The following is a 56,455-nucleotide window of genomic DNA, read 5'->3' as shown; positions in this document are numbered from 1 at the left end:
CTGCATGCGGCAACATCGATAGAGACGTGCAGATTCAGGCCCCCGTGGAATGTGGAAGCCCGATTCTAGCTAGTTCAATCGCTGTTGAGACCTCCCAATATTTGGAGTCAGAGCAAGGGTGAAGGCCCCTCGCCGGTCACAGGGAAACGGACAACGTCACGCTGACTATCGGCAAGCTTTCGGTCGTCGATATCTTTGACACGAATTCCTACGCGCACGAGCCGCGCTCGGACTTCCTGATATGGGGAGCTACGCGGATGCCGTCAGTCTGGCCAGGCAAAGCCTGCCGCACCGTTCTGTCACTGGTCCATGTACGCGACGATCAAGGCAAGCCGAGCGCCGTGGAGGTTGGCAGCTTCCTGTCACCAACGCCAAGGAGAGCCTCGAAGCCCTTGATACCGCTGTCGCCGCCTTTGCGTCGGGTACCGGACCGTGGTCAACCATGGCGGTCGAAACCGAGACCGCGCCAGGTTGCGGCTCTTTGCCGTCGCCCACCGGCGGTGGCGAGCGGTAGATGGGCGGTGTGCGTCCACCACCGGTCCGTGCCTTTCGTACGCTTCGCCCCGGCCGGAGCGGACTCCTGCGCCGGCGGCGCTCAGAGCTTGTCCATCAACAGGACCAGCCCCATCCCCTTGATGGCAACGCCCTTGCCGTGGCGGACTTCGCCCTCGAGATGCGCCAGGGTGCCTTTCATCTTCTCGCTCGGTGTCAGGGCCGATACGGTCCAGTGCATGCGCAGCGTGTCCCCAGCGCGGATGGCGGACAGGAAGGAGAAGGAGAAGTCGACGCCGACCATCGGCGTGATCTCTGAAAAGTGCGTCGCCACCATCGAGGTGAACAGGCTCATGATGTGCGGGCCGGCTGCAATGATCGAGCCGAACCGCGTCGTCCTGGCATAGTCCTCATCGTGGTGCAGAGGATTGAAGTCTTCGCAGAGTCCGGCGAACTTGGCAATGTCTTCGCGCGTCACCAACAGATCGCGGTGAAATGTATGCCCTGGGGCAATGACAGTGTTTCCGAATTGCACGGCAACCTCATCGAGAATGTAGTCTGAAACCAGCATCGTTGTTCTCCCCTACCTGAGCAGGCCGTCTGGGCTGTGCCAGATGCCGTCCTCGCGCCCGCCCCGCTCGCGTTCCCTGTCGCTTTCGTCGGCCCTGCTGACGATCCCAATCCCTCTTGCCACCAGGCGCCCCCGTGCGTCGAGGATGCCGGCCTCCGCGTATACCATGCCCCGCGTCCTGCGCGTCGCATGGCAGTCGACCGAGAAGGCGCCGAATCGCAGCGGCGCCAGGAAGTGGACCGAGAGGTCTACCGTTCCGCACTTTCGGCCCTTGAAGTGGACGATGCCGACGATGGACATCGCGCAGTCCATCAGCGCGGCGATCGTCGCGCCGTTGATGGCGCCGGTGCCGAGCCCGCCTTGATGGAACAGCGCGGGCCTGGCCACGGAGAGCCGCGCCCGGTAGGCATCGCGCAGGCAGACCGTTGCACCGAGGTGCTGGATGATGGCGCCTTCATTGAAGGTCCGCTGCCACTTTTCCCTTTCTGCCGGTACCGCCGGGAAGCGGATGGCGGGGCCGGGCGGCGGGCGCTCCTCGCCGCCGTCGTGGTCCGGGGCTTCGCCTAGGCCGCTACCGCGCTGTGCCGTGGCGCCCCCGCGGCAGCTGCTTGCGTTGGCCGCTGCAGCCTCGCGCCGTCCTTCTTGCTCCAGTGGAACGGGGTCCAGATGAACTGGCTCCAGTAGCTCTCTGCCACTTCGATCCATGTTTGCAAATTCTCCTTCGATTGCAGGCTCTTTTCCAGCGAGACCACCTGCCAGCTATAGACCGCCTGGCTGTCGCGACAGCCGTCGCAGTGCCCCGAGGTACAGCAGACCTCCAGCGTTTCGAGGTCCGGCTTGTAGGTATTGAAGAAGGGGAGCACCGCGTTCCCGTTGCGGACCCGCTCGCTGTTCGCAGCGTGGTCGCTGCTCACGCTCGGACAGGTCTGGCCCGAGAATTCGCCGCACCACGCCTTTCCGGTCAGCACGCCGGCGATATGCTCGGGATGGCTCAGGATGGTGTCCTGATAGCGCTGCTTCACTTCCATCACTTCATCCAGCAGCCGGCGCTGGTTAGCGGCCCGCAAGGGGTGGCTGGTGTTGTATTCGCTGTAGAAGTTGATGGTCACGCGGTTTCCGTTCTCGTGGATGCGCCGCACGGTCTCCCGCACATAGGGAACGCTGCGTTCAGTGACAGCGAACACGAACGTGGGCCGCGGGTCGTAGCGATAATTGCGCAAGGCCTGGTCGAACAGGCCCGTGAAGCGCCTGCCGCCGGGCTTGATGGCGCGCAGCTCGTCATCCAGCGGTCCGCCGCCGAACACGGAAACCAGCATGCCCACGTCGCGAAAGCGCTCGTCGTTAGGCAGCGCCTTGTATCCGTTGGTCGAGATGGTGACGTACCGCATCCGCTTCACGAAGGCCTCGATGCGATCGAGGAAGAGCGTCGGCTCGCCTCCGATCAGCAAGGCGGCATTGACGCGCTTTTTCCGCTGCGCCTCGATGAAGTCTTCCCACGCGGCGAGGCTCTTGGCTTCCGTCGAGGCCTTGTCATGGCCGAAGGCGAAGAACCAGCAGCCGTCGCAGCGGATATTGCAGGCATTGGTGAGGTGGTACTCCGAGATCCTGACGCCGCTGCCGAAGGCCCTGACGGCCTTGAACCGGTTTTCCAGCGCGGGGTCACCTTCCAGCAACGTCTCCAGGCGTTGCGCCAGCCATTGCTTGCGCTCCAGCCGGGCCGTGCGCGCCGCCGCGCCGCTCTTGTCCGCGGGATCCGCCGGCATCACAGATATCTCCGGTTGACCAGGTCGTCCGGCACGGCCAAGCCGAGCGACTGCAGGCGGGGCCGGGTCTTGCGGATGAAGCGGTCGCGCAGTTCCGCATTGGTGGTCTGGCGCAGCCCCCACTCCACGTAGAGGGGAGTGCGCACCGAATCGGTCTTGCCGCAGAGATCGAGCACGATGGGCCAGAAGCGGTTCAAGGCCTCCTGCGCCGCGGCGCGGCCCGCCGGCGCTTCACAAGCCTGCTTGACGATGCGATAGCCGTGCGCGACGTGGATGTGCTCGTCCTTGATGATCTGGTCGATGAATATCTTGGCGAACGGCTGGTAGCTGGACTCGGCGAACTCCAGCAGGTGGTCGAGCACCACCGCCTCCCCAAGGAAGGAGAAGATGCCGCGTTCCATCCAGGTCTCGACCCCGCGCACCAGCTCGTTCGGGTAGAGCGGGCGCTCCATCATGTCCTGCCCGAGCATATGGCTGGTGTCGATGCCCAGTTCCTGCAGCACGGCGGCGCCGAGCATGTAGTGGTTCATCTCCTCGGCGGCCCGCTCGCAGCAGACGAACTTCTCGAGCGCCGTCGGCGCAAGCGGGTAGAAGATGCGCGTGTAGTCATCGGCGCCGGTCAACTCTCCTTCAGTGTGGACCAGCATCAGATGCGTGGCAAGCGCCTGGTACTCGTTGGGCATCTGGTGGAAGGCCTCGGCCGATTGCACCGAGTGCCGCGCTGCACGGACCTTGATCGTCTCTGCTGTGCCTGTCATTGCCACCTCCTGTCTCCTAAGCTGGTGTATGGAGCGAATAGAATGCAGAAGCAGTCTAGATGAGACGCCGGATCAGGCAGATGTCATATCTTGCTGAAAGACTCAAATCTTGCGAATGATTTTTCCGCCGCGCCGGAAGGCGGCCGGGGTGATGCCGGTGGACTTGCGGAATTGCCTTGTAAACGTGTATTGACAGACGAAGCCCACTGCCAGCGCGATCTCCACCAGCGGCAGTTCTGAGAACGCCAGCAGGTGCTCGGCCCGCGCGATTTTTTTCGCCAGGACGTGCTGATAGGGCGTGCGTTGAGCCGCGGCCTTGAAGGCCCGGCTGAAGTGGAACACGCTGAGTCCCGCCACTTCGGCCAGGTCTTGCAGCGTAATCTGGGCGTCGATGTTCGCCTCGATATACTCGTCGACCCTGCGCAGGCGATGCGCCGCCAGGGTCTCGACCGGCAGGCGCGGGCGCGATGCGGGCAGCTGCCGGGAGACGAGATAGAGCGCAAGCGACTGGGCGGTGATGTCGGCGAAGAGCTGGCCGCAAGGATTGCCCCGCGCCAGTTCCTGGGCAATCTGGTGTCCCGTCGCCAGCAACAGGCTGTCGGCGCACAGCGCCGGCGCCGGCACGCCCTGGAAGCCGGGCATGCCCAGTTCCGCGCAGACTGAGTCGACGACCGAGCGGCCGACGGTGATCATGTACAGGCTGCCGAGCTTGTGAGGATAGCGGGTCTCGTGTGGGCAGCCATGCGGGACGAAGGCGGTGAACCCGTGCCGCTGCGTTTCCGGGTACCACCTGCCGTCCAGGCGGCGCTCGGCGCGCGTGCCGGGATCGAGCTTGACCATGAAGTAGTGGTTCTCGACAACATGCTCGACCGTCGAAAAGGCAGCCTCGCCGCTGCGCAGCTCGAAGGACAGCCCATCCCATCTGCTGTGCTCGCTCGACTGGAGCGCAGGCGCCCCGAACAATTGACGGACATCGGCGGCGTTAGCGTAGTCGAACACCGGCAGGTTCATCGATCGGCCCTCGCGGCAGTATTTCGATTGGCACAAGAATGCGCGGACTAGGGACATCGGCATATGCGTCGTCGGCATCGATATGCTGCGCCCAGGGCCATGCTGCCTTGTCCGCAGCGGTCGGCGGCGGCATGGTCAGCGAATTGTTCCATACAATTCATTTGCGTTCAAATGTCTTGTCGGCCGCCGCCTCGCTTTGGCGCGGCCTCCTGAGCGCTGGACTTCAAGGTGGATCGAAGGTGCCCGGAAGGCGCGCTCGCGATCGGCACCGCTGATCGCATCGAGCCAGGCTGGCCCTGGGCGAGGGGCGGTCACATCATCGGGTAAACCTCGAACGGCATTCGCATACAGGTGGCACAGCTTGCCCGGAGCTTCAATTCCCGGGTGTGTTCGCCGGTGGCTTGCCAGGGCAGCTTGGCGACGGCCACCAGTAAGGCGCGCACGGGCCTGATGGCGTCGATCAGCCGCTGCCTGATCGCAGACGACCGGCTCGGTGTGCGCTGAGTGCGCTTGGCGGCCACCAACTGGGCCAGATGCGAGCGCAGTTCGGCATCTGCTACGCTGCCGCGCCCTAAGCCAAGCGGATCAGCGCAACTACAATGAAAATTGGCGAGTGTCCTGAGTCCGGTCCCAGAGTTGCAAGGCGATATGCAGGCTGGCGATAAGCTCGCCGCATGCGGGCATCTGCCCGGCCGACCAACGGTGGAGGCGCTATGCAAGGAAGCAATGACAAGGTACGTGTTGCAATTTTTGCCATGGTGATTTCACTGCTTACCGCATGCGGTGGGGGTGGAGGCGGCTCGGGTGGCGCGGCCGCCCCATCGGGCGGCATTCACCTGCAAGTCGTCTCGTTCGGCGACAGTCTGTCGGACGTTGGGACTTTTGCGCCGATCGCTAGCGCAGTCGGCGGGGGGCGTTTCACGACCAATCCGGGGCAGGTGTGGACTCAGGACGTTGCGCAATACTACGGTGATACGCTCACCGCTGCGTTTACGATCGATGTCACTCATGCGTTGAGTGCGCAAGGCGGCCTCGGCTATGCGGAGGGCGGCGCCACGGTGGCAACGCCGGCAAACCTGTACGATTTTCTTACCGACGTGATCGGCAACGTCGAAATGCCCGTCAACCAGCAGGTTTCGAGCCATTTGGCCGCTCACGGGAGCTTCAACTCCAATCAACTGGTGCTGATCTTTGCTGGCTCGAACGACGTGCTTCGCGCCGGGGCGCTGCCGGCCGCGGCACAGACCGTGCAGACAGCGGCAACCACCCTGGCTCAAGTTGTCGCACAGATCGTCCAGAACGGCGCCACGCATGTCGTGGTGGTCAATGTTCCAAATATCGGACTATCGCCCAAAGGCTTCGCCTCGCCCGACGGCGGGGCAAACCTGACTCAGCTATCGCAAATGTTCAACGATAGCTTGAACGCTGCCTTGCAGGCCGATGGCCTGCAAGGCAAGGTCATCCAGATCGATTCTTTTACATGGGAGAACCAGATCATCGCGAACTTTCAGGCCAATGGCTTCGTCGTGTCAAACACCGGCGTCGCCTGCAACCCTGTGAAGACGCCCAAGGACACGGCCTTGCTGTGCTCACCGGCTACCTACGTGACGGCCAATGCCGACCAGACATACATGTTCGCCGACGACCTTCATCCGACGACGCGTCTGCATGCACTGTTCGCCCAGTTCGTGGAGCAGCAGATCGCACGGAGCGGTCTTGGTCACTGAACCTGGGAACAGGATGACTCACCAACAGAATCGTCGGGTTCTCACACGTTCGGTCCGACCTCGTCTTGCTATCGCGTCGAGCATGGCGAACGGGTCACGCTGACCGGCGCGAACAGTTCAGGAAGACCAGATGCTGGATGATCCCAAAGGTGCGGCTCGCTATTGCCTGGTCGCGCCCCTGTCTGATCTGTTCGGTCGCCTTCCGCCGTGTGTACACGTCCATGGGCTGCAGCTTGCCGTTGCCAGCCACCAGCTTCTACGAGCCGAACCTGAAAAGTAAACTCGTAAGGCTCCGGTCTCATTGCGGCCGCATCAAGGTGTCTGCAACGTGCCATCCGCCAACCGCGTTTGCGTCCATGTCGTGACGTTGTGTTCGCAGGGATACCTGGCGGCCTCGACCTCGTCGAGATCGACACCCAGGCCCGGCTTGTCGTTTGCATACACGTAGCCCCGGCGGAGTTCCGGCAGTCCCGGGAACACATCGAGCAGCGCCTCCTTCGGTCCTTTGATCTCCTGAATGACGAAGTTCGGCGGCTCCGTCCCCGACCATTCCTGCACGCCGAAGTTGCGTGCGGCCAGGTCGATATGGATGTTCGCCGCATGCGCCAAGGGCGACATGTCGCCAGGGCCGTGCCAGGCGGTACGCACGCCGTACTGCTCGGCGAAGAGCTGCAGCTTCACAGCGTCTTCATATAGAACGCCGTCAGCTTGCCCAGCGCGGCATCCACGTACTTGGGAACCCAGTAGGTCTCGATGTGCGTGGCGCCGTCGATCTTGAACAGTTCCTTGTCCTGCGTGCCGGTGGCCTTGGCGAAGGCATCTTCGGTCATGTACAGGCTGTCGGCCTTGCTGCCCGCGATCATCAGCAACGGCTGGCTGATCAGGGCGATCTGGTCGGTGGCATCCCAGCGCATCAGGTCGAGCAAGCTGCTCACCGTGTAGGCGCCGCCGGAGCCGGGGTAGGCGCCGGAGTTGGGATGGCCATGGGTGCGTTCGTAGTAGGCGGTTCCCTCGCGGTACATCTCGAACGGCATCGCGGCGATTTGCGCATCTGTCGCTGCGGCGCCGCCTCCGATATAGAGGACTTTACCGCCTGCCGCTTCCTGCGCGCGGGCCGCCGACGCCTGCTGCAGGCGCTGCTGGATGGTGGCCAGTTGCGCATCCGCGAAGCCATTGCGGCGAACGCGTCCCGAGTTGAACATGCTCAGCGTCGCAACCGATTTGAAACGCTTATCGGTTTTCGCTGCCGCCAGCGAGTATCCGCCGCCCCCGCAGACGCCCAGCAGGCCCAGGCGCTCGGCATCGACACCCGCGTAGCGGGTGATGAAGTCCGCCGCGCCGTGGATGTCCTCGGTGCGGTAAGCGGGCTTGTCCGTGTTGCGCGGTTCGCCGCCGCTTCCGCCCTGGTACGCCGCGTCCATCGCGATCGTGATGTAGCCCTGTTCGGCCAGGCGCTGGGCGTACAGGCCCGCGACCTGTTCCTTCACTCCGCCGTTCGGATGCGCCACGACGATGGCGGGATAGGTCTTTTTCGGGTCGTAGTTCGCGGGGGTGTAGACGTTAGCGGCAATGTCCAGGCCGCCCAGCTTGTACTTGACCGGGTGGATATGGACCTTGCCCGGCTCGTTTTTGGTGATGGCGCCTTGGTAGGTCAAGGTGAACGGGTTCTTCCGGTAGTCGTCCGCCAGGGCCTCGCCACCAGCGGCGCCAACGATGGCGGCCATGAGGGTGGCTTTCAGTACGATGCGCTTCATGTAAATACTCCTTGGGGTGAATTGCGTCAGTCCAGCTCGGCCGAGATGAAGGCGTAGGCATGGTCGCCTCGGTAGGTCTGTCCGTCTGGAGCCATGGGCTTGCGCGCATCGAACGTGCCCGGCGCGGTGGTCATGGTGCCGCCGGCGGCGAAACTGACCTGCTCCTGAATCATGGGGGGGCTGTTTGCATGGCCAGGGCCACCGGGGCTGGTGGCGCAGGCGGAAAGTAGAGCAGTCATGACGAGAGCCGGCAGCGTTCCTGCGGGGGTCATGGCCGGCCTCCGGAGGCAGCAGCCAGCGCCTGCGCCAGCGCATCGCCGGCACGCCTGGCAGCACCTGCATCGCCGCGTTCGGCCAATACCTGGGTCAACTGGCTCAGTTGCGCGGCCGTGAGGCCCACGCGCAGGCTGGCGCGCATGTGCGAGCGCAATTGCGCCTCCACGCCCGGCACCGCAGCCAGCGCCCCGACCGTGGCCAGCTCGCGGCTTTGCCAGTCGAGATTGTCGCGCTCGAAGATGTCGCCGAACAGATGCGCCTGCAGGAACTGGTTGATGACCGGGGCGAAGTCCGTCACGGCGTTCTTGACCGGCGCACCGGAAATAGTCGTCTGGTTGGCCTTGCCCACCGCGAGCAACTCGTCGCCGGTGGGAATGGTGCGGCTGGGCTCGCGCCCCGGCGCGTCCTGGATGCCGCACTGCTTGCGCGCCGCCACCACTTTCAAAAGCTCGCCCAGCGCGTTGAGGCTTTTCGGGAAGCCAACGTAGGCATAGAGCTGCACCAGTGCTTCGCGCGCCTCGCTGACCGTGAGGCCCGCGTCCAGCCCCTGGTTCAGGGCGGCGCCCAGCCTGGGCATGTCGCTGGCGGCCATGAAGGAGGCGATCAGCGGAATGGCCTGCTGCTTGGCCGAAAGCGTTTCCGAAGGGGCCTGGGCGTGCGCCATGGGTGGCGGCTCCGCGATGCTCTGTGAGGCGCAGCCGGTCACGGCCACGCCAAGAGCCAGGGCGATCGCGGTGGCACCGCGCTTAGCGTGCGTTGTATTGCTCATCGCTCACCAGTTCCTTCCAGTCCGCGCTCTTGCCGCCCTGCACGTAGGCGATGGCCAGGTGGCGCATGCCGTTGGTTTGCGCCGCGCCGTGCCAGTGCTTGACGCCGGCCTCGATCCAGACCACGTCGCCCGTCTTGATCTCCCGCCTGGGTTGGCCGTCTTCCTGCACCCAGCCCTTGCCGTCGGTGACGATGAGCAACTGGCCGACCGGGTGGGTGTGCCATGCGGTGCGTGCGCCGGGCGCGAAATCGACCATGCCCACGCTGCCGTGCTTGCCGCTGCCGCCCGCCGACTTGATGTCCACCGCCACGTGGCCGTTGAAGTTCTGCGCCGCGCCCAAGGTGGTGGGGAGGGTGCCCGCGGGGGTAATCTGGATGCCCTGGGCCTGCACGGCAGTGGCGCTCATTAGCAGGGATGTGCCTGCGGCGACAAGGTTCTTTCTCATGGGATTCCTTCCTGTGATCTGTACAGACCCAATTGCCGCATGAACATGCGGATGGCCTGCGCCCAATCTGTGTCAGTGAAGGAAATCGTAGAGGGCTGGACTGTTTTGATTAAGTCCCGAATCCCGCATGCGGTTTTGAGTTGAATTCAGCAATGCGAGCAACCGGTGCCTGGATGCGGCCTACGAAGCCGAGCGGCGCTTCGTTTTCGCCGTCTTGCGCGGAGGCTCGCGATGCCGCAATGCCTCGACGATGACGGCCAGGGCCCCCGACGATTGCCGGCGGCTCGGATAGTACAGGTGGTAGCCGGTATAGGGCTGGCACCAATCGTCCAGCACACGGACCAGCCGCCCCTCGGCGATGTGCTCGGCTACCGCATCATCGGGCAGGAATGCCAGGCCTTGCCCTGCCAGCGCTGCGCGCACGATGGGCGAGATGCCGTTGTAGATCCACTGCCCGGTCACGCGCACCTTGAGTTCGCGCTTGCCCTTGCGGAAGTCCCAGGCCATGAGCCCGCCGTGGGTGGGTAGCCGCAGGTTGATGCAGTTGTGCTCGGCCAGGTCGTGGGGTTTCATTGGCTTCGTTTTGCCTGCGAAGTAGGCGGGTGAGCCCACTACTGCGATGCGCATGTCGGGGCTGATGCGCACCGCGATCATGTCCTTGGCGATCTCGTCGCCCAGGCGCACGCCCGCGTCGTAGCGTTCGGAGACGATGTCCGTGCGATTGTAGTCCACCGTCACCTCCACGGTGATATCGGGATAGTCCGGCAGAACCTGGGATAGCTTGGGCCATATCAGGTAAGTGGCAGGAAACTCCGCCGCCGTGATGCGGACCAGCCCCGATGGTTTCTTGCGCAACTCGCTTACTGCCGCCAGCTCGGCATCGATGTCTTCGAAGTGCGGTGCAACACTGGCCAGAAGCCGCTCGCCTGCTTCTGTCACGGATACGCTGCGCGTGGTCCGTGCCAGGAGGCGGACGTCCAAGCGTGCTTCGAGCGCGCGAATGGCATGGCTGAGCGCGGATGGAGACACGCCCATTTGCGCAGCCGCTCGCGTGAAGCTGCCTTGCTGTGCCACCTGGATGAACGCAAGCAGGTCGTTGTAGCTATCGCGCGGCATTACTGAATCCAATTCACAAGTTCTTGCTGAATTTAGCATCTAATCAGATGCCTGGATAGTGACTACACTCATAGCTGCCCATAGCGGACCGTGCTTATGAGCTGCTCGCGAGCGACTGGCATTGGAAGAAGTCGCCAACATGAACCAAGCGACTCTTCGCTCTGTTTCCAGCACTGATCGCCCGGACATTCGCTGGCGCCAAGTCTGGCAACTCCTCTGTTGGGTCGAGGTATGACATCCATGCAGCAACCCAAACCAGAACGCAGCGAAGCGCACACGATTGATCACGACTCGACTCGACGTGCAGCGAAGACGGCACTCGCCGCACTTCCTGTCAGCGGCGACATGCGACGCCAGTGCGCCAAGACGCTCCTCGCATATTTCCCCCGATCGGGGAATACGCGCGTCGTTGCCGGACTGATCCGCCGCGCACGGCGCACCGATCTGTTCGAGATCGTGCCGGCGGCGGCTTACCCCGAAGACTACCTGGAGACAGTGGAGCAGGCGCGCAAGGAGCGCAAAACCGGGTATGCACCCGCCCTGCAATCCAGGGTAGCCGACATAGCCGATTAGGTGACGAACTGGCTCAATGGCATCACCGCCAGATGAGGCGCGCCCCCCCTCCCCTTGCCTTGAATAGGAACACACCATGCAACAAGTCACACTGAACAACGGCGTCGTGATGCCGATCCTCGGCTACGGCGTTTTTCAGATCCCCGATCCCCAGGAGTGCGAGCGCTGCGTTGCCGAAGCCATCGGCAACGGCTACCGGCTGATCGACACCGCGGCTTCTTACCTCAACGAGGAAGCGGTTGGCAGGGGCATCAAGAATGCCAGCGTGCCGCGCACCGATCTCTTCGTGACCACGAAGTTGTGGGTGCAAGACACCGGGTACGAACGGACTCAGCAAGCTATCGACAAATCACTGCGCCGTTTGCAACTGGACTATCTCGACCTCTATCTCATCCACCAGCCTTTCGGCGACGTGCATGGGTCGTGGCGAGCGATGGGGGACGCCCTGAAGGCGGGCAAGGTGCGGGCCATCGGCGTCAGCAACTTCCACCCCGACAGGCTGATGGACATCATCGGCTTCAATGACGTCGTTCCGGCTGTGAACCAGGTGGAGGTCAACCCCTTCCACCAGCAGGAAGAAAGCGTGGCCTTCATGCGCGAGAACGGCGTGCAGGCAGAGGCCTGGGCTCCCTTTGCCGAGGGCCGCAACAACCTGTTCCAGAACGAAGTGCTGGCGGACATCGGCCACAAGCACGGCCGATCGGTCGGCCAGGTCGCACTGCGCTGGGTGGTGCAGCGGGGCATCGTGGCGCTCGCCAAGTCGGTGCGCAAGGAACGGATGGAGGAGAACCTGAAGGTTTTCGACTTTGCCTTAGACGACTCCGACATGGCACGCATCGCACAGCTTGAAACTGGCAAAAGCAGCTTCTTCTCACACCGTGACCCGGCCATGGTCAAGTGGATGAGTGAGCGTCAGCTCGACATTTGATCGGTGTACGTCAAAGGATAGAAAGAACGCTTCGCGAGCCACTCGCGGCCTGATCCTGCCTGGGGCGTCGAAAGACGTCCCTTTGCTTTGCTACGCCAGGCAGAGAATGTTCGTACCTCCGGCGCTGCACGCGTGCCCTCCAAGGGAAAGCGCAGCGGGCTACCCCGTCGCGCCATCGTGCGCTGCACCGGTGGCGGGATCATGCAATTGCCGGTGGCCACCAGGTACCAGCCCGGTTTGCTCTTCCATGCCGGCACGGTGATGGTGCCGCCCGCAGTTTCTCCAATGGGTCAGGTGGTGGAAAGAAAGGGCCGCATGCGTCGCATGGCGCGTCGGCTCAGCCACGCGAGAAGTACTGCTTCAGGCCGTACACGAGGCCGGCGAAGGGAATGCCGAGCGCGGCGTAGACGGCCTCGGCTTCCGGCGCGGCGTTGTCGGCCAGGATCTCGACGGCGACGTTCGAGTAGCCGACAGGAATCACGCCGGCCTGCAGCATGCGCGCCACGCCCATCTCGACCTGGGTCTTGCTGAAGCCGCCGGAGGCGTCGATCACCGCATAGCTGGTGTAGCCGCCGGCCAGGGCCGAGATCGCCGGGAAGGCCAGGCAGACGTCGGTCGAGATGCCGGTGACGATCAGGTGCCTGCGGCCGGTCGCCTCGACCGCATCGACGACGCGGCGCTCGTCCCAGGCGTTGACGGTGGTGCGCTCGATACGCTCCGTGCCCGGCAGCGCAGCGGCGAGTTCGGGGATCAGCGGCCCCCACATGCCCTCGGTGGTCGTGGTGACGATCACCGGCAGCTTCAGCGCCAGCGCCGCCTTGGCCAAGCCGACGACGTTGTGTTGCAGCGCCAGGGTATCGATGTCGCGCACGCCGGTGTAGAGGCCGACCTGGTGGTCGACCAGCAGCAGGACGGCGTTGTCGCGGGTCAGGCGCTCGTGGGATTGGGGGGTGTTCACGACATGCTCCGCGGTGTGTTGACGTATATGAAGCTTAGAACTGCGACAATCTTGGAACAACTGGGAAAAATGGGATCGATCGTCCACCATCCAGCTTCTCCTCCAGCCTGCCGCATTCTCGGCGTCGCGCTAGCGGCTTTCGGCGGCTTCCTCTTGGGTCGTGCGGGCGATGCCGCGCCGGCCGAGTGAATAGGAAAACCATTCACGTAACGGAGAATGGTTCTCAGTTGCCGGCACCACTTGGGTTGTGTGACGGCCGAGACGGCTTGGCACGCTGCTTACAACGCCTCATCCGGGCTCGGTGAGCACAAACGGACATGGGATCCACCATGACCCTGACGAACTGCGCGACAAATTGCTCCAGGCACAGGCCCGCATTCAAGAGGCCCTTCGCGCCATCGATGGCATCGCGTGGCCGACGAGCGCCCGAGTCGACGAGTCTAGCGAAATGATCGCTGTCGGTCGACCGCAGGATTGCCTGGAGAAAGACGCAGGCAGTCCGCAGAAATACGCCCTTCCAGGCTAAGCCCGGAGGGCGTCATGCGCTTCGCGGCGCCGCCTAGTTTGTCGACACCGCAGCCTTCTCGATGAGGGCCGCGACCGCAGCCGGCTTCGACTCGTACACCGCATGGCTGCCCGCGGATTCGACCACGATCGCACCGGCGCGCTTGGACATGGCACGCTGGGCGTCCGGCGGAATCATCTTGTCGTCCTTGGTGACGAGGTACCAGCTCGGCTTCGAACGCCACGCCGGCGTGCTGACTTCACCCGCCAGGGCGTCCACACCCCATGGTACCTGGGCGTTTGCCAGGAAGCCGGCACGTTCGGGCTTCACGTCGCCAGCGAAAGCCGCGGCGAACTTTGCCTTGTCCAGCATCAGGAAGCCGTTGACCGGCGGCAGGATGGGGGGAACCGGGGCGCCGGGCGCAGGATTGGCGATCAGCTTCTGGACGGATTCGCCCTTGTCCGGAGCGAACGCCGCGATATAGACCAGGCGCGAGACCTTGGGGTCGTTCCCGGCCTCCGAGATGACTACGCCGCCGTACGAATGGCCCACCAGAACCACCGGGCCGTCTTGCGCATCCAGCACCGCCTTGGTGGCGGCTACGTCGGCCGCGAGCGAGGTCGTGGGATTCTGGACGATGCTGACATTGAAGCCCTTGGCTTTCAGGAGCTTGTACACCGGCTCCCAGCCGCCGCCATCGACGAAGCCGCCGTGGACCAGCACCACGTTCTTGATGCGCTCGGCGGCGACAACGGCGTTCGGTGCCATGACGCCGATGGCCAGCGAAGCAAAGCCCAGCATGGCGCGCCAGGAAATGAAAGTAGTGGGTTGCATCTGATACCTCATCTATGAAGTGCAACGGAAGGGAGTACGCCCAGGGTATGGCAGCTGCCAGCGGTCAAGTGCACGGTGGAACTCAGTTCGCGCAAGCTGTGACCGCTTCGGCGGCCGCCTCGATCAGTTCGGCCACGCCACCGGGCTGAGACACGTAGATCGCATGGCTTCCCTCGAGCTCCACGGTGGTGGAACCCGCGCGCTTTGACATGGCGCGCTGCGCATCGGGTGGGATCATCCGGTCATCTTTGGCGACCAGATACCAGCTCGGCTTCGTCTTCCAGGCGGGGGCGGTGACCACGCCATTCAGCGCATGCAGGCCCCACGGGTTCTGGGCGTCGGCCATGAAGGCTGCTTTGGCAGGGTCGAGATCCGCTGCGAAAGCCTCGGCGAATTTCGCCTTGTCCAGCAGGAGCGTCCCGTTGGGCTGGGGCACGATCGGCGGAACCGGTGCGCCCGGCGCGGGGTTGGCGATGAGCGTCGCGACGGACTCGCCGCTGTCCGGCGCAAACGCCGTGACATAGACTAGGCCCACCACCTTAGGATGACTGCCCGCCTCGGTGATGACCGCGCCGCCATAGGAATGGCCGACCAGAATGACCGGCCTCCCCTGCGCGTCGATGGCGGCATGGGTTGCCGCCGCGTCGTCGGCAAGCGACTGGGTCGCGTTCTGAACCACATGGACGTCGTAGGCGTCCCTCTTCAGGATCTTGTACACGCCTTCCCAGCCGGAGCCATCCACGAAGCCGCCGTGCACGAGCACGATGGCCGCCTGGCTCTCGACTGACGGCGTAGGCGATGATAATGTTGTCATCTCAGCTGCCCTCCTTCCTGTACGGTGACCGGTTTTGTGCGGCTGCAGCATGGACCAAAGGGCTGCAGTGGGGAGCAGTATCGTGATAGCCAGCGCTGGAGTATTGAAGGGCTGCCGAATAAAGTCCGAATAATTCCCGAACCGTTGCCGCACGGAGCCATATGCAGGGACAGCGTTTCACCTTCGGTCCGTTCTTACTCAATCTCGACGACGGGACGCTCCAGCGGCAGGGGGAGCGCGTGGCGGTCGGGCGCCGGGGCATCCTGCTTCTGGCCGCTCTGCTCAAGCGGCAGGGCGAGATCGTCACCAAGGCGGATCTCATGGACGCGGCTTGGCCCCGGACCCCTGTCGAGGAGAGCAATCTTTCGGTCCAGATCGCTCTGCTGCGAAAAGCGGTTGGCCTCGCGCCCGATGGCGACGCATGGATCGCCACCGTTCCGCGCATCGGATATTGTTTCAAGAGCCCTGTTGCAACGCCTAAAGAGGCAGCCGGCCTGCATTCACCCAAGCCGTCGCTTGCGGTCCTGCCGTTCGCCAGTCTCAGCAACGATACCGGTCAGGACTTCTTTGCCGAAGGGCTGGCGGACGAGATCATAACGACGTTGTCGAAGGTCCCGGGCCTGATCGTGATTGCCCGAAGCTCCAGCTTTGCCTACAAGGGCATGTCCGTGGACGTGCGACGTATCGCAAGCAAGCTCGGCACCCGCTACATCATCGAAGGGAGTATTCGGACGTGCGGCGGCCGCATTCGCGTGGTCGCGCAATTGAGTGATGGGATCAGCGGTAGCCAGTTGTGGACCGAACGATATGACCGGGAACTCAATGACATATTCACGGTGCAGGACGAGGTCGCTCGCAAGATCGTTGCCAAGCTAAGCGTCGCGTTGAACCCCGTTGAGGTTGCGCTGTGGCCTCGCGATGTATCCGGTGGGACGACGCATATGGAAGCCTACCAGTGCTTTCTGCGAGGCCGAGCGATGCAGCGGGGCGCGACGCAGAACATTGCCGTCTTTGAGAGAACGTGCGAGCTGTTCCGACAGGCGATCGCTCTCGATCCCGACTATCCGTCGCCCTATGCCGCTCTGGGCATGGCCCTTGCCCAAGCCTACTACAACCGCTGGAGTGACGACCCCCAACGCTCGCTCGCCGAAGCCGAAGCGCTGGTCGAAAAAGCCATCGAGCGTGATCCGGGTGAACCGTTCTCGCATGGCGTGGCTGCGTTGGTCGCGATGTACCGGAAGGACTTCAGTCGCTGGGCGCTCGAAGTCGAAGAAGCGCTCTCGCTCAACCCGAACTTCGCCCCGGCGCTGTCTCTGCGGGCGACGCTGAACATCTATTCGGGGCACCCCCGGTCGGCGATTCGCGATCTGGAGCGGGCCATGCAGCTTGACCCGTATTTCACCCAGGGCTATCTGCACCACCTCGGCGTAGCCCATATTGTTTCCGGCGACTACGAGACGGCTGTCGCGATCCTGCGAGAACGCATTCTGCTGGTCCCTGAGACAGACATGAGCCGGGCCTATCTTGCTTCAGCGTTGGGAAATCTTGGTTATCTCGACGAAGCGCGAGGCGTCTGGAACGAGCTCATCGCCATCAACCCTAGCTACTCGTTCGCCGATCGAATTGCTTGCATGCCCTTCAGGATTCCGGCGGACCTGGCTCGCATCGCGAATGGGCTGGAAAGAGCCGGATTGCTCACCTCTTCCAACGCGCTTCCCCTGGTACACGCAGTGCCGCGAGTTACGCGACGATAGCCAGTTCGTCGACTGCGATACCGTCGAACAAACGCCAATTGTCACCGGATTCCGGCCGGGAATCGGCTGGCTAATGTCCGGCGGCGATCCTTCGTTCCCGGCCGCCGTCCATGCCCGCCTGATCGAAGGCGAGAACGGCACGCACGACCCCTGTCCTGCGCTCGACAGCGCGCCGAGCACGAGACCGGCAACAGCGCAAGCGTTGATGATGCGGCGCTGGAAAGCGATGGAGGTGGGGTGGTTCATGGCCATCTTCCTCAGGCAATCGCGGCGGAAAGAATGCGCGTCTTCGGAATGGCCGCCAGCATCTGGCGGACACCTTCCACGTACGGCGTCTTGTGGATCGGCCCGATCAGCCGCTGCAACGCCGAGTCGTCCATGACCAGCGGCTCGGTCATCAGGTAGTTCATCTCGACCATCTCGCGCATGAAGGGGTTGAACAGGCCGATCAGGCGCAGCATCGTCTTGCCCGCGACACGCAGCTTGAGCTTCGCGCCGGTCTGGCGCTCCATCTCCGCGACCAGCTCGCGCTGGCTCGTGGCGCCGGCACCCGCGAGATGCCAGATCTTGCCGAAGCCGGCCGGCGTCTCGACGAGCCGCGCCACCACCGGCCCCACGTCTGGCACGAAGACGAACTCGTGCGGGCGGTCGAGCGGGCCGACCATGTCGGCGGTGCCACCGTTCACTGCCGCCTGCGCGGCGCGGTGCAGCAGGCTGGCCTCGACGCCGGGGCCGTAGAAATCCGGCAGGCGCAGCACGGTCGCGCGAATGCGGCCGTCGGCGTGGGCCTGCATCAGCAAGTCTTCCTGGGCCTTGCGCATGTGACCCTTGAAGGTGTGCGGCTCGCGGGGATGGTCTTCGCGCACCGGGTTGGACTGCGCCCAGCCGTAGGGATACACGGTGCCGATCAGGATCAGGTGCTTGACCCCGGCGGCCACCGCACCATCCAGCGTCTTGCGCATCAGCTCCGGGTGCAGCTCGAACTGCCAGTAATTCACGCCGACCATGTAGATCAGCGTGTCCACGCCCTCAGCCGCGGCGCGTACCGAGGCCGGCGAGTCCGGATTCCAGGTGACGATCTCGGCCAGCGGGTCGTGGCCGAAGGCCTTGCGCAGGCTGGCTTCGCTGCGGCCCACGACGCGGTAGGGGCGGCCCTGGCTGCCGAACGCGGCGGCGATGCTTTGGCCGATAACGCCAGCGGCGCCGAACAATGCGACTTTGGACATGGTGGTTTCCTTTCGGTGGGAGGTTCAGAGGGACAACTTGCGAAGGGCGGCGGCAAGCCAGGCCGCCCGCCCGAGGCTGGGCGATGGCGGCGGCTCGATGCATCGCGGACTCCGTTTCGTTGAGCGGTTTTGCTGCGAATGGCTGCAGTTTGCGGATGGACAGGCAATAAGGAAATTGCCTAGAATCCGCTAGCAGCTATAGAAATTTGCATACCATGGCCGACAACGAACCGAATTGGGAGTGGTACCGGAGCTTTCTCCAAGTCCTGGAGACGGGCTCGCTGTCCGCCGCGGGCCGGGCGCTGGGCCTGACGCAACCGACCGTAGGCCGGCACATCGACAGCCTGGAGGCCGCACTGGGGCTGAAGCTTTTCACTCGCTCCTTCGACGGCTTCGCGCCCACCGACGCCGCGCAGGAGCTGCGGCCCTATGCCGCCGGTATCGCCGCCACGGCGGCCGCTCTGCGCCGGGCTGCCAGCAGCCACGGATCAGGTGTTCGCGGTACGGTGCGGCTGACGGCCAGCGAGGTCATCGGCGTCGAGGTTCTGCCGCCGATCCTGGCGGCGCTGCACAGCGAGCACCCCGAACTGGTCATCGAACTGATGCTGTCCAACCGGGCTGACGATCTGCTGCATCGCGAGGCGGACATCGCGGTGCGCATGTTCCAGCCGGTGCAAGAGGCGCTGGTGGTCAAGCGCGTGGGAGGGATTGAACTGGGTCTGCATGCACACGAGCGCTATCTGGCCGCTCGGGGTATGCCCAATTCGATGGACGCCTTGTCCCGCCACGCGGTCATCGGCTTCGACCACGAGAACGCCTACATTCGCCGGCTTCAGGAGAAAGTTCCGGCTTTGTCGCGGGATCGCTTCGCGTTTCGGGCTGACAGCGACCTGGCGCAACTGGGTGCGATCCGCGCAGGCTTCGGCATCGGTATCTGCCAGTCGGCGCTGGCCGCCAGGGACAAGCAGTTGGTTCGGGTCTTACGTAGCCAGTTCTCGCTGACGATGGATACCTGGATCGCCATGCATGAGGATTTGCGGGCCAGCGCGCGCTGCGCGGTAACTTTCGCGGCGCTGGCGGCCGGGTTGGCGGCTTACATCCGCGCTGGCGATCAAGGCTGATTCATTTCGACGAGTGCTTCCACGCTCGCCATCAATTCGGCCACGTTGCACTCCAGCGCGTTGGCGATCTTGCAGATGATCGCCATCGACGGCCATATGCACCTTGCTTCCTCGCGTGCGCTTGTACCCGTCGTAGCCCGCCCTTGGCCCGCTCCCGCACGTGGACTGAAGCGTGCGTCCGTCGAGAATCACCGCGCCTGGCTGCCCCTGCCGGTCCATCGCCCCGCGCCGACGCGCGGCAGAAATGACAGGAAGAATGCAGGCTCCGCTCAGTCCATGGCCCGCATCCAAGTTGCAAAAGCCTCAATGTCCGCTTGCCGCGCGTTCTGGGCCATGGCGACCAGGTAGAAGCCATAGCCTGGCAGCGACAGCGGATGGGCCTTGACGAGTGTCCCCGATCTCAGCTCATGGCCCACCACGACGTCGCTGCAGATCGCGATCCCCTGCGCGGCGACCACGGCGTCGATGGCATGCAGTTCTTCCCGGAAACTCAGCGCCCACGTCTTGTCGGCCGCCTTCAAGCTCGGATCGATCAGGCTCGCGGTCGCCAGCCATTGCTGCCATGTGGGGGCGTTCGGATCCCGGGTCATCCAGTCGAAATGGATCAGGGGGAAGCGCATCAAATCTGAGGCGCGCTCGATGGCGTGTCCATCCTTGAGCAGTAGCGCCGGGCTGCAGACCGGGAAAAACGTGTCCCGACAGATCTCCCGCACGACGAATCCTGCCGGCATGGTCCGGGCATAGCGGATCGCCACATCGGCGTCACCCGCCCGAAGGTCCAGGATCGCGTCCGTTCCGATGATCTCAAGCGCGATGTCGGGGTATCGCTCCCGCCACTGCGGCAGACGCGGAACCAGCCATCGGCTCGCAAACGCATTGGGGCTCGTGACGCGCAGCGGACTCGGCGCCCTGGACTCGGCCATCCCGGCCACCGCGCCCAGGAGGGCATCGAAACCATCGCGCAGCGCCGGATACAGCCTCGCACCCGCACCCGTAAGCACCGGAGGCCGCGGTTGGCGCTGGAACAGGCGGTGCCCGCACGTCTCTTCCAACAGTCGGATCTGATGGCTGATGGCCGTGGGCGTCACATGGAGTTCAGCGGCCGCCGCCTTGAAACTGCCAAGCCTGGCGGCAGCCTCGAAGGCCTGCAGCGATCGCAGAGGAGGCAGCTTTCTCATGGATGTAGATGAATTCTCCTCACCTGGAGCTGAGTTCTTTGATTTTGCCATGCGAAAGGGCGCGTGACAGTATGCTCCCAGTCGGATGGGATTGCCCCCCCGATCGAACCGAAAAATGGGGGTAAGTATGGACACTGGACAACGGGTCAGCCGTCTCTGGGCCGATCGGCCGGCCGCAGTTCTCGATACCTTGCGGCGAAAACTCGATGGAGATGTGGTCCTCCCGGACGATCCCGGCTACGAGGATGCGCGCAAGGTCTGGAACGGCGCGGTGGACAAGCGGCCAGCCATGGTCGTGTACTGCGCCAGCACGGCCGATGTCATCGAAGCGGTGACCTTCGCCCGCTCGGGCAACCACCTTGTAGCGGTCCGCAGCGGCGGACACAATGTGGCGGGCCTGTCGGTTTGCGACGATGGGATCGTCATCGATCTGTCGCGCATGAAGCACATTGCCGTCGACCCGGCGCGGCGCGTGGCCCGTGCCGAAGCCGGCCTGAGCCTCGCCGAGTTCGATGCCGCCACACAGGCCCATGGACTGGCCACCACAATGGGCGTCAATAGCGACACGGGCATTGCCGGACTGACCTTGGGCGGCGGGTTCGGCAAGCTGGGGCGCAAACACGGCCTGGCCTGTGACAACCTTCTGGCCGCAGAAATCGTGCTCGCGGATGGCAGGCTCGTGAAAGCCAGCGCCGTCGAGAACGAGGACCTGTTCTGGGGACTACACGGAGGTGGCGGCAACTTCGGCATTGTCACCACCTTTGAATACCAGCTTCACCCGGTCGGGCCGGTACTGCTGGCCGGGTCGGTGCTCCACCCCTACGGCCGCGCGCGCGATGCGATGCGGTTCTACGATGATTTCTGCGCCCAGGCCCCGGACGAACTCAGTGTGGACGCCGCCCTGGTAACGGCCCCGTCGGGTGAGCGCTTCTTCAACATCTCGGCCTGCTACTGCGGAGCGAACGAGGCCGGCGAGCGCGTCATCCGTCCACTCCTGGAGCACGGCGCCCCGCTCGAGAGCAAGCTGGACCTGGTTCCATACCTTCAGATCCAGTCCGGCGGCGACAGTCTCTTTCCGCGCGGACGCCGCTACTACTGGAAGGCGCAGTATCTGCACACGCTCACCGACGCCGCGATCGACACCCTTCTCGAGACCTATGCGCGTGCGCCCTCGGCTTCCTCGCTGCTGGTGTTCCAGCACGTCGGCGGCGCCATTGCCCGCGTTCCCGCATCGGCAACGCCCTATGCGAATCGCGATGCGCGCTACGACTGCTTCCCCATCTCGATCTGGGATGCTCCGGCAGAGGAAGATGCGGCCATCCGCTGGGCGCGCGACGTGTGGAGCGCCGTCAAGCCCTTTTCGACCGGAGGCGTCTATGCGAACAACCTCGGTGACGAGGGCGAGGACCGCGTGCGTGCCGCCTATGGTGAAAACCACGCGCGCCTCGCCGCGCTCAAAGCTGCGTACGACCCGGCCAATTTCTTTCGCCTGAACCAGAACATCAGGCCCTCGGCCTGGAGGGAGCCTATATAGTTCTTGGAAGCTCCATTTTCACATCACGGGCTGCGAGGCAGCGGTTCCCCGATCAAAGGCAAGCGCTGGATGCGTGGATTTCGGGGCACGCTTACACTGCATCGCCGACCGTGGCAGTGGTCATAGTGGGCATTGCGTGAGACGCCTAACGTTCGACATGAGCAGCTGGCGGGTCGGGGGCTTGCTCGGCAGCCGGCATTCGTCAGTTTGTTTTACGTCTCTGGCCGGTCAGCCTGTCCTGCCAGCGGACAGGACAGGCATCGCCGTCTTACGTCGACAGACGGGCGGCGGACATCGCCTATCGATGGCGGCGCGGGGCTGGCGGCCCCGCTCCCAACGCCGCCGGCTTACTGGCTCAGCCGCGTTACCTTCAATTGCGGATCCGCCGCAATTGCCCGCTCGCTGAACGGCAGCCGCACCCACCGCTTGGCGGAGTACTCCGCCATCTGGTCAAAGGCGTGCGGCGACTGCTGATCTACCGACTGGCCGTACACCAGCAGCGCCTCAGCGACCGGCCCTTGCTCGTCAAAGCCCACGGTCTGCACGTAGCTGGTCCCAAAGTAGACCTGCAGACCCTTGTCCGACACCGGGGTACTTTGCAGCTTGTTGAGCACGCCTTCGTACTCCTCACCGCCGTGCAGGGCGATGCGGCCAGTCGGCGCCGCGGCGGCCTGCACTTGGCCCAGCGGCGCATCCAGCGCGAAGCCGGCAGTGCGCATGGCTCGCACGGCGTCCTTCAGTGCCTTGAAGACCTCGGTGCGCACAGACTCATCGCGCATGCGCAGTCCGCGTGGGGTGTTGACCGGATCGGTGGGGTTGAACTCGACGGCATAGACCTTGGGGATCTTGCTGGCGCGCATCCAGAACTCGCGGAACAGCGGTGCGGCGCGGCTGTCGAGGTTGCTGTGGCGGTCCCACTTGCGCAGCGCCGTGCAGCCGTCGCTCAGGTCGGCGTCTTTGGTGTCGAGGCAGGCATTGAGCAGGTCATCCAGCACGAGTTCGCCTGAGAGGTTGCGGTCGCGGAACAGCACGGCCTGCAGGCTGGGCACGTCAAAGCGGTTGCCGGGCAGGCCGTCCTCCCCCGAGAGGCGGCGGCCGATTTCCATCAGGCCAACGCGTGTGCGCAGGCGTTGCACAACTTCGGTGGGACCCAGCACCGGTGAGAAGCCGGTCAGCTTCTGGCTGGGGTTGGACAGCCACGAACTGTCATTGCTGTTGGCGACATAATCATCGCGTACCAGCACGGGCATGGCGTTGGGGGCCACCAGCCCCGGTACTGGCGATGCCGCGTCCACCGTCCAGTTGCAGCTAGCCCGCGTGCCGTCCAGCAGGACCATGCCGGTGCCTTGCATCAGCTTGGCGGCCAGCGCGGCGCTGTCGCCGGCCGGCGCGCATTGCTTGAGCATGGCGGCCGACACGTTGGGCGCGACCGATACGTCGGCAAGCATGGCGCGGCCTTCGCGGTCGGTGGCAATGGTGTTGACCCACGGAATGCCCAGGCGGCCAATGGCGGTGTGGATGCCAGCCACGTCGCGCGCGCGGCCGATATCAAGCCAGGTGTCGACCGAACGCGTGTTGTTGCGGTTGGCGTCGCGCAGCGCGTAGGCCTTTTGCGCGGACCACGGCAGGCCGGCCGATGGCATGGACAGCACCGGGCCGTATTCGGTCATGTAGAAGGTGTGCGAGCGCTGCTCGGTACGGCCGTCGGGCAGTTTTGCCGCATAGCTGACGGTGCGCGGGGTCATCTTGCGCGGCGCGCCGTCCACCAGGTAGGTGGTGGGGTCGCCTTCGGCCAGTTTCAGTTCATACAGCGTGAAGCGGCGGGCGGTGGACACGGTGTGTGTCCAAGCCACGTCCTTGTTGAAGCCGATGCTGATAATGGGAAACGATGCAATGGACGCGCCCATGACGTCCAGCTTGCCCGGTACGGTCAGGTGCGCTTCAAAAAAGCGATTGGTGGTGGTCCACGGAAAATGCGGATTTCCCAGCAGCAGGCCGCGCCCGTTCGTTGTGGCTTCCTTGCCAAAGGCCCAGCCGTTGCTGCCGATGGGCGGATCCAGCAGTTGCAGGTCGTTGTTGACGGCTTCGAAGTCGATGCTGGCTACGTCCACCGCCCCCGCCTGTTGCGCGGTCTTGGCACTGCCCGCGGCCCTGGGCGGCACAGCGGCGACAATGCCCGCTGCCAGCGCGCCGGCGCTGGCTTGGATGCTCTTCTCCTCGGCCAGGCGGAACATGTCGATGGCGGTAATGGGCCGCACCCAGTCAGCGTTGCGGCAGCCAGCCGGGCGTTGGGCCGGCGGGGTATCGCGCAGGTAGCGGTTGTAGCCGGCGATATAGCCGCGCAGCAGTTCGCGCGCCTCTGGCGAGGCCTGCGCGTAGCCGGCGCGCAGGGCGTCGTCGTCGATGATGGCGCGGAAGAATGGGTCGGATTCGCTGTTCTTGATGCGCTTGAATGACACCTCGGTACTTTCGTCGGGGCCGAACACGCGCGAGCGATCGCCGCTGACCGTAACGACCTGGTCGGCCATCAGGCAAACGTTGTCCTGCGCGTATGCGTAGCCCATGCCAAAGGCCAGGCTGGCGTAGTCGTTTGCCTTGATATGGGGAATGCCGTAGGCGGTGCGACGGATCTCGGCATTGAGTCCGCTTTCGCTCCAGTTGGCGCTGTCGCTGCCTGCGGTGGCGCAGCCGCCCAGGCTGGCTGCCGCCAGCACGGCGCCGCCAAGTGCGGTCGCGCCGCGCACGATGCGTTGCTTCATTGTGTTGTCTCCTCGTCCTTGTGTCTGTGGGCCCATGGAATGTTGCGCGCCGACAGGCGACGCGCCATGGTGCCGCTGACATGGTCGGGCATCGGGCCCGTGACAGGTAGAGCGGATTCCGCCACAATTGGCGGCGTTCCCGCCATCGGGCAGGCACCTTCCCAACAACAACCCGCCACGCCATGTCTGACGTCTATCTGCTGTGCTACCCCTCGGCCGTTGTCTCCCCCCTTTCCACCGCGGTCGACATGCTGGACATGGCCAACATGCTGGCCTCTATGCAAAGCCGGCGGCGCGGCACGGCGGCGCCTTTTCGCTGGCGGCTGGCGGTAGCCGAGCCGCAACGCTGGCAGGCGCTGGCCAGCGTGCTGCGCTGCCCGTGCGTGCCACTGGAAGAACTGGCCGGCGCAGGCAAGGACGCCATGGTGGTGATCGCGCCACCGTCGTTTGACCACATCGCCGGGCTCGAACATGCGCTGTCGCAACTGGGCCGCGAACGCGCGGCCATTGCGGCAGTTGCTACGCGCGGCGCGCTGGTGGTCGCGCCGTTCACGGCAGTGGCACTTCTGGTCGCCATCGATTTGCCGGCGCAGCGCAAGCTGGCGGTGCCGTGGCTGATTGCCAACTGGTTGCAGCTGAGCGAACCCGCGCGACGGCTGCAGGCCGACCAGCCAGTGGTCAAGAGCGGCAACCTGCTCAGTTCCCGCGCGCTGGATCGCATGCATGCGCTGTTGCTGCAGGCAGTGGCGCAAGTCGCCGGCACCCCCCTGGCCCGCACGCTGGGCAACGTCCTGCTGGACCAGCCCGAGCGCGGCGAGGCAGTCAACATCTGGTTGAAGACCGGCGATGCCCCGCGCCTCAGCGTGGTGCTGCGCGCGCGCCGCTATCTGCAGCAGCATCTGGCCGAGCCCTATGACCTGCCGCGGCTGGCAGCGGTGGCGTCCACCAGCGAACGCACGCTGCTGCGGCATTTCATGAAGACAGTGGGCATGTCGCCGCTGCAGTTCCTGCACCGATTGCGGGTTGAGCGTGCCTGCCATCTGCTGGAAGTCTCTACGCTCAGCCTGACCGCCATTGCCGAACAATGCGGCTACCAGGATATGTCCGCCTTCCGCAACTTAGTGCGCCGCCATACGGGCCAGACGCCGGGCGCGCATCGGCGGGCGCATTCGGTGCGGGCGGAATTGCGGGCGGGCTGAGGGGGACTGCGGTCGTGAGATGGCCGGACGTCATCCAATTTTCATTTTTATCGTCACCTATCTGGCGCACTTTAATTTCCCGTTCGTCACCCCCATTTCAACGACATTAGAAACATGAAAGACCTACCCGAAACCGACCATCCACAAGTGTGGCGCGTGCATGTCCCCGACGCCCTCCCCTGGCTCGACGCCCTGCATGGCCTGCTTTCCGCCGAGGAGCAGGCGCGTGTCGCGCGCCTCCGCAGCGCGGCTGGCCGCCATCAGTCCATCCTCGCGCGCGGCATACTACGCAAGCTCCTTGGCGAACGCCTCGAAATCGATGGGCGTGACGTGGTCTTCCGCTTTGGCCCGCACGGTAAGCCTGAGCTGGCGCGGCCCGAGCACGCGAATACGCTGCGTTTCAACGTTTCGCATTCCGGTGCATGGGTGCTGATCGCCATCGCGCGTGGCCAGGATGTCGGTCTGGACGTGGAGTATATGAATGAGCGGACAACGATTGCGCTGCTGGCCGAGCGCATCATGACCGCAGCGGAGCGAAGGCGATTCCTGGCGCTCGATGATGCAGGCCGAAAACGCATGTTCTTTGGCCTGTGGGCCTGCAAGGAGGCCTATGTCAAGGCCATCGGCGCGGGCCTATCGCTACCGCCGGATCAGATCGAGTTCGATGCCGGCACAGAAGGGCCACCTACCCTGCTGCGTGCTTATGGCGAAACAGCCCCCGGCCGATGGGCACTTGCCATTCTCGACATGCCGCCCGATTACGCCGCGGCGTTGATGGTCGACGGTCCGACATGTATCCCGGCCTACCGGGACACATGCCTCTGAACCGAAATCCGGTGGTTCCATCGCAACAACCTTCGCAATCTCGGCATTCATAGCAACCATATCGTGCCGATTTCCAACCAGCTATCTCACTTTCGGCCATGTGATGGAATCAATCTTGGCGCAGCACGGCTGCGCTCGTGTCTATGCATACGCTTACAAGAGTGTTTTCATCGCTTTCTCCATCGCTGCAGGCGTGTTCAATGCCACCGAAAGCATGGTCGGAGATATCCGCTTGTTCAGGTTCGTCAGTACCTCGCCCGGACCGATCTCGAATACCCGAGTCACGCCTCGGCGTTGGAAGCCAGTCATCGTCCCTACCCAATCTACGGGTCGGATCAATTGAAGCGATAGCGACCGCACCATCGTCTTGGTGTCGGCAGGCGCGTGATCGACATTGTGAATCACAGGAAACGCGGGCTTCGAGAAGGAGACATGGCTGAGATAGGCATGGACCGTCGTCATAGCCTTGCCCATCATTGAACTGTGGAAGGGGCCACTGACAGGCAGATTCATCACCATCTTCGCCCCTTCCCTTTTGGCGCTGGGCTTCAGACGCTCAATGGCCCGAAGATGCCCGGCAACGACGACCTGGCCAAGCGCGTTGAAATTGGCCGGCTCTAGCACGTCGTCAAGCGCGGCTTCTTCGCACAGTCGCCTAACCACGGCATCCTCCAGGCCGATGACGGCAGCCATTCCGCCGCCATGCGGAACGGCTTCGGCCATCGCTCTGGCCCGCACCCGCACCAGGTGCATCGCCTCCGTCAGCGTCATCGCTCCGGCAGCGGTGAGCGCGGCGATTTCACCTACGCTGTGACCGGCAGACAGCATCGGAATCTGACCACCCAAATCCGACCAGGCGCGGAACAATGCGACCGACGCGGCGACAACGATCGGCTGCGTGTTGACCGTATCGGCAAGTTGTGCGGAAGAGCCAGAAGCCACCATCTTCCACATATCGAAGCCTAGCGCGTCGGACGCCTCCTCTATTGCGTGCCTGACGACAGGCCACTCCGACCAAGCGTCGAGCATGCCCACTGCCTGGGACCCCTGTCCGGGGAAAACATGTGCAATCCGAAATTCCATGACTCTCTCCACGCCACGAATGGGCCGCAACCGGTTGATCAGAGCGCGCGCCTCAAGGCTTGCCAGGCCGCCAGGCAATGAATCAGGCCAATGGCCAGTGATGTTAGCGACGACCAGAGATCAAACGGCGAGATCTTCATGCCGACAAGCAATGCAGGTATCACCATAGCGCCCCTCAAGGTATAGACGGCTGCGATACCGATCAATGCCCATTTGAAGAAAGGCAATCTCGGAATCCAACTGGCGGCCGCGAAGTAGTACGCGGCGAAGGCGAAGAAGACAATGGTAATGCCGGATGTGAGCAAGGTCGGAACCCAAGAACCCTGCTCCGCCATCGTAGCGAGCTGCTCGCCAGCACCGAAGAATCGATACGCCCAGGGGCCCTGAACAATGACATAGACGTGAAGCAACGCAACCGCGACGCTGCACCATGCAGCGAACGGTGCCCAAATACTCATCAACATACCCACTCCTTTCGATAAGGTTTCCAACGATGACCGTCAAGCGTGGCACCGATCTCAAAAACTCCAGCTCAATGTCATCTGCACATTCGCATCCCGCCGCAAGGCCGCAAAGGGACTGTCGGCGGGTGCAACGAACTTGCGCGCCACCAGTCCCAGCTTGACATGGTCGCTCAGGCGGCGGCTGAACTCGACCTTATACGACCGAGTGTTGTGGCGCAGATCGTGCAGAACTCCAAACAGGATCTCGCCATCGCCGCTTTCGCTGACCCGGTACCGGACCCCGCCAAACAGGCTGCGGGCGAATCGTGAGGGTGGCGCCGATCCATCGCGAAAATCCTGCGACCATTCGAGCAGCAGTCCCAGATCGCCCGACGGGCGCGCAATGGTGTATTCGCCTCCCGCCACATAGGCGTTGAAAGTCCTGCCTTGCCCAGAACGCCGCAATGCCTCCAGCTTCCACAGCATGCTGCCCTGCGGCAGCTGCAGGGTCATCCCGAGCTGCCGGGTCGCATGGTAGTCGCCTTCCGTGCTCCGGCTGAAGTCCGGCTCACGCCCAACGCCTTTGAAAAAATACAGGCCAACATCGGCACTGGCGATCTGCCCCGACCAGCGAACTGCCCAATCGTCGCTGCGAAGAAGTCGGCCAAGCCCATGGGTCTGCTGGCTCTCGGGGATCACCTCCAGCCGTTGCCGCCCCTTCTCGCCAATCCCCGGCCGAGGACGGAAGTAAGGTAGCCAGAACACCTCCACCCGGCCATAGCTGTCCAGGAAGCGGGTGTATGACACCATCGGCTGCCCGAGCTTGGCTTCCAGCTCGACATCCGCACGCGGATCAACTTGATTGATGATGTCGACCAGATGGTTGGACTCCGCCACGCCCCAGAACACATTGTCGAAACCCACCCGGAACATCTGGCTACGCTCGCGGAACTCCAGACTCGCCACCCGCAGGTCCACGTAGCGCGCCGCCTTGTCGCGTGCATCAATGCGCGCATAGGGAGACATTTCCAGCTCCCAGGCTTCGTCGCTGCCGAAACGCGCCTTCCAGACCGGATTCAACAGCACTGCCGCTGTATCGCGCGCCTGGTTCGGATCCTCCGGCGATTCGGCAAACACGCGCGTCTCGACGGCAACGGATCCCTGCAACGCGGGCAGGTCGGCGCTTGCCGCGCCGGACCACAGCGCCAGCATCCAGGCGAGGCAAGCACCACCACGGGTGCCGGAGGGCGCCCCGTGCTCCTTGCATCCGTGCCGCCGCGAGGCAAAATGACATCGCCTTTCCCTCAATCCCATCCCGTTGCGCGCGCGACCGCTTGCGAGCGGAAAAAATGCCGGACCATACTCCGCGTCAACGGACATACTCTAGACGCTGCGGGTCGAAATCCTGTTCGGAGACGCCCGCCCGGAACTGGTAGCTGGAAAAGGTGATGACGGTGGACTTGCCATTCTGGTGGTTTTCCATCGTCATGCTGCCCGCCTTCCAGAACTTGTTGACGTATGGCTTGTAGCCGTCGAACTTGAGCGTCTTCAGCAACTCGCTGCGGCGGTCGTAGAACTCGATCTTCAACGGCACATAGTTCTCGCTGTCGACCCAGACCATCTGGCGCGTGTATCCGGACCCCTCATACTTCGGTACGCGCTCCAGCTTGAAAGTCGGCCGATCGCCGAGCTTGTCGTCGCCGTGATACCTGTAGTCATACTTTTGCACTTCCTGCGAGGTCATGTCCTCGAATGCGAATTCGCTGCCCATGAAAGAACCGGCCTTGCTCTCAGACGCGATCCGCTTGGTGCGCTTCAGCGACGGCAGGTACAGCCACTGGTCGTCCGGCTTGGTTGAATGGGAGTAGCTGAGGAATGCCGTGCCACGCGTGTCGGCCGGCGTATCGAACACCATCAGGTATTTGTCGCCATCGCCATCCACCTCCAGCACCGACCCACGGATCTGGCGGGTGCTGGTCTGGCCCTGCTTGTCACGAAGCACCATTTCCATGTTCATCTTGTAGTTCTGGAAACTCTTATCACGGCGCTTCATCTCTTCGGCAATCTGCAAGCCGCGCTGTACCGGGTCGTTGGAGGCGGCGACCACAGTCGCCGCGCAGACGCAGGCAATGGCCGACCAAAGCTTGACTAATCGTTTCATAGGATTCATGGGTGCATAGTTAAAAAAAGCGTGAGCGTTAGCGATGATGCGCCAACCGTCCGTCAATCGATCGAAGGAACCGCCATCTTGCCGTCCGGCTGCGCGCGGCGTTGCTGCCACTCATTGTCGAACGCGAACAACAACGGCGGCACCAGCAGCAGATCGACCAAGGCAGCAATACCGATCGTCAGCCCGGACATGATGCCGAGATCGGCGTTCAGATCGAAGTTCGAGAACATCAGTACGCCGAACCCCAGCACGAGCACTAGCGTGGTTGCGAAGATGCTGATCGCGGATGTGCTGTACACGTACTCGATCGCCCGCCGCGATTCCATGCCGAGCCCGCGTCGGGCGCGGTGATACTTGAAGATGCTGTGAACGGTGTCGTCGACGATGATCCCGTAGGTCAGCACCGCCACGACAGACACCGACAACCCGATCTGACCGACCAATGCCCCCCAGAGTCCAAAGGCGAGCAGGCTCGGGATCACGTTGGGGATCAGAGAGATCACCCCCATCTTAAAGCTCTTCAGCAGCACGCCGATCACAACCGAGATCAGAAGGATCTGGAGAACATAACCTTCCATCGTCCCAGATACGTTCATTTCGCCGATCCGCGAGAACATGATCGATGGGCCAGTGCCTTCCGTCTTCATATAAGCCGGCATGTTTTGCCCCACCCATTGCTGGACGCGCTGGTCAAACGCAAGCAACTCGGCCGACGAGATATCCTTGACCACTACCGACAGCTTGCTGGCAGAGCGATCGATGCGAATCTGGTCGTTCAGTTCCAACCCGGGCGGCAACGACATCTCGAACAGCAGCAGGAGCTGCGACGAAGCATCCGCTGCCGCGGGGACCCGGAATGCGGCCGGGTCCCCGCCGTTCATCGTCCGATTGATGCGCTTGACGATATCGCTCAAGGAAGTGACATTGAAGACCTCGGGCTGGGCACGCAGCCACGTTGAGAACTTGTCCAGATTACGCAGGTACTCCGGAGAGGAGACCGATGACCCCTGCGCCGCAGGCACGGAGTACAGTACCTCGTGAACGCCCGACAGGTTATGTGAGATGAAATCGGTATCGCTGCGGAATGCGATTTTCTCGCTAAAGTAGTTGACGAAGTTGTCCTCGAACTTGTTTTGCAGCACGAAGTAGACAGCGGCCGCATTGATCAACAGCGTGATGCCGAAGATCAAGTAACGCCGATCCACCAGCCGCACCACCGCCTTGCCTAGCCACAGGCCGCCTTCATGCAACTCCGGGCGCCCCTTCAGAGGCAGAACCGCGGCCAGTGCAGGAAGCAAGGTAACCGAGAAAACGAACACCGCGATCGAGCCGATGCCCAGGAGCAGGCCAAAGTTAGCGATCGGCGGCACGTCGGTCAGCATCATACTGAAGAAGCCAAGCACGTCCGTACCACATGCGACGACGATCAGTGGCAGATTGATCGTGATCGCCTGATGGACCGCATCCCGACGGCTCTCCCCCGCCCCCATCTTCTGCACGACGTAGAGCAGGATGTGCATGCAGTTCGCAACGGCGATCGTCATCAGGATGGTCGGCACAGTCACTGACACCGCCGTGAGCTTGACGTCCAGCAAACCGGCCGCTCCGATCGCCACCAGCACCGAGAAGGTCAGTACCAATAGCGTCGTCAGCATGCCAAGCACGCTGCGCAGTGACAAGAAGATCACCACCATCATGAACAGGTACATCACAGGGGTCAGCGTCTGGATGTCCGCCTGTGCCTGTTCGTCGAACGCATTGTCCAATAACAGGCTGCCGGTCGCGGTGATCTGGAGTTCCGGGAAGTCCGCCTTGATCGTCGAGATCTGCTCGCGCAGGGCCTTGACCGCCGTCGGGATCTCGCTCTCAGACTTCTTGGGCAAGGTGAAGCTGACGCTCACGCCAGCGACATGGCCGCTTGGAGACACGAGCTTCTTGACGAGCAAAGGTTCATTCAACGCAATCTTGGAGATCGTCTGCAGTTCCGCCGGACCTAGTCGCTCCGGGTGCTTTACCAGGTTGCGCACCACCAGGTCATCCTGCCGCACTTCGGCATGCTGGAAGTTGGTCAGCGAATCTACCCGACGCGCGAACGGAAACGTCCACGCAGCCTCGGTGAACCGGTGGATGGCCTCGAGCGTGCGCGGCTCGAACACCGTCCCCCCCTTAGGGGCGAACACCACCAAGGCAGTGCTGTCGTTCGAGTACGCGTTCTGCACCAGCTCGTAAGCCTTCAACTGCGGATCGTTCCTGTTGAAGAAGTCCCGGTAGTCGCCGCTAAACCTGACTTTATCCAGACCCGCACAGAATGCCAGGGTCACCAATACCGAGCCGGCGATGACCCACCATCGCCAGCGGATAATCCAGTCTGCATACTTCACCATAATCTTCCCTTGCCTGTCATTCCAAAATCTGATGGCGGCGCCAGCGTATCGAGACATGCGCCACCGAAGAACCTGCCTTGCTCAAATCTCGCGCACCACCTTGCGCTGATTGCCAAGCAAGCCACCGGAGTACTCCGCTCGTCCAAGCTTCGCCTTGACGACATCGCGGAGCGCGGCCAGATCCATCCATCCCTCGCGCTTGATCTTCACTGCCGAGGCGGCTGGGGCGATGTCCTCGATTTCGACCTCCCGCAATTCAGGCAACGCCGCGAGATAGACCTCGCCGATCGCATAGGGAAAAGCACCGCCCTTGCACTCGGTGCGCGACTGCCTCTCCCCACCGTCTTGTTTCCTCGTAGCGTCGGAGACGCAGTCCCTCCGTTTTCTTTCCATGTTCACCAAAGCCACCGGATTCATGCCCTTCTGGTTGATTGCCAAATACTCGAGACATACGCAGGGCGTACCATTAGTTGACGAAGAATCCATCCGCCTTCATCTCACCCAGTGACTTCTCAAACGCATTGCAGACGATCTCCAGATCCTCTCGCGTATGCGCATACGACAGTGCGAGGAAATGAAGCTCCGGCATATATATGCCCTGCTTGCGCATGTAGTACGCCAGCGCAATGCTTGACTTGTAGTCGCTGCCCCCCTGGATCTCGCGATAGAAACGGGTTTCGCGATGCGAGAAGCTGACCGTGAAGATCGAGCGGACCGCCTTGATCCTGGCGGGTACCTGCAGTCTTTGCGCAATCTCTACCAGGCGCGTACGCAGCCATTCGGTATGCTCGTGCAACGAGGTATAGACCTCCGGATGTGCCTTCAGGTAGTTCAGCATCGCGACCCCAGAGCCAGCAGACAGCGAGTTTCCGCTCATCGTGCCGCCGAGGAACACGCGGGTTTCATAGTCACGGAACGGATCGGTGGTGCTTCGCGCGATCTCCATCAGCTTCTTCGATCCAACCACCGCGCCGCACGGCATACCACCGCCAATGATCTTCCCAAGCACGGTCAGATCCGGCACGACGCCGGCCAGGATCTGCGCACCGCCATAGCACACACGGAAACCACTGACGACTTCGTCGAAGACCAGGGGAATATCCAATTCCGTGCACAAGGCGCGCATCTGCCGCAGGAAATCGACATCCAGACGCCCCATCGAGAAAGGCAGCGGCTCCAGGATGACGCAATCGATCTCCTCCGCGCGCTCGCGTACGATCTTCAGGCTTTCCGGGTGGCCGTACTGCAGCACGATTGTGTTGTCCACCGTCGATTGCGGCGTCCCCGGGCAGCCGGCTACCGGTTCGGGACGCTCGAGCGGGCCCCGTTGCTGGAACCAGGAACTGACCATCGCCTGGTCGGAGAAGCCGTGATAATGGCCCTCGCACTTGGCGACCTTGCCCCGCCGGCGATAAGCCCGGCAGATCCGCAGCGCATGTATGACCGCCTCCGTACCCGAGTTGGACAAACAGGCATAGTGAGCCCCGGGGAACGCCGACACCAGCAGGCGCGCAAGCTCCACCTCGGAGCGGTTGCCCATCGCATTCAGGCTTCCATCTGCTACCAGCGCCTGCTGCGCCTTGACGATCTCGGGATGCGCGTAGCCGAGAATGTGCGGCCCGTAGCCGCCCGTCAAATCGATGTACGAATGGCCGTCGACATCCTCGATCCGGCACCCCTGCCCTTTCTGCGCGAACATCGGATAGGTGCAGGGGAAGAAGTAGCGGTTCATATGAATCGACGCGATCATGAAACGCTCGGCATCGCTGCGCATTGCGAGCGCCTGCGGAGTCTCGCGCTTGAAATGGTCGTCGAACCGTTGCCGCACGTCTTCGTTCATGTACGGCGAGTAGCGGTCCGAGAAGCGGCGGGAGTTCTCCCAAACGTCGATATCAGGGTCGATCTGCGTGCCGAAGCCTTCGCAGGACGCCAACGTCAGTTCGACCTTGGTGAAGTTCGGCGTGTACTCCGCGCCGTGCTTCTTCAGAACAGCGGTGACGTCGCGGAAGAAATCGGCCGTCTTCCATTCGTCGGCGATCTCGAAGAAATATCGGTAGATCACCGCCTTCACCTCTCCGAAGAAGCGGCCATAGTCCTTGGCACGCTCCTTCTTCAGCACGAAGTACGTCAGGAATCGCTCCGTCGCCAGATCCCATTCCTGCCGGATCGATGCAAAGAAGAACGACGCCAGTCCCCATTTTTCCGCCTCGGTGACGTAGACGGTGATGCCGAAATCGAGAAAGACGATCTTGCCATCCTGCGTAAACTTGACGTTGCCCGGATGCGGATCACCATGCGCCACGCCGTGCATGTAGAGCATGGTGTAGACGGCATCCTGCAGGCGCCGCGACAACTGCGGTCGCGGCAGGTCAACCTTATGGAAGTGCTTGCCCGGTATGCCGTCGACAAACTCCATTACCAGCACGCTGTTCCGGGTGTATTCGCCATACACCTTGGGAATAACGACAAAGGGATGATTGGCGAAATTTCTGCCAACGTTCTCTATATTGCGTGCTTCCTGCCGCATGTCGAGCTGCGGCAGCAGCAGATTGCGCAGCTCGGCGATCCGCGCCGGGCCGTTGAAATGCCGAATCGGCCGCACCAGCGCATGCATCAGACCAACCATGCCACCCAGGAAGTTGAGGTTGGCCTGCAGGCGGCGCGGCACATTGTGCTTGACAATCTTGACCGCTACCCGTTCCCCCGTCTTGAGACGGGCCTCGTGAACCTGCGCGATCGATGCGCTGGCCAGCGGCGTGTAGTTGAACTCGGCGAAGATGCTCTCGTACCCGTCACCGAATTCGTCGCGCAGGACGCGGCGCACCTCTGCTTGCGAAGTCGCCGGCACATCGTCCTGCAAACGCTGCAGCTCCTTGATGGTCTCCTCGCTGAAGGCATCGGAACGCGTCGACATGATCTGACCGAACTTCACATACAGCGGTCCCATCGCAGTGCAGAAGCTGACGATGCGCTTGCCCAGGAGCTGGTCTCGGGCCGCCTGCGGCTTGCCCGCAGACTTGATGTAATAGGCGGCCGCATTCCATAATCCGACCGGCACCAGGGAAATACCTGCAATCATCGTGAAGCTCCGTAGTGGTGAGTATGCTGGCGAGCGGATCAGAAATGGAACGTCGAGGCAACGAAGGACATGCCTGAACTGCCGACCCAGAACCCGATCCGGTCACCGCGCTGCAGTTCGCCGTTGCTGGCGTGCACGGCGATCGCTGCCGGGATCGACGCCGAGCCGACGTTTCCGTACTGCGGAAAAATGTAGCGCATACGGTCGCCGAAACCGCAGGTATCCGCCCATTTCTGGTAAGCAGGCACCGATCCACCGGTGTGCGGGAAGACCATCTTGATCTGGTCGCGGTATGGCGTGAGTAGCCGCAGGCTTTCCTCCATATAGGCAGAGTAGTTGAACACCTGCGAGCTGAAGGATGTAAACGCACCGATGCCGTTCAGACCAATCTTGTTGCTCGGCGGCGAACGTTTCTCGTAACCGCCTAGCGGAATAGTGCATAGATCGACCCCGGTCTTCACCGACAGGTACTTGAAGAACCAGCGGTTGTCATCGTCCGCCGACAGGATCGTCGCCGATGCGCCATCGCCGCCGCAGTAGGCGGAGAAACAGTAGGCGATGTCGCGCAGATTCGTGAGCTGGAAGTTGCTGGGATAGGCGACTCCACCCGGTACGAAATACGACTCGGCGTTGACTATCAGCGCGCGCTTGTAACGTCCGGACACGAAGTGGCTCTGCGCAATGTCGCAGGCCCGGGTCCACGCCATGCAGGCGTCCAGAACGTCAAAGCAGTCCACCCGGTCCATGCCCAGGGCATTGGCAACGAAGTAGGAATCCCCCGGCTCGATGAACCCCCGGCAGTTTCCGGTGTAGATCAGCAGGTCAATGTCCTCGGGCCCGCATTCCGCCTGATCCATCGCGTCGCGGCAGGCCCTCACCATCAGATCCAGCGGGCGCTCATCGTCGGCGAACCAGTAGCGGCTCTCAATCGAGGTGCCATCGAGCATCCACTTGATGTAGTTGAGCGCCTTGTCGAGATCGCCTTCGAAGCGCTGGGCGCTGTTCTTTCTCACTTCCTCGAGCACATCGGCGTTGCTCATCTTCCGCGAGGCCGGAAGAAACGAAATGCCTTCGATACGCATAGCAGTTGTCCTGAATGATTGGGACTAGAAGGACCCGGAGGGCCCATTAAGGCGCTGGTCTGGCCGGGATCAGCGCGGATCGATCATGGCAACCAGACTGCCAACCCGAGTGACGATTTGGTTCCCGATTCGCGCTTCACCACTGAACACGACGCCGTTCTGCAGCATGCGGTCGATCCTGGCCTCGATAGTCAGCGCCACGTCGAACGGAACGTGGTGCTGCAGGGTCGTATCGCCAACCGAGCCCAGCACAATGTCTTGGGGCTCCGACGCGTCCCGCGACATGAAGAACAGGGCGATACCGGCCTGCCCGATCGATTCGATGATCAGGCCTTGCGGATACCACGGCGGCGGCTGCTCGAGGAATAGTGGCGATGCCCGGTTCACCACCTTGCGGGCGCGGATCCAGGCGCCCGGTTCATAGTCCTCAATGGTGTCCAACAGCAGGAACGGGTAGCGATGCGGCAGCACGCTTGCTATCTGCCGATGGCTCATCGCCCTGCCGGCCTTCCCGCCCGGATCCAATCGTTGTGCCTCGCCCCCGTCGGCGGCGGCCTTGCCCCTTGCGATGCAGCGCAGGGTCGCCCGTGCCTTGAGCTTGTCTCCGACGCGGGCCGTCGCGCTTATTTCCATCCCGGACTCCGTGATCGTTCTGAGGCTGGCGGATAGCTCGACGCGGTCTCCCGGCAGCACCGCATCGAGATACTGGATGCGTTTGATGGCATCCACCGACATGACTTCGCCGGTCTCGCCATGCAGCAGCGTCTCGGCCAGGCGGCAAAGCCGCTCTGCGATCAAGACCCCCGGATAGATCGGATTGCCCGGATAGTGCCCAAGCGCGAAGATGTCGGTCCCGCTGACCAGAAAGTGGTCGTGGATTTCGCTGCCGACAGCGGCGTCCCGGGCCTTAGTTGGAAGTTGCAGTGTCGTGTTCATAACGGTTACCAGTACCAGACGCAATCGAATTGGTTCATCAAGGGCGACAATTCCGCCTCGTGCAGCACCGAGACGCCTGGCAGCAAGTCATCCGCAGCAAGATGCAAGCGTTCGATGTCGGCATGCCAGGCGTACAACGGAACGCCGGCTTCGAGCAGTGCCACCACTCCGCTTTCGTGGTGGGAGAGACCGCTCACGTTCGCGTCGCCGATCCGCAGTACCAGCCTGGGTTGCTCGCGGAGGGCGAAGTTCACGGTATCTCCCTTCAGCAGCAGCGCGGTTGGTGCACCCATCGCCTTCATGATCCGGGTCAGCCAAAGGATATGGCCGTACTGCTCCTCCAGGCCGCCGCGGTAGGCGCGCTCGATGATGGTCAGCGAACTCTTGGAGCGGCCCTTGCGCGGCCCGCCCGCCTTCCCGGCGCTCTTCGTCTTCGCTCCTGCGCTCACGATTTGACCCCCAGTACGAGAGACACATCGGCGGCACTGAGGTAGTGCTGGAATGAGAAGGGAATCTTCACCTTGATCTCCGGAATCTGAGCGGTCGTTCCACGTTCTTCCATGCAGTAGCGGCACACCAGCCATTCGAGCTGGCCGCTACCCGGGTAACGGCGGAACAGGGCCTGGATCAGCTCCGCAGTAGTCGGATTGATGTCTCCGGCATCTCTCGCCGCGAAGAAATCCCGAGGCCGGACCAGCGTGCTCTGCGAAAGGCCTGTCGCGTGCCCGCAGTTCCATACCGTGACATTGTGGCCCTGCCGCAGCGCGGACTCGACCATGCGGAACAGCGACGTCACGGTGTCCGTCTGAAACGGCGTACCCATCATGCCGAAGAAGAAGCTGGGGCGTCCGCCAACGGACTCCCGAGGCGCGGATGACGATTCGTCATCGCTGACCGCCCGGGTATCGGTTAGATGCGTTTGGATCATTGGATTAGGGGCTCCCGCTCACGAATGCCATATGGTCTTGACACCTCGGCCCGCCATCTCGGCCACCAGCGCGTCGGTGGCCCACACGTCGCCATGCTGCTGCGCCAGATCGAGCGGGATTCCACGCTGCGCCAGAGAGAATTCATCGCACGAGATCCGCACACGCCCGGCAGAGTCGCTCCGTAGCATCTGGAGCGCGTTGGCGTCGCGTCGCAGCCAGAGCACGCCGTTCTGGATCAGGTGCAGATGCACCGCGTTGCCGCTGGCAAGCAGGCAGCGCGCCATATCGAGAAAATCCCCAACGTCGCCGGACTCCCAAGGCGAGCGGGATTCCACCAGCAGCATCAGCGGCGACTCACCCGTCCCCGGGCGTGCGTTCGAGACGGTATTCATCCGCAGCCTCCGGCGTGGTCCAGCAGCGCGCTGCCCGTCATCGCGGTGGGCATTTCAACGGGCGCGGCCTCCTGCCCGACGCTACCGGCGAACTCGTGCAAACGATCGATGCCCCAGAATTTCTCCCGTCCGGCCGTGAAGAACGGTACGCCGAACACGCCGGCGCGGATGCACGCGCGCAGGGCTTGCAGGCCCTCGGCGCGGATCTGCGGATCCAGATGTGCATCGCGCAGTTCGATCGGGTCCAGGCCGAGCACGCAGCCCACCTCCTCCATCGCGCCGGGATCGCAGATATCACGGCCGAGCTTCCATCGCATATCCTTGACGGCCTCGATGAACTCCAGTGCCTTGCCCGCCCGCTCGGCGACGAAGTAGGCCAGATGCGGCACCTCCCAGCGCGGCGACTTGTCATGAGGCCAGGCGATCGTCAGGCCGCGCTTGCGTGCCAGACGCCTGACATCCGTCAAGATGTAGAGATGCTTCTCCTTGGACATGGCGGTGTATAAGAACGCTTCGCCATGCTTGCCCAACGCTCCGCGGAGCTCTTCGTCAGGCTCCCAGAACGGCTTTAGCGCAAGCCGCTCCAGCAACTTCGGATATCGCGTCTTCAGGTCGTGGATCGCCAGCCAGGAGTACGGGCTGCGCAGGGAAAAATAGAAGACCGGCTCGGACATATGCATCTTGCATTGATCGGAATCCGGCGCGCGCGCGACACCCGGCGGTGCCGTTCGCGAACCGTCCGGGCACGTAAGGAGTCCCCTCATTTGCCAAGCCGCTTGTCCCCGCGGATGGCGGCGACGACTTCGGCATCGAACTGCACCAGTGACCAGTCGCGGCGGCTGTTCACTACCGCGTAACCGTGGGTAATATGGCCGGTAGCTGTGTGCACGAGGCGGCCGTGCCGTTCCACATAGCAGTCCATCCGAGACTTGTAGGTAGTGTCCTTGCAGATGTCCTCGACCGTGAAAACGGTGTAGATGGTCTCCTCCATCATGGCTTCGTCGATCATCTGCAGATTGGCGGCCGGCACGACCGGAATCCACTTCTTGTTTTCGAGCAACGTGCGGATCGATATGCCGCGGTCGGCGACGAACAGATCCAGCACCTCCTCCATCAATCGCAGATAGCCGGAATGCTGCATGCGGTCGTTGAAATGGCAGTAGAAATACGGCACGTGCCACTTCCAGACAAAGGAATTGGTCTGGTCCGCGCCCAGCGCGGCCAGCACGGCCGGCGACACCACGCCGGGTTCCCGAGTCAAGTTCAGGCCGTCGATCGACTTGCGTTCGCCACGCTGGATGCGCGAGACCGTGTAGCGTTCGATGCGCGCATCGTGCCGGGCCGTGCCGGCGTGCGCGGTGACGACGCTGTCATCGAGCCGGAAAATGACGTTGACCGTGCCGGTCAGCGCCTTGATCTCCTTGCCGTCGCGATTCACCATCAGCTCGATGCCCATCACCATTTCCGTATCGGCCGGCTTGGTCTTCGGGATAACGTGAATGCTGACGCTGTCGTCCATATGCAGCGCGTGCAGGATTCGCACGTTCGAGTTGACGATCTCGAGGCAGAGACCGCTCTCCTCGTAGAGCGGGCGCGGCGACAATCCCTGGGTTCGGAAATGCTCCAGAACGGCCTCTTCGACGCAGTACATCACGTGCTTGAAGCCGATCCAGGTGCAGATATTCGATCCCTCGAAACGAGGCTTGACCACATGGGTCGTGCGTTCCATCGCGATCTGGTAGGTGGCGGTCACATCATTCATGGTATGTGGTTTCCTATTAAGGATGACTGAACAAAACGGGTTGAAAAATGGTCCGGCTAGGCCGCAGCGGAGAACACCTCAGGCGCCTGGCACGTGCGGACCAGAAATCGATCGATCGCGACGGCGCTTTCCTGCTCGCGACAACTGAGCAAGAAATGACCGCATCCGCGATGCACCTCTAACGCTGCGTTCGGCAATGCGGCACGCAGCGCCTGCGCATCGGCCAGCGGCGAGGAGAAGTCCTCATCACCGCTCAGTACCAGCACAGGCTGCGTCAGATGGCGCAACGGCAGGAACGGCATGCGGGCGAATAGTTGCCAGAAGTTCATCCATACATAGCAGCCGAAGCTATCGCGCGCGGCTTCGGTCATGCGGCGCAGAACGTCTGGATCTAGCGCCGCGCGGCGCCTGCGCAGGCGGATGCTCAGCTCGACGAAGTCGGTAAATTCGTTGACATAGCGTTGGAACAAGGGCCATGTCACGTCCTGCGACGAGACCTTGTAGAAAGGTGAGATCAGCGCCACCGGCACACGGTCGAACGCAGCATCCCGCGCCAGCAGTGCCAGCACGGTACTCGCACCGAAGGAATGGGCGACCCAGGCATCGGGCTGCAGTTGGAAGGCGTCGAGCGCCTCGCGCAACCAGTCTTCCGAGCACAGGATTTCTCCCCAGAATCCGCCCTGCCGTCCATTCCACGGCAAATCCAGCACCACGCAGCGGTAGCGGTCGCGCAACCGTGCCAGCACACCGCTCCAGACTTCCGGCGGCTCCATCATGCCGTGGACCAGCACCACCACGGGCGCGTCGTCGTCCGGGCCATAGACGCGCGCGGTGACCTCGAAGCCGTGAATGTGGCAGGTACCATCTCTCATCGCGCCGTCCCATCGGCGCGCCCAGGGGCATCGACCGCCACAGCCCCGCCGCGACGATCCATCCAGTTGCCGCCGCCCACGATCACAACACCGTCCCCGGCGGGGTCGAAGCCCCTGACCGGCGCGGCGCCGCGCAGCTGCTCGCACGCATGTATGAGCTGAAGCAATGCCGCCGAACCATACGAACGGGTGATCGGCCCGCCCAGGTCGATCACCTGATCGTGCCCACTCGCCATTCGGGAAAGAAAGGATCCACCTGGCAGATATATGGACTTGCTCTGCTGGCGTGTAAACCAGTCGCTCGCGGGCTGTGCGTCGTGCGCATCCGCATGAGCGTACATGTGATCCGACAGATAGCCGTGAATGATGGCGCCACGATCGAGCGCATAGTCGCGAGCCTCGAGCACGACGGCGCCCGCGCCTTCGAGCAACGGCGCCTCCGCCTCGTCCAGCTCCTGCCGCCCCCCGGCCAGCAAGCTGCAAAGCGCGCTGCCGCCGGATTCCACCGTGGCCACCAGCATCCGCTGGGCCCGGCCGTTGCGAATCGCGTTGGCCGCGACGATCAGTGCATCCAGCGATGCCGATGCCCCGGAGCAGATCATCAGATTCAAAGCCTTCAGGCCGAATCGGATAGCGATCGTTGAAGCGACGATGTTGCTCGACGCGTTCGGCAGATCCATCGGGCTGGTCGCGTTCACATGCTCCCGCCGGATCGTGTCCGCTGCGCGGCAGACCGTATCCAGATTGCCCGTATTCGACGCCACAGCGACACCGAAGCCCGGGTCATCGAGCTTCCGACTGGCATCATCGACCAGACCGGCATGCTGCAGCGCCAGCTTTGCCGCGCACATGGCCATCAATGTTGAGCGCTCCTTGTAGCGCAATCCCTTCTTGCCCAGCGTCAATTCGGGGGAAAACAAGGGGTTGTCCACCTGTGCGTGCTGCAACGCCTCCGTCAGCGACGGCTGAACGCCAAAGGTGGGGATCTCCCAGCCGAAACCGGTAATCGCGATCGGTGCGCGGTTCGTACTCATGCCTCTTTCTCCAGGATCACCACCGCGTTGACGCCACCGAAGCCGAAGGCGTTGACCTGCGCAATCGTTCCGCTGAAAAGTGAATTCCATCCTTCGCGGACGAAGTTCATTGTGCGTGCCCCGTCCATGACGTTCACCAGCCCGATCGTGGGCGGCACCACGCCGTTGTTCAGCGCTTCGATCGCCGTCACCACACCCACCAGTCCGGATGCGCCGGAGGTGTGCCCGGTCATCGACTTAAGCGCCGAGACGCGCACCGCATTGGCCGCCTCGCCCATCGCTTCGTGCATGGCCTGGGCCTCCGCCTCGTCGTTCAGGCTGGTACCGGTGCCATGCACCATCGCCAGATCGACTTCATTGGCCGCCACGCCGCCTCGTGCATAGGCGTCCCGAATTGCGCGGACGAGGCCGCCCGTGTCGGGAGCCGTTTCATGAATGGCATCGCAACTGGTGCCTACGCTGCGCACGACGGCAAGCAGGTCGGCTTGGCGCGCGGCGGCACGCTCCACACTTTCCACCACCACTGCAGCCGCACCGTCGCCCATCAGCACACCCTTACGGTCTCGTTCGAATGGCTGGACCCGGTCCGGGTGCAGCGGATTCACGCGATCCAGCAGACCGAACATGCTCTCAGTGATCGCGTCGCAACCGCCAACGATCACGTGGCTGAACGTGCCATCGCTGATAAAGTCTTCGGCGAGCGCCAATGCGAAGCTCGACGCGGAGCACGCATTCGACACCGTGATGACCGGCAGTGCGCTGCCCAATGTTTCGTTCAGTATCCGCTCGAAGTGAAGCTGGTCGATGGTCAGCGGCTCACCCTTCGTCCAGAACAACTCCAGCGAGCGCAGCTCGCGCAGGCCAGTGCCAACGATGATGCCGATCGCGGCGTCCCTTACTGACAGGCGTGCCTCCTCGACCGCGGCAGCAACCGCCTTCGCCAGCATTTCCGAAGCCCGCAACACGCGATCCTGCCGGTTCGGACGGTCGGCGATCTCGTACGCATAGCTGACGTTGAACCTGTCGGCGTCGAACGATTGCAGCGGCTTTCTGCCGGACTGACCTGCACAGAGCGCCTCGAACGAGCGGTGCTTGTCCTCCCCGACACTGGTCACCATCGCCGAACCGGTAACGGCTAGTTTCATACCCTTTCTCCAAAGTTTCGCAGGAATGGTGGCCTAAGCATCAGGCGCGCACCACGAGGCAGCCGACATGCCCGTCATCGCCGCTGACCAGCGCGATCCCGATGCGCGGCCGGTCCGCACCGTCCCTCAAGCTCACCAGCAGGCGGCCAAGCGCCAGGGAGAAGGTGGCGCTGTAGGTGTCACCCATTGACTCGGTCAGATCATCGCAGTGGACGCGTACGTTCGAGCCGAATACCTGTGTGACCGCGCGCAACTCGGCTTCCCGGCTGCCGACGTCCGCGGCGCCGCACAAGCTGCAAACGGCAACGTCGCCTGCCGCGACTCCGCATTGCGCGATCGCCTCCGCCAGGCATGCCGAAATTCCTTCGACCTGGTCGGCCTCGCCGCCGTCTTGCGGATCGAAGTAGCGGCCATACTGCAGCGCGACAATCTCCGCCAGCGGCGTCTCGCCTCTCGCCTGCATGTCGGCGGCGCGCTCCAACGTGAACATGGCGCAACCCTCGCCCAGCGGCACCGCGTGGCGGCGCCCCTTTTCGATCAGCATCCGGTGTGCCCACGCGGTCTGCGGGCACAGCTCCTCCACACTGCCGGTGAACAACGTATCGGCATAGTGCCGGCGCAACATCTGCGCGGCGTACTTGATCGCCAGCAGGCCAGACAGCCGACCGCCGGAGATGGTGGCGTTGATGCAGCGCGCCTTGAACCAAATGCCACACTGCCCAGCCGCGCAGTTCATCACCGTGTTGGGAAACAGTGCGGGGTTCACGAGGAACGGGCGATCTTGCACCAGCGAATCGCGGGTGAAATCGCTGGTACTGCGAATACTTCCGGTGCTGGTTCCGATCACAAATCCGACCCGTTCCGATGCTGATTCGTCACCACTCGGCGGGCGGCGCTCGTGCAGCAGCTTGGCCGTGCACACCGCCAGCGCCGTGGTGCGGTCCATGGTGCGGATACCCTTGCCGCCGAGCAGCGCGGCCACCTTGAAGTGGGCTGGCCGATAGTCGACGTCGCGCGGAAACGCTGCGTCCGCGTCATGTATTGGATGCCCGTCCGCTTCCTCGGAGAGCGGGGTGTCGGCCTGATTAAACGCTTTGGCGCCAATGCCCAGCGATGAGATCGCTTCCCAGCCCGCTACGGCAATCCCTAGTGATGCCATGATTGAATTCCTTTCAATGTGCGTAGCGCGCGTAGACGGTGATGGCGTTGTTGCCGCCGAAGGCGAAGCCGTTGTTCTGGACGATGCGCAGCTCCGCCTCGCGCGACCGGTTCGGCACGCAATCCAGATCGCAGCTGGGGTCGGTTTCGCGGTGATTGATCGTCGGCGGAATGAAGCCTTCCTCGACAGCGACCGCACAGGCGATGCTCGCCAGCGCGCTGGCCGCGCCCATGGTGTGGCCTATCATCGATTTGATCGACGATACTGGCGGCATGCGCTCGCCGAACACCTCATGGATCGCGCCGGCCTCCGTGATGTCATTGGCCACCGTGCCAGTGCCATGCGCGCAGACATAGTCGACATCGTTCGCCGAGATGCCCGCGTTCTTGTGCGCCAGACGGATGCAGCGCGCGATACTGGACTTGTTGGGCGCCACCATGTGGTCCGCATCGCAGGTCAGGCCGTAGCCCAGCACTTCGGCATAGATGCGCGCGCCGCGCGCCAAGGCGCTGTCGAGCGACTCCAGCAGTATCACGCCAGCGCCCTCCCCCGTCAGGATGCCCTTGCGGGCACTGTCAAACGGCTGGCAGACCTCTGGCGCGATCGTGCCGAGGCGATAGAATCCCGCGAACGTCTTGCGGCATATCGAGTCGGCGCCGCCGCATAGCATGAAGTCGGTATCGCCCAGGCTGATGCTGTCGTAGGCATAACCGATGGCGTAGTTCCCCGCCGAGCAGGCCGTCGGAATGGTCACGGCGCCACCGTCGAGTTCCAGCTCACGGGAGATGGCGAAGGAGATATGGTGCGACGGCACCTGTCGAATCAGATCGTAGGAGATCGATGCATAGCCGCCGCGGACCGCTTGTTCGGTCAGGCGGTCGATGACCTGCGATTCGCCATCGGTGGTACCGATCGAGACGCCGCATCGCCCTGCGGAAAGTTGTTTCCGGTCGATCGCAGCATCCTTGACCGCCATGACCGCGGCTGCCACGGCAAATTGCGCGCTGCGACCGAGCGAGGCCGGGTTGAGCCGATGAACCCACTGCTGCGGCTCGAAACCACGCACTTCACACCCCTTGTTCGTGGCGAAGCCCGTAGTATCGAACGAGGTAATCTCCGAGACACCCGAAACCCCATCGCGCATGGCTTTGGCAAATGCCTTGACACCCAGGCCGACACTCGTGACGGCGCCGATGCCCGTTACGACGACTCTTCGCATGAACGCTCTCCCTTTCGCCCTGTTTTTATCTTCGGTCATCACTCCTTATTCCGACCAACCGGCGGCTTCCTGTACGACCCGGTAGACGCCTTGCAGGTTGACCATTCGGGCTAGCGCCTCTTGCGGAATCTCGACGCCGAAAGCCTTCTCCAGGCTGGCCAGGATCTCAATCGCGCGCAGCGAGTCGGCATCGTGGTCTTCCTTGAATAGGCTTTCCAGCGTCATCTCGGCCGGCTCGATCTCCAGGATGTCCGACACGATCTGCTTGATCAGGGACAGGTGTTCTTCTTTGCTGACGAGTTTGTTCATCTTCGACTCCTAATCGGATAGCTCCCGTGGCGCGGGAGGATTCATACGGATGATGGGTTGACGGTCCTGCAGTATCTAGATCGGCTCAAGCGCGCTCAGCTTTCCCAGCCGGCGGCTTCCTGCACGACCTGGTAGACGCCTTGCAGGTTGACCATTCTGGCCAGCGCCTCTTGCGGAATCTCGACGCCGAAGGCCTTCTCCAGGCTGGCCAGGATCTCAATCGCGCGCAGCGAGTCGGCATCGTGGTCTTCCTTGAATAGGCTTTCCGGCGTCATCTCGGCCGGCTCGATCTCCAGGATGTCCGACACGATCTGCTTGATCAGGGACAGGTGTTCTTCTTTGCTGACGAGTTTGTTCATGGCGATATACAAGACTTCAGGGAGTGGATAAAAATGCCAGGTAGCGGCGTTGATGAATGGCGATCAACAGGATTGGACGATCCTGCGTCAGCCAATATGCGGCCCAAAGCAGCGGTTCGACCGCACCGATGCTGCTGAACGCGAGTTCGACACGGGAAGAAGTGGACATACCAGCGGCGTTCAGCCAGCGCAGCCAGCAGGTGGCGCAAGCCGCGCCGGTCTCCGACGCATCGCGAAGCACAACGAGCTGCGCGATGCCCGCGAACGCGCCTGCCTGCTTCAGCAGGCGGCCCGTACTGCCGCGTGCGGCGAGGGCAGGATCATCCAGCGAACCCCATGCTGTCGCCGCGATGCGACGGCCGCCGCCGGAATGTCCCGAGTGCAATTGCAACACCACGGCACCTGGCATGACCTGTGCGCCGTCCGCGTCGGAGACCGTTTCCTCTGCGGCAATCGACAGCGCCGTATCGATCCGGCCCATCTGCAAGGCCTGCACGGCCAAGTACAGGCCCTCGAATCCCGCCAGCAGCGGCGATGGCAGGGTTGTGGCAAATGCACGACTGCGGCTGGCGATAGCTAGATGCGCGGCGGCGATGTTGGCCGAGATATTCGGCGCGGACACCGTGTTGAGCGCCTTGGCGCCTGCCGCCAGCACCGCCTGGTCGACCTGCCGGCGCACCGCATAGTCGGCCACGGCGGTGCCGAGATACACCCCGCGCCGCTCTTCGTCCGCATCACGCCAATGGGTATTTCCGGACATGCGCAGGCAGGCCAGCGTCGCTGCCAGTCCGTAGCGCGTGGTGTTGTTCAGATAGCGATGCTTGACCCCAGGCAGGTCGCGTGCGGCGTCGAACCATGGGTCCATCGCGGCAAGGTTAGCCACGGGTCGGCCCGGGAACGGTAGCCGCATCGGCATGCCAGCGTCGTGCAACCAGTCGCTGCGCAACCTCGGCGTGAGCGTAGTCAAGGCGGTCAGGAAGGCATCAGCCATCGCACATGCCCTCCAGCACCACCGAAAGATTGTTGCCGCCGAAGCCGTAGGCACTCACCAATGCCCGGGGAGGATCGTCGCATGCGGTGGTCCGCAGATCGGCGGCCTCCGCGTGCAGGCATAGCGGCACCATCGGGTCGAGCTCTCGCAGATACAGGACGGGCGGAACGCGTCTGCTGGCCAGTGCCTTCGCCGCGGCCAGCACCGAGAACGCGCCGGACGCACCGGCGCTGTGGCCGAGATGAGCCTTGATCGGCATGACCTGCAAGGCCGCCGCCGCCGCGCCAAACGTCTCGCCCAGCATCTCGCCCTCGATTCGGTCGTTTATCGGCGTACCCGTGCCATGCGGCACGACCAAGCCGATCTGTCGCGCATCCAGACCCGCATGCGTCAGCGCGCGATTCACCGCACCGCGGATATCGCGCCCCTGCGGCTGCGGCGCCGTGGGATGAAAAGCGTCGCAACTGGTTCCGGATGCCAGCAGTCGACAGTATGGCGATCGCGGCAAGCGAGCCACGACCTCGGCCGATGCCAGGACCAGCGCCGCGGCGCCCTCGCCCAGGACCGTTCCATTGCGCTCGGTGTCGAACGGCCGGCAACGGTCCGGGTCAAGCGCCGTCATCTTCTGGAATCCCGCTTGCGTGACGCGGGATAGCAAGTCGGCCCCCACCACCAGCATGACGTCGGCCGCGCCGACACGGATTAGATCGGCTGCCTCGGTCAGCGCGTACAGCGACGCCGCGCATGCGTTGGCGATGGTCAACACCGGACCACTCAGCGGAAGACCGGTGCGCCTCGGCAGATCATCCGCCACGCGATATGGATTGCAGTCAGCCAAGCGGTCCAACCCGCCGGCGAGACGACGCGCCTCTGCGCGCTCGGAGTCGCCCGCCGCAGTGCCGATCGCCATCCCGACTATCAAGTCTTCATCCAGCAGCGCGGCCAGGCCGTCGTCCATGCACTCGCAGTCAGCGCAGGCCTCTTCAATTGCCGACAGCGCCATTTTCTCGAAGGTTCCGAGCGCTTCGCCGGGCGCTGATGGCAGTTCTCCCGGGCGAGCATAGGCGTGACGCCAAGAAGCATCCCCATCAGGAAATCCGGCAATGGCGTTGCGCGCAGGCGCCGGCGGCGGCCGGAACAATGCTTGCCAGAGTTCCGGGACGCCGTGCCCGAGCGGCGATACCGCACCCAGGCCGATGATATAGATATCAATAGCGCGCGCACGGCCATCCGCCCGGCTATGTCGCACGCTATCCGGTCTGACGGCGTCGCTCATGGATTCCTCGCAAGATCTGTGACGTCCACCAGGATCGCTTTCAGGTTCGTGTAAGTGGCTATCGGCCTGCCATCGACTTCCGTCCTCCCAGACAGGTTCACCAGCCTGGTGCCGATGAAATCGAGCCTGATCTGATGCTGCAATCGGTCGCCGGGGAAGGCGTCGCCGAGAAACTCAATGTCCGAGAATTCGCCAAACACGACGGCGCGACTGGTGTCGCCCGCAACGAGAAAGCCGCGCCGCGCCAACAGCACGCCGGCCGTCTGCCCGAACGATTCCACCAGCAGGGATACCGGATAAGCGAGTTGATCGGCACGCTGCGCGGCGTCGGCGCTGCGATAGCAGGGTTCGCTGAAGGTGATGTTCTTGAAGGCGCGCGCCGTGGCCGGATCGCTTCCCAATTCCACCGCGTCCACCAGCAGCATCGGATTTCGATGCGGCATTTGGCGCAGGATCTCCATGGGCTCAAACCGCATCTGCGCCCTCCCTTTCATTCGCCGACACCTGCTCCGCGACGACTGCCAACTCCAGCAGCCCAGCGGCCACCTTCGTCCTTCCCTTGGCGAAGCGTACTTCGGCCACGATTCGCCCATCATCACCTGCGGCCGACTCCCATGTCACGGTAAGCGCACAGGTCTCCCCTGGAAACACTGCGTTGAAGAAACGCAGATGACTCACCCGCCGTAGACGGACGGCCCGGCCATCCGTCGCCAGCACCGCATGCGCCATGGCACGTTGCGCCATTTCCATCAGGAACACTCCGGCAAGCACTGGTTGATGCGGAAAGTGCCCGTCGAACACGGCATCGGTCTGGGAAAAATGCCAGATGAAAACCCAATGCCGTTCGGACAGCGCGTGGGCCTGATCGTGCAAGCGCATGCCGGCAGCCGAGTTGGGGAACAGGTTCATGATCTGATCTTCCGGGAGGGAAACGCGTGTGGCATCAAATGATGATTCCGCCATCGACCTGGAAGACCTGCCCAGTGATATATGCGGCGTCCGGGGAAGCAAGGAAGCGGATCATCGCGCCGATCTCCTCGGGGCGACCGAAACGTTTCAGCGGAATGCGCTCGAGCATCGCCGTCTTGATCTTCTCGCCCAGATCCAAGGTCATATCGGTTTCAATGTAGCCCGGCGCCACTACATTGGCGCGAACGCCATGCAACGCTACCTCCTTGGCCAACGCCTTGGTGAAGCCGATGATGCCGGCTTTCGACGCAGAATAGTTCGTCTGCCCCGCGTTACCAAACACCCCGGCCACCGAGGCAATATTGATGATCGTGCCGGATTTTCTCTTGATAAAATGAAACGCGGCGGATCGGCAAAGATTGAATGTGCCCGTCAGATTCGTGTTCAGCACATCGCTCCAATCTTCGAATCTCATCGATAGCAGGCTAGCGTCGCGCGTGATTCCCGCGCAGTTGACGAGCACATCGACCCGCCCGAAGTGTTTCAGTGTCGTCTTGAAATACGTGTCGCATTCTCCGGCGTCGGAGACATCGCATTGCAGCGCGAGGCAAGGCATTCCTATTGCCTCGATGCTGGCCTTCGTCTCGAGCGCAGCTTCGCCTGGCGAGCGGTAACAATAGGAAATTGCGTAACCTGCTTCGGCCAAGGCCGCGCATGCAGCCCGTCCGATGCCCCTCGAGCCCCCGCTGACGATTGCGACCGGTTGGTTGAATTCAAATGCGTTATTCATTGACTGTGGCTCTTCATATATTGACGATCAAAACAACAACAGGAATTCTCTTCCCATCTCGAACAGGCTTCCTCGCCACCGAAATGGCTTTTCTTGTCAACCTGAACGCGTGGCACGCCCACGCTTTTTCGGTGCCCCGCCAGCTCGACCACGGATTGAACGCCAAGAGGTGCGACGACTCCCAGAGTCCCTACGACGACGTCACCGAGAATTCGTCGCCCTTAAAGCCGTCCTGGCACGACAGGCCACAGATCGGCTTCTTGGCGAACACCTCACGGCAATAGCGGTAAATGTTCGTCACCCATGTGGATGGATAGGAGCGTTAAAGTAGCCGCTACGATTTCACGTCATTCCCTTTCGTCAGCGTGGCCGAGACTATAGGAGATCGCGGTGTCGTTGTGAGCTACCAGTTTTTGGAGGACAGCGTTGATTCGGGTTGGAATGATCATCGGCTTTGATTCAGATCAAAACGATCACTGCCATCTCACCGCGGTTCTTGTTACAACGCGTTTGACGTGAAGTTTATGTAGTAATGATGGGTCTTCCGCGCTTTGTGTGACGGTCGCGTCGAGGACTTGATCTCGGGCCGATCTGGCCCACGTTGATCGGAGCTGCAGGAGCCTTCGGCGCATTGAGGAGGCGCGAATTCTATTCGCGCGGCTGCGCGGCGGCGGCGGATTGCATGCCGGTGCTCCAATACACGCAGCGGCATTGCTGCCGTCGCGCTTCGCTTCCTGTTTTACCAAGGTCGGAGCGAGGGTGGTCCCGGCCCGTGCACAGTTCGCTTACCCTTCTTCAGCAGCCTTCCAGGCCGCCAGCCCGTCGCTATAATGGACGCCCCCCGCTCCCGTCCGCTGCATCCGTCAACGCGCCCCTGCGGCAATCCTTGCGGACATAGGCCAGCCTATGGGTGCCATGATGTCGGGAAATGGAGATTGCAGATGCTTTGGCGGACGTGCGTGAACTTGCAGAAATAGGCACTGTATGGACGGCTAGCCAGCGCCCATACTGAGCGGAAAAGCGCCGAATGGCGAAGTAGGAGGGATGGGAAAGCTCGGCGACACCGGCGTCGACGCGATAGGATCTTCGCGGACGTCGTCGCAGACCAAGCCCGGCTTCGCGACGGCGCGCTAGGAGCTTGCCGTGGCGATTGCGTGCACGTCCGCCAAGATTGGGTAGCACATCCAAGAGGTGCTAGCTGGCGATTGTGTGCAAGAGAGGGCGCGACAGCACTTTCAAACGGCGAGGGATGATGGCAGCCACCGGCAGCGGTGATTGCCGTAGCGTTGCGGGCTCGTTGCTCAGCAGCAGAGATCCTTCTTGCTACGCGTCAGGGAAATGCTTGCCTCGACGGCGATGGCGCCGTCCACCGTGGCCGAACCTTGGAACAGGCAGACTCCGTCCCGATCATGCTTGAGTTCGACATGGATAAGCAGTTGATCCCCAGGGTAGACCGATCGCCTGAAGCGCGCCCTTTCGATCTCAATCACCTTATGCAAGTTACTCTCGATGCCAGTTTCCCCTTCGACAGATACCAGGATCATGGCGGTCTGCAGCAGTGCCTCTATGCATAGCACGCCAGGCATCACGGGGCTTCCCGGATAATGGCCAACGAAATAGGGTTCGTTGACAGTCACATTCTTGAGCGCGGTTACGGCCTTGCGCGGCTCCAAAGCAAGCACGCGATCGATCAACAGCCAGGGGTAGCGGTGCGGCAACAGCTTCAAGACATGCTGGGTATCGAAACGGATCGGATTCCCGTTCATTTTTTTTCTCGGTAAAGTATCAATGGGCTCGCACGACAGCGGGCAAGCGGCCCATATGGCCTGCCTCGCGCATGAGTGTCGGCTCCAATCTGGCATAGCCAAGCCCTCGCTGGTTCATCGCAAGGAGTTGCGGAAAGTCGTAGGATGGATGTCGGATTCCGACGTTGCATCCAACCGCCGGCGCGTGCGTAGCGCCACCGTCATCGCCGCCGCATGCCACCAGCATGTAGGACAATGCGACGGTCCGCCGTCGATTTAGTACCATCCCGTCGACTCGATCGCGCGTACCACTTCGGCTTGGTGCTCGATGAAGAAATCGGCGTGGCTACTGTTTGCGATGATCTTTTGCTGGCTATCCGGCAATGCGGCCTTGAACCACTCGAGAGTGCGCGACCGTCTCCGGCGGGAATAGTGCAATAGCGTTTCCACCTCCTGCCGAATCTGAGAAGAAATGGGTTCGATCAGCCAGGGGAACAGGTCGCGCGGACTCGTTGGGCTCGCCGCCAGTATGAGCGATGGCGCTTTGACCGCCGCGTAATCTGGCGAGAAGGACAACGCTTCGCTGAGCATTGATTTGTCGACCGCCTCCGGCGTACTTGGACGCACCCTGCCATCTGGCAGCACGTGAAGACTATCCCGCAGGTTGGCCTCTGTGGCCGGTGTCCAGACCTTCCTAATACGCTTGGCGTAGGCAACGGCCGCAGCGAATGACGCCCCGTCCGACGGCTGTGGCGGTGGCGTCATCAGGGCGGGATCTGACGGCGCCACCTCATCTTCGAGCCGATTCTTGCGTGTGTAGTCGAAGGGGGTGTCCATGTATACAATCCCGCGCACGAGCTTGGGATAGCGGCCAGCGAACAGCGTCAGTTCATTGACGGCGATCGAGTGGCCGCACAGGACCGCGCTGCCAACGCCCAACCTGGACAACAGTGACTCGAGATCCCTGACAAGCGTATCCGGATCATATCGCTGTACGGTACTCGGCATAAGCTTTTCCGATTGCCCGTAGCCGCGCCGGCTGACCGCGATAACTCGGGCACGTCGAGCTAGTTCGGCCGCCATGCCGTTGAAATACTGGGCGTTCTCTCCATGGCCTCCCAGCAGGACGACGACCCTCCGAGCGTTCGCTGCGTTCCAGTCCCTTACGTGCAACGTCACGCCAGTTGAGAGCGCTACGCGTCGGTCCGTTACCGTGGGCGTCAAGTTTGACGCATCTTCCCTGTCGTCGCCGCCGCAGGCAGTAAGGCCTGCTATCGGTAGCGTGAAGGGCAGCGCCGCTAGCGCTTGCGTCAGGCGCCTGCGCTTGTTGAATGGAGGGACGGGATACAGATTCTTACTTGCTTCGTGCATGGGAATCGAAAGCGTGTTTGCCGCGCATAGGCACTTCGGCCGAATGCGGCAGGCAAGTGGGAGCGTCGATGTTTCAGCGGCGGAGTTTAATGGATTCCCCTCGCTTCATTTGTACTGAATTGTGTCGATATTTGCGGATCAGTGAGCGGAGCCGAGAGATCAGTCCGGAAACGATCGCGCACGAATTGAATGCCTTGTTCTTGATCGGTCGGGGCCTGTCAGAAGTTCTGTGTTTAGAGCAGATAACAAAACCTGAACGCATCAGTCTCGCAATTCGCCACGACACCACCATATACAGGACGAGCGCACGTTCGACACGGTCCATGTGCGATAGCTGCAACGTTTCCACCCTGCAGGCGTTTTTTCAGCACGTGGAAGAGCATCTCGATCTCCCATCTGGCCCGATACCAATCGATGATGTCGATCACGGCATAGAGGTCTTGCGCCTCCCGGTTGGTCAGCAATCTCCACACCACAGGTTTCACGCCGGCCCGCGCACCGCGCTTTTCTGCCACCAGGCAGGTGAGCGACAGTCCTTTGCGGCCCGGCAACATGACGCGTTGCGCGCGTAGTTCCAGCCGCCTGACTTCACGCGCCTTCTGCCCAGCGCATCCAGGTAAGATGACGGCGATCTCCCGGAGCGCCATCGCGTCTGCCCGCCTTGTTGGCGAGATGCTGGCAGGAAGAACCTGAGGCAGAAATCCGGCTGTCCGAGGTGTCGCTGTCGCAGCAGATCGCCAGTCGATGAGGGCGCAAACCATGTTTGCGCCAGATACGTTGCGCGGTCGAGACCGACATGCTGCCCAACTCTGCGGCCAACTTGCAACTACTCCAATGCGTGGCGGGCTTGCGCTTGAGCGTGGTGCTCAACACACACGCCTCGAGCTTCTCCGGCGCGCCCGGGGGCTCTGCCGGGATGGCGTGCGTACAAGTCCCCCATCCGCTCGGCCGGAAACCGGCGCGACCAACGCGCGATAGAGCGCGAATCGCAACCGAGCCACTGCGTGATCGCGTCGCGCGACTCACCGTCTTCGAGCAGCAGGATCAACCCGGCCCGACGCACATCCGCCACACGCAACGTTTGGCTGCGCGTGGCTGGCAGCCATTGACAATCAAGTTGACAATTCGCACGGCTTCACGAGCATCAACGCGTCCAATGCAAGTACGCCGGAACCTTGTCGATAGACAATCACCGGATTCAGGTCGATCTCACGAATGCGGGGTTCGGATTGCAGCAGCGCCCCAAGGTTTACCACCACCCGCGCTAGCGCCTCCACGTCAAGCGGCGGCTCTCCCCGATATCCTTGCAGCAAGGCAGCGCCCCGCAATTGCCTCAACTCGTGCACGACCGCTTCCATCGGCAAATCGTGGGCCAGCAGGCGTACATCACGCGTTATCTCCGCCGTGACTCCGCCGAGGCCAACCAGGATCACAGGCCCCCATTGCGGATCGTTGCGCGCGCCGACGATCATCTCAAGACCGCGGCTGCCCATCTTCTCGACCAGCACGCCGTCGAGCACCACGTCCGGCGCATGTCGCTTCAAATTGTCGTCGAGCTGCATCCAAGCTGCGCGCAGATTGTCGGCGCAGTCGATACCGAGTATCACGCCGCCGACGTCGCTCTTGTGGCTCAACTCGACCGCTTGCATCTTTAGCGCGATCGGGTAGCCAATCCGATCCGCGATCGTCAGCGCGGCATCGAGGTTCGTGGCCAGCTCGCCGGGCGCAAACGGAATGCCGAGTGGTGCGAGGATCTGCTTGGCGCGGTATTCGGGCACAACGTCCCCCTGCCGCGGCAGGTCGGCTGCAACCGGTTCATGCGCAGACTCGGCGAAGTCGCGCGTACCGAGTTCGCTGAGTCGGGCAACGGCGCGCAAAGCACGCTCTGTGCTCGGGAAATACGGCACGCCCAGTTCGCGCATCTGATCGATGTACTCGGCCGGCACGATCGCCCCTTCGTCGAGGCCCGCGCAGATCACAGGTTTTTGCGGTCGCAGCTCCCGCACTGCGCGCAGCACGGGCGGCATCTTGATCGCACACGTAACCGGATCGGTCTGGATCAGGCCGACCACGACGGCCGAGAATCGAGCGTCGTCGAACAGCGCCGAGAGCGTGCGGTAGTACAG

The 56,455-nt window shown here is 62.8% G+C and carries 55 protein-coding genes and 3 pseudogenes; 9 read left to right on the top strand and 49 right to left on the bottom strand.

Features of this window, described 5'->3' with window-relative positions; genetic code table 11:
- Positions 1 to 595 precede the first annotated feature (595 nt).
- The 5 genes from P3W85_RS20860 to P3W85_RS20840 all read right to left on the bottom strand — a co-directional run bounded on the left by P3W85_RS20860 (position 596) and on the right by P3W85_RS20840 (position 4,595).
- Positions 596 to 1,063 carry a MaoC family dehydratase gene (locus P3W85_RS20860; RefSeq protein ID WP_017230134.1) on the bottom strand — a complete coding sequence of 156 codons (468 nt, stop codon included), beginning with the start codon at positions 1,061 to 1,063 and terminating at the stop codon, positions 596 to 598.
- A gap of 12 nt (positions 1,064 to 1,075) precedes the next feature.
- Positions 1,076 to 1,450, bottom strand: a complete 375-nt coding sequence (locus P3W85_RS20855) for a PaaI family thioesterase (protein WP_017230135.1) — start codon at positions 1,448 to 1,450, stop codon at positions 1,076 to 1,078.
- 176 nt (positions 1,451 to 1,626) lie between these two features.
- Positions 1,627 to 2,826, bottom strand: coding sequence for a radical SAM protein (locus tag P3W85_RS20850; protein WP_276266184.1), 1,200 nt, complete (start codon positions 2,824 to 2,826; stop codon positions 1,627 to 1,629).
- Entirely contained in the window at positions 2,826 to 3,584 is a 759-nt protein-coding gene (locus P3W85_RS20845; protein ID WP_017230138.1) for a Phenylacetic acid catabolic protein, read from the bottom strand. The genes P3W85_RS20850 and P3W85_RS20845 overlap by 1 nt, the downstream gene beginning before the upstream one ends.
- A gap of 102 nt (positions 3,585 to 3,686) precedes the next feature.
- Positions 3,687 to 4,595, bottom strand: a complete 909-nt coding sequence (locus P3W85_RS20840; RefSeq protein WP_017230139.1) for a helix-turn-helix domain-containing protein — start codon at positions 4,593 to 4,595, stop codon at positions 3,687 to 3,689.
- Positions 4,596 to 5,308: 713 nt separating this feature from the next.
- Here P3W85_RS20840 and P3W85_RS20835 point away from each other — a divergent pair.
- Entirely contained in the window at positions 5,309 to 6,322 is a 1,014-nt protein-coding gene (locus P3W85_RS20835) for an SGNH/GDSL hydrolase family protein (protein WP_276266183.1), read from the top strand.
- Between the two features lie 312 nt (positions 6,323 to 6,634).
- On the opposite strand, the gene P3W85_RS20830 is transcribed toward P3W85_RS20835, so the two are convergent.
- The 6 genes from P3W85_RS20830 to P3W85_RS20805 form a co-directional block, all read right to left on the bottom strand.
- Positions 6,635 to 7,003, bottom strand: a complete 369-nt coding sequence (locus tag P3W85_RS20830; protein WP_276266182.1) for an enolase C-terminal domain-like protein — start codon at positions 7,001 to 7,003, stop codon at positions 6,635 to 6,637.
- Positions 7,000 to 8,046: an alpha/beta hydrolase gene (locus P3W85_RS20825; protein WP_276266191.1), complete on the bottom strand. Its 1,047-nt coding sequence runs from the start codon at positions 8,044 to 8,046 to the stop codon at positions 7,000 to 7,002. Before P3W85_RS20825 ends, P3W85_RS20830 begins: the two co-directional genes overlap by 4 nt.
- A 56-nt stretch (positions 8,047 to 8,102) precedes the next feature.
- Complete coding sequence (locus tag P3W85_RS20820; RefSeq protein WP_276266181.1) at positions 8,103 to 8,249, bottom strand: hypothetical protein; 147 nt, start codon at positions 8,247 to 8,249, stop codon at positions 8,103 to 8,105.
- Positions 8,250 to 8,344: 95 nt separating this feature from the next.
- Positions 8,345 to 9,121, bottom strand: a complete 777-nt coding sequence (locus tag P3W85_RS20815) for a carboxymuconolactone decarboxylase family protein (RefSeq protein ID WP_276266180.1) — start codon at positions 9,119 to 9,121, stop codon at positions 8,345 to 8,347.
- On the bottom strand, positions 9,099 to 9,566 hold the full coding sequence (locus P3W85_RS20810) for a (R)-mandelonitrile lyase (protein ID WP_276266179.1): 468 nt from the start codon (positions 9,564 to 9,566) through the stop codon (positions 9,099 to 9,101). Before P3W85_RS20810 ends, P3W85_RS20815 begins: the two co-directional genes overlap by 23 nt.
- A gap of 180 nt (positions 9,567 to 9,746) precedes the next feature.
- Positions 9,747 to 10,682, bottom strand: a complete 936-nt coding sequence (locus P3W85_RS20805) for a LysR family transcriptional regulator (protein ID WP_276266178.1) — start codon at positions 10,680 to 10,682, stop codon at positions 9,747 to 9,749.
- Positions 10,683 to 10,922: 240 nt separating this feature from the next.
- Here P3W85_RS20805 and P3W85_RS20800 point away from each other — a divergent pair, with 240 nt between their 5' ends.
- Together P3W85_RS20800 and P3W85_RS20795 are read left to right on the top strand one after the other, a co-directional pair.
- Positions 10,923 to 11,255, top strand: coding sequence for a hypothetical protein (locus P3W85_RS20800; RefSeq protein WP_276266177.1), 333 nt, complete (start codon positions 10,923 to 10,925; stop codon positions 11,253 to 11,255).
- A gap of 76 nt (positions 11,256 to 11,331) precedes the next feature.
- On the top strand, positions 11,332 to 12,183 hold the full coding sequence (locus P3W85_RS20795) for an aldo/keto reductase (RefSeq protein ID WP_276266176.1): 852 nt from the start codon (positions 11,332 to 11,334) through the stop codon (positions 12,181 to 12,183).
- Positions 12,184 to 12,520: 337 nt separating this feature from the next.
- On the opposite strand, the gene P3W85_RS20790 is transcribed toward P3W85_RS20795, so the two are convergent.
- The 3 genes from P3W85_RS20790 to P3W85_RS20780 all read right to left on the bottom strand — a co-directional run bounded on the left by P3W85_RS20790 (position 12,521) and on the right by P3W85_RS20780 (position 15,294).
- Entirely contained in the window at positions 12,521 to 13,141 is a 621-nt protein-coding gene (locus P3W85_RS20790) for an isochorismatase family protein (RefSeq protein WP_276266175.1), read from the bottom strand.
- Positions 13,142 to 13,700: 559 nt separating this feature from the next.
- Complete coding sequence (locus tag P3W85_RS20785; protein WP_276266174.1) at positions 13,701 to 14,480, bottom strand: alpha/beta fold hydrolase; 780 nt, start codon at positions 14,478 to 14,480, stop codon at positions 13,701 to 13,703.
- An 82-nt stretch (positions 14,481 to 14,562) separates the two neighbouring features.
- Positions 14,563 to 15,294, bottom strand: a complete 732-nt coding sequence (locus tag P3W85_RS20780; protein ID WP_276266173.1) for an alpha/beta hydrolase — start codon at positions 15,292 to 15,294, stop codon at positions 14,563 to 14,565.
- A 161-nt stretch (positions 15,295 to 15,455) separates the two neighbouring features.
- On the opposite strand from P3W85_RS20780, the gene P3W85_RS20775 reads away from it, so the two are divergent.
- The gene (locus P3W85_RS20775) at positions 15,456 to 17,048 is read left to right on the top strand and encodes a winged helix-turn-helix domain-containing tetratricopeptide repeat protein (protein ID WP_276266172.1); all 1,593 of its coding nucleotides are present in this window, start codon (positions 15,456 to 15,458) and stop codon (positions 17,046 to 17,048) included.
- A gap of 257 nt (positions 17,049 to 17,305) precedes the next feature.
- Here P3W85_RS20775 and P3W85_RS20770 read toward each other — a convergent pair whose 3' ends face one another.
- Positions 17,306 to 18,274, bottom strand: coding sequence for an NAD-dependent epimerase/dehydratase family protein (locus tag P3W85_RS20770; RefSeq protein ID WP_276266171.1), 969 nt, complete (start codon positions 18,272 to 18,274; stop codon positions 17,306 to 17,308).
- Between the two features lie 215 nt (positions 18,275 to 18,489).
- Between P3W85_RS20770 and P3W85_RS20765 the strand changes: the two genes are divergently transcribed.
- Positions 18,490 to 19,395: a LysR family transcriptional regulator gene (locus P3W85_RS20765; protein ID WP_276266170.1), complete on the top strand. Its 906-nt coding sequence runs from the start codon at positions 18,490 to 18,492 to the stop codon at positions 19,393 to 19,395.
- 84 nt (positions 19,396 to 19,479) lie between these two features.
- Here the strand turns inward: P3W85_RS20765 and P3W85_RS20760 are convergent.
- Both P3W85_RS20760 and P3W85_RS20755 read right to left on the bottom strand, forming a co-directional pair.
- Positions 19,480 to 19,608, bottom strand: a pseudogene (locus tag P3W85_RS20760) (IS5/IS1182 family transposase); the annotation flags it as partial.
- A gap of 56 nt (positions 19,609 to 19,664) precedes the next feature.
- Complete coding sequence (locus P3W85_RS20755; RefSeq protein ID WP_276266169.1) at positions 19,665 to 20,573, bottom strand: LysR substrate-binding domain-containing protein; 909 nt, start codon at positions 20,571 to 20,573, stop codon at positions 19,665 to 19,667.
- Between the two features lie 127 nt (positions 20,574 to 20,700).
- Here P3W85_RS20755 and P3W85_RS20750 point away from each other — a divergent pair, with 127 nt between their 5' ends.
- Positions 20,701 to 22,107 (top strand): FAD-binding oxidoreductase, encoded by a 1,407-nt coding sequence (locus tag P3W85_RS20750; RefSeq protein ID WP_276266168.1) that lies wholly within the window; start codon positions 20,701 to 20,703, stop codon positions 22,105 to 22,107.
- Between the two features lie 347 nt (positions 22,108 to 22,454).
- On the opposite strand, the gene P3W85_RS20745 is transcribed toward P3W85_RS20750, so the two are convergent.
- On the bottom strand, positions 22,455 to 24,866 hold the full coding sequence (locus P3W85_RS20745) for an acylase (protein ID WP_276266167.1): 2,412 nt from the start codon (positions 24,864 to 24,866) through the stop codon (positions 22,455 to 22,457).
- A gap of 182 nt (positions 24,867 to 25,048) precedes the next feature.
- Between P3W85_RS20745 and P3W85_RS20740 the strand changes: the two genes are divergently transcribed.
- Positions 25,049 to 26,065, top strand: a complete 1,017-nt coding sequence (locus P3W85_RS20740) for a GlxA family transcriptional regulator (protein WP_017230158.1) — start codon at positions 25,049 to 25,051, stop codon at positions 26,063 to 26,065.
- A gap of 114 nt (positions 26,066 to 26,179) precedes the next feature.
- Positions 26,180 to 26,890, top strand: coding sequence for a 4'-phosphopantetheinyl transferase family protein (locus tag P3W85_RS20735; protein WP_276266166.1), 711 nt, complete (start codon positions 26,180 to 26,182; stop codon positions 26,888 to 26,890).
- Positions 26,891 to 27,043: 153 nt separating this feature from the next.
- Here P3W85_RS20735 and fabD read toward each other — a convergent pair whose 3' ends face one another.
- From fabD to P3W85_RS20590, 29 genes and pseudogenes are all read right to left on the bottom strand, one after another.
- The gene (gene fabD / locus P3W85_RS20730; protein WP_017230160.1) at positions 27,044 to 27,973 is read right to left on the bottom strand and encodes an ACP S-malonyltransferase; all 930 of its coding nucleotides are present in this window, start codon (positions 27,971 to 27,973) and stop codon (positions 27,044 to 27,046) included.
- A gap of 38 nt (positions 27,974 to 28,011) precedes the next feature.
- Positions 28,012 to 28,437: a hypothetical protein gene (locus P3W85_RS20725; protein ID WP_017230161.1), complete on the bottom strand. Its 426-nt coding sequence runs from the start codon at positions 28,435 to 28,437 to the stop codon at positions 28,012 to 28,014.
- A gap of 54 nt (positions 28,438 to 28,491) precedes the next feature.
- The gene (locus P3W85_RS20720; RefSeq protein ID WP_276266165.1) at positions 28,492 to 29,796 is read right to left on the bottom strand and encodes a hypothetical protein; all 1,305 of its coding nucleotides are present in this window, start codon (positions 29,794 to 29,796) and stop codon (positions 28,492 to 28,494) included.
- Positions 29,786 to 30,697, bottom strand: coding sequence for an outer membrane lipoprotein-sorting protein (locus tag P3W85_RS20715; protein ID WP_276266164.1), 912 nt, complete (start codon positions 30,695 to 30,697; stop codon positions 29,786 to 29,788). The genes P3W85_RS20720 and P3W85_RS20715 overlap by 11 nt, the downstream gene beginning before the upstream one ends.
- Complete coding sequence (locus tag P3W85_RS20710) at positions 30,640 to 32,970, bottom strand: efflux RND transporter permease subunit (protein WP_017230164.1); 2,331 nt, start codon at positions 32,968 to 32,970, stop codon at positions 30,640 to 30,642. The genes P3W85_RS20715 and P3W85_RS20710 overlap by 58 nt, the downstream gene beginning before the upstream one ends.
- An 81-nt stretch (positions 32,971 to 33,051) precedes the next feature.
- On the bottom strand, positions 33,052 to 33,408 hold the full coding sequence (locus P3W85_RS20705; protein ID WP_276266163.1) for a hypothetical protein: 357 nt from the start codon (positions 33,406 to 33,408) through the stop codon (positions 33,052 to 33,054).
- A 28-nt stretch (positions 33,409 to 33,436) separates the two neighbouring features.
- A complete protein-coding gene (locus P3W85_RS20700; protein ID WP_276266190.1) occupies positions 33,437 to 35,884 on the bottom strand; it encodes an aminotransferase class III-fold pyridoxal phosphate-dependent enzyme in 2,448 nt (815 codons plus the stop codon).
- Between the two features lie 203 nt (positions 35,885 to 36,087).
- Positions 36,088 to 37,131, bottom strand: coding sequence for a 3-oxoacyl-[acyl-carrier-protein] synthase III C-terminal domain-containing protein (locus tag P3W85_RS20695; protein WP_276266162.1), 1,044 nt, complete (start codon positions 37,129 to 37,131; stop codon positions 36,088 to 36,090).
- A 69-nt stretch (positions 37,132 to 37,200) separates the two neighbouring features.
- Positions 37,201 to 38,067 (bottom strand): beta-hydroxyacyl-ACP dehydratase, encoded by an 867-nt coding sequence (locus tag P3W85_RS20690; protein ID WP_276266161.1) that lies wholly within the window; start codon positions 38,065 to 38,067, stop codon positions 37,201 to 37,203.
- 5 nt (positions 38,068 to 38,072) lie between these two features.
- Positions 38,073 to 38,516 (bottom strand): DsrE family protein, encoded by a 444-nt coding sequence (locus P3W85_RS20685; protein ID WP_017230169.1) that lies wholly within the window; start codon positions 38,514 to 38,516, stop codon positions 38,073 to 38,075.
- Positions 38,513 to 38,995: a DsrE family protein gene (locus P3W85_RS20680; RefSeq protein WP_276266160.1), complete on the bottom strand. Its 483-nt coding sequence runs from the start codon at positions 38,993 to 38,995 to the stop codon at positions 38,513 to 38,515. Before P3W85_RS20680 ends, P3W85_RS20685 begins: the two co-directional genes overlap by 4 nt.
- Before the next feature lie 18 nt (positions 38,996 to 39,013).
- The gene (locus tag P3W85_RS20675) at positions 39,014 to 39,388 is read right to left on the bottom strand and encodes a hypothetical protein (RefSeq protein ID WP_017230171.1); all 375 of its coding nucleotides are present in this window, start codon (positions 39,386 to 39,388) and stop codon (positions 39,014 to 39,016) included.
- Positions 39,385 to 40,062, bottom strand: coding sequence for a 2-hydroxychromene-2-carboxylate isomerase (locus P3W85_RS20670; RefSeq protein ID WP_276266159.1), 678 nt, complete (start codon positions 40,060 to 40,062; stop codon positions 39,385 to 39,387). The genes P3W85_RS20675 and P3W85_RS20670 overlap by 4 nt, the downstream gene beginning before the upstream one ends.
- A gap of 86 nt (positions 40,063 to 40,148) precedes the next feature.
- The gene (locus P3W85_RS20665; RefSeq protein WP_276266158.1) at positions 40,149 to 41,141 is read right to left on the bottom strand and encodes a hypothetical protein; all 993 of its coding nucleotides are present in this window, start codon (positions 41,139 to 41,141) and stop codon (positions 40,149 to 40,151) included.
- A 65-nt stretch (positions 41,142 to 41,206) separates the two neighbouring features.
- Entirely contained in the window at positions 41,207 to 41,947 is a 741-nt protein-coding gene (locus tag P3W85_RS20660; RefSeq protein WP_276266157.1) for an alpha/beta fold hydrolase, read from the bottom strand.
- Positions 41,948 to 42,018: 71 nt separating this feature from the next.
- A complete protein-coding gene (locus tag P3W85_RS20655; protein ID WP_276266156.1) occupies positions 42,019 to 43,056 on the bottom strand; it encodes a beta-ketoacyl synthase N-terminal-like domain-containing protein in 1,038 nt (345 codons plus the stop codon).
- Positions 43,053 to 44,201 (bottom strand): beta-ketoacyl-[acyl-carrier-protein] synthase family protein, encoded by a 1,149-nt coding sequence (locus tag P3W85_RS20650; RefSeq protein ID WP_276266155.1) that lies wholly within the window; start codon positions 44,199 to 44,201, stop codon positions 43,053 to 43,055. Before P3W85_RS20650 ends, P3W85_RS20655 begins: the two co-directional genes overlap by 4 nt.
- A 40-nt stretch (positions 44,202 to 44,241) precedes the next feature.
- A complete protein-coding gene (locus tag P3W85_RS20645) occupies positions 44,242 to 45,183 on the bottom strand; it encodes a beta-ketoacyl synthase N-terminal-like domain-containing protein (RefSeq protein WP_276266154.1) in 942 nt (313 codons plus the stop codon).
- Between the two features lie 190 nt (positions 45,184 to 45,373).
- Complete coding sequence (locus P3W85_RS20640) at positions 45,374 to 46,618, bottom strand: beta-ketoacyl-[acyl-carrier-protein] synthase family protein (RefSeq protein ID WP_035816633.1); 1,245 nt, start codon at positions 46,616 to 46,618, stop codon at positions 45,374 to 45,376.
- A 6-nt stretch (positions 46,619 to 46,624) separates the two neighbouring features.
- Positions 46,625 to 46,888 (bottom strand): acyl carrier protein, encoded by a 264-nt coding sequence (locus P3W85_RS20635; protein ID WP_017230179.1) that lies wholly within the window; start codon positions 46,886 to 46,888, stop codon positions 46,625 to 46,627.
- A 95-nt stretch (positions 46,889 to 46,983) separates the two neighbouring features.
- Positions 46,984 to 47,247, bottom strand: a complete 264-nt coding sequence (locus P3W85_RS20630; protein ID WP_276266153.1) for an acyl carrier protein — start codon at positions 47,245 to 47,247, stop codon at positions 46,984 to 46,986.
- A 16-nt stretch (positions 47,248 to 47,263) separates the two neighbouring features.
- Entirely contained in the window at positions 47,264 to 48,238 is a 975-nt protein-coding gene (locus P3W85_RS20625) for a beta-ketoacyl synthase N-terminal-like domain-containing protein (protein WP_276266152.1), read from the bottom strand.
- Positions 48,231 to 49,514: a beta-ketoacyl-[acyl-carrier-protein] synthase family protein gene (locus P3W85_RS20620; protein ID WP_276266151.1), complete on the bottom strand. Its 1,284-nt coding sequence runs from the start codon at positions 49,512 to 49,514 to the stop codon at positions 48,231 to 48,233. The genes P3W85_RS20625 and P3W85_RS20620 overlap by 8 nt, the downstream gene beginning before the upstream one ends.
- The gene (locus P3W85_RS20615; protein WP_017230183.1) at positions 49,511 to 49,975 is read right to left on the bottom strand and encodes a 3-hydroxyacyl-ACP dehydratase FabZ family protein; all 465 of its coding nucleotides are present in this window, start codon (positions 49,973 to 49,975) and stop codon (positions 49,511 to 49,513) included. The genes P3W85_RS20620 and P3W85_RS20615 overlap by 4 nt, the downstream gene beginning before the upstream one ends.
- A 4-nt stretch (positions 49,976 to 49,979) precedes the next feature.
- Entirely contained in the window at positions 49,980 to 50,423 is a 444-nt protein-coding gene (locus P3W85_RS20610; RefSeq protein ID WP_017230184.1) for a hypothetical protein, read from the bottom strand.
- Positions 50,424 to 50,457: 34 nt separating this feature from the next.
- Positions 50,458 to 51,213: a 3-oxoacyl-[acyl-carrier-protein] reductase gene (fabG, locus tag P3W85_RS20605; protein ID WP_276266150.1), complete on the bottom strand. Its 756-nt coding sequence runs from the start codon at positions 51,211 to 51,213 to the stop codon at positions 50,458 to 50,460.
- Between the two features lie 1,301 nt (positions 51,214 to 52,514).
- Positions 52,515 to 52,979 carry a 3-hydroxyacyl-ACP dehydratase FabZ gene (gene fabZ / locus P3W85_RS20600; protein WP_276266149.1) on the bottom strand — a complete coding sequence of 155 codons (465 nt, stop codon included), beginning with the start codon at positions 52,977 to 52,979 and terminating at the stop codon, positions 52,515 to 52,517.
- 255 nt (positions 52,980 to 53,234) lie between these two features.
- A complete protein-coding gene (locus P3W85_RS20595) occupies positions 53,235 to 54,329 on the bottom strand; it encodes an alpha/beta fold hydrolase (RefSeq protein ID WP_276266148.1) in 1,095 nt (364 codons plus the stop codon).
- Positions 54,330 to 54,579: 250 nt separating this feature from the next.
- Positions 54,580 to 54,970: pseudogene (locus P3W85_RS20590) on the bottom strand (transposase); the annotation flags it as partial.
- Positions 54,971 to 54,972: 2 nt separating this feature from the next.
- Here P3W85_RS20590 and P3W85_RS20585 point away from each other — a divergent pair.
- Positions 54,973 to 55,065: pseudogene (locus P3W85_RS20585) on the top strand (LysR family transcriptional regulator); the annotation flags it as partial.
- Positions 55,066 to 55,155: 90 nt separating this feature from the next.
- Here the strand turns inward: P3W85_RS20585 and P3W85_RS20580 are convergent.
- Positions 55,156 to 55,392, bottom strand: a complete 237-nt coding sequence (locus tag P3W85_RS20580) for a helix-turn-helix domain-containing protein (protein WP_430869583.1) — start codon at positions 55,390 to 55,392, stop codon at positions 55,156 to 55,158.
- A 49-nt stretch (positions 55,393 to 55,441) separates the two neighbouring features.
- The coding region (locus P3W85_RS20575; RefSeq protein WP_276266147.1) for an acetate--CoA ligase family protein at positions 55,442 to 56,455 on the bottom strand (1,014 nt) is incomplete at its 5' end.

It is taken from the genome of Cupriavidus basilensis (assembly GCF_029335485.1).
In the GTDB taxonomy this organism is placed as follows: domain Bacteria; phylum Pseudomonadota; class Gammaproteobacteria; order Burkholderiales; family Burkholderiaceae; genus Cupriavidus; species Cupriavidus basilensis_E.
The sequence above is the reverse complement of the archived record's forward strand: the minus strand, read 5'-3'. Positions and strand labels throughout refer to the sequence as shown.

Bases quoted from the DNA above. Each gene is read 5' to 3' on its own strand.
- P3W85_RS20860 (WP_017230134.1), bottom strand. From the start codon at position 1,063: ATGCTGGTTTCAGACTACATTCTCGATGAGGTTGCCGTGCAATTCGGA.
- P3W85_RS20850 (WP_276266184.1), bottom strand. From the start codon at position 2,826: ATGCCGGCGGATCCCGCGGACAAGAGCGGCGCGGCGGCGCGCACGGCC.
- P3W85_RS20845 (WP_017230138.1), bottom strand. From the start codon at position 3,584: ATGACAGGCACAGCAGAGACGATCAAGGTCCGTGCAGCGCGGCACTCG.
- P3W85_RS20840 (WP_017230139.1), bottom strand. From the start codon at position 4,595: ATGAACCTGCCGGTGTTCGACTACGCTAACGCCGCCGATGTCCGTCAA.
- P3W85_RS20835 (WP_276266183.1), top strand. From the start codon at position 5,309: ATGCAAGGAAGCAATGACAAGGTACGTGTTGCAATTTTTGCCATGGTG.
- P3W85_RS20825 (WP_276266191.1), bottom strand. From the start codon at position 8,046: ATGGCCGCCATCGTTGGCGCCGCTGGTGGCGAGGCCCTGGCGGACGAC.
- P3W85_RS20820 (WP_276266181.1), bottom strand. From the start codon at position 8,249: ATGATTCAGGAGCAGGTCAGTTTCGCCGCCGGCGGCACCATGACCACC.
- P3W85_RS20815 (WP_276266180.1), bottom strand. From the start codon at position 9,121: ATGAGCAATACAACGCACGCTAAGCGCGGTGCCACCGCGATCGCCCTG.
- P3W85_RS20810 (WP_276266179.1), bottom strand. From the start codon at position 9,566: ATGAGAAAGAACCTTGTCGCCGCAGGCACATCCCTGCTAATGAGCGCC.
- P3W85_RS20805 (WP_276266178.1), bottom strand. From the start codon at position 10,682: ATGCCGCGCGATAGCTACAACGACCTGCTTGCGTTCATCCAGGTGGCA.
- P3W85_RS20800 (WP_276266177.1), top strand. From the start codon at position 10,923: ATGCAGCAACCCAAACCAGAACGCAGCGAAGCGCACACGATTGATCAC.
- P3W85_RS20795 (WP_276266176.1), top strand. From the start codon at position 11,332: ATGCAACAAGTCACACTGAACAACGGCGTCGTGATGCCGATCCTCGGC.
- P3W85_RS20785 (WP_276266174.1), bottom strand. From the start codon at position 14,480: ATGCAACCCACTACTTTCATTTCCTGGCGCGCCATGCTGGGCTTTGCT.
- P3W85_RS20780 (WP_276266173.1), bottom strand. From the start codon at position 15,294: ATGACAACATTATCATCGCCTACGCCGTCAGTCGAGAGCCAGGCGGCC.
- P3W85_RS20775 (WP_276266172.1), top strand. From the start codon at position 15,456: ATGCAGGGACAGCGTTTCACCTTCGGTCCGTTCTTACTCAATCTCGAC.
- P3W85_RS20770 (WP_276266171.1), bottom strand. From the start codon at position 18,274: ATGTCCAAAGTCGCATTGTTCGGCGCCGCTGGCGTTATCGGCCAAAGC.
- P3W85_RS20765 (WP_276266170.1), top strand. From the start codon at position 18,490: ATGGCCGACAACGAACCGAATTGGGAGTGGTACCGGAGCTTTCTCCAA.
- P3W85_RS20755 (WP_276266169.1), bottom strand. From the start codon at position 20,573: ATGAGAAAGCTGCCTCCTCTGCGATCGCTGCAGGCCTTCGAGGCTGCC.
- P3W85_RS20750 (WP_276266168.1), top strand. From the start codon at position 20,701: ATGGACACTGGACAACGGGTCAGCCGTCTCTGGGCCGATCGGCCGGCC.
- P3W85_RS20745 (WP_276266167.1), bottom strand. From the start codon at position 24,866: ATGAAGCAACGCATCGTGCGCGGCGCGACCGCACTTGGCGGCGCCGTG.
- P3W85_RS20740 (WP_017230158.1), top strand. From the start codon at position 25,049: ATGTCTGACGTCTATCTGCTGTGCTACCCCTCGGCCGTTGTCTCCCCC.
- P3W85_RS20735 (WP_276266166.1), top strand. From the start codon at position 26,180: ATGAAAGACCTACCCGAAACCGACCATCCACAAGTGTGGCGCGTGCAT.
- fabD (WP_017230160.1), bottom strand. From the start codon at position 27,973: ATGGAATTTCGGATTGCACATGTTTTCCCCGGACAGGGGTCCCAGGCA.
- P3W85_RS20725 (WP_017230161.1), bottom strand. From the start codon at position 28,437: ATGTTGATGAGTATTTGGGCACCGTTCGCTGCATGGTGCAGCGTCGCG.
- P3W85_RS20720 (WP_276266165.1), bottom strand. From the start codon at position 29,796: ATGTCCGTTGACGCGGAGTATGGTCCGGCATTTTTTCCGCTCGCAAGC.
- P3W85_RS20710 (WP_017230164.1), bottom strand. From the start codon at position 32,970: ATGGTGAAGTATGCAGACTGGATTATCCGCTGGCGATGGTGGGTCATC.
- P3W85_RS20700 (WP_276266190.1), bottom strand. From the start codon at position 35,884: ATGTCGACGCGTTCCGATGCCTTCAGCGAGGAGACCATCAAGGAGCTG.
- P3W85_RS20695 (WP_276266162.1), bottom strand. From the start codon at position 37,131: ATGCGTATCGAAGGCATTTCGTTTCTTCCGGCCTCGCGGAAGATGAGC.
- P3W85_RS20690 (WP_276266161.1), bottom strand. From the start codon at position 38,067: ATGAACACGACACTGCAACTTCCAACTAAGGCCCGGGACGCCGCTGTC.
- P3W85_RS20680 (WP_276266160.1), bottom strand. From the start codon at position 38,995: ATGATCCAAACGCATCTAACCGATACCCGGGCGGTCAGCGATGACGAA.
- P3W85_RS20675 (WP_017230171.1), bottom strand. From the start codon at position 39,388: ATGAATACCGTCTCGAACGCACGCCCGGGGACGGGTGAGTCGCCGCTG.
- P3W85_RS20670 (WP_276266159.1), bottom strand. From the start codon at position 40,062: ATGTCCGAGCCGGTCTTCTATTTTTCCCTGCGCAGCCCGTACTCCTGG.
- P3W85_RS20655 (WP_276266156.1), bottom strand. From the start codon at position 43,056: ATGAGTACGAACCGCGCACCGATCGCGATTACCGGTTTCGGCTGGGAG.
- P3W85_RS20650 (WP_276266155.1), bottom strand. From the start codon at position 44,201: ATGAAACTAGCCGTTACCGGTTCGGCGATGGTGACCAGTGTCGGGGAG.
- P3W85_RS20640 (WP_035816633.1), bottom strand. From the start codon at position 46,618: ATGACCGAAGATAAAAACAGGGCGAAAGGGAGAGCGTTCATGCGAAGA.
- P3W85_RS20635 (WP_017230179.1), bottom strand. From the start codon at position 46,888: ATGAACAAACTCGTCAGCAAAGAAGAACACCTGTCCCTGATCAAGCAG.
- P3W85_RS20630 (WP_276266153.1), bottom strand. From the start codon at position 47,247: ATGAACAAACTCGTCAGCAAAGAAGAACACCTGTCCCTGATCAAGCAG.
- P3W85_RS20625 (WP_276266152.1), bottom strand. From the start codon at position 48,238: ATGGCTGATGCCTTCCTGACCGCCTTGACTACGCTCACGCCGAGGTTG.
- P3W85_RS20620 (WP_276266151.1), bottom strand. From the start codon at position 49,514: ATGAGCGACGCCGTCAGACCGGATAGCGTGCGACATAGCCGGGCGGAT.
- P3W85_RS20615 (WP_017230183.1), bottom strand. From the start codon at position 49,975: ATGGAGATCCTGCGCCAAATGCCGCATCGAAATCCGATGCTGCTGGTG.
- P3W85_RS20610 (WP_017230184.1), bottom strand. From the start codon at position 50,423: ATGAACCTGTTCCCCAACTCGGCTGCCGGCATGCGCTTGCACGATCAG.
- fabG (WP_276266150.1), bottom strand. From the start codon at position 51,213: ATGAATAACGCATTTGAATTCAACCAACCGGTCGCAATCGTCAGCGGG.
- fabZ (WP_276266149.1), bottom strand. From the start codon at position 52,979: ATGAACGGGAATCCGATCCGTTTCGATACCCAGCATGTCTTGAAGCTG.
- P3W85_RS20595 (WP_276266148.1), bottom strand. From the start codon at position 54,329: ATGCACGAAGCAAGTAAGAATCTGTATCCCGTCCCTCCATTCAACAAG.